Here is a 52,224-nt window from a genome sequence, read left to right on the forward strand (position 1 = left end):
CATGAGGCCGGTTGGATACAGAGTAGCGTAACAGAGCGGCCCCCGGAGCAATCCGGGGGCCGTTTTGCTGTGGGGGCGACCACAGGCGCCCGCAACGGGCCTGCCGTTCGGGCGTTAGGATCGTCTGCCCAAAAGCCAAGGTCCACGATGCGTCTGATCTCGTTGCTTGCGTGCCTTGTCGCCCTGTCGGCCTGCGCCACCCATCCCGGCAAGGTCGATCAGGTCCGGTTCGCCAAGGACGCCCAGCCGGTGTTGGCGACGACGGAAGCCGGGACGGTGCGCGGCGTCGATGGGGCGGGGACGCGAGCGTTCCTCGGCGTGCCGTTCGCGGCGCCGCCCGTCGGCGATCTGCGCTGGCGCGCGCCGCAGCCGGTTCAGGCCTGGCAGGGCGTGCGGGATGCGACGCGGATCGGTTCGGACTGCACCCAGGCGATCGGGCGACGCTCAATCTTGGGCGGCGGCGGCGGGATCGTCGTCGGGTCCGAGGACTGTCTGTATCTGAACATCTATGCGCCGGGCGGAGACGCGGCCAAGGCACGGCCGGTGATGGTCTATATTCCCGGCGGCGCCTTCACCGTCGGGGCGGGCGCCAACTACGATCCGTCGAAACTGGCGCGCGAGCAGGGTCGGGTGGTCGTGACGATGAACTATCGGCTCGGCGCGCTGGGCTGGCTGGCGCATCCGGGGTTTCAGGCGACCGGCGAAGGCTTCGGCGGCAACTTCGGCCTGATGGATCAGCAGGCGGCGCTGAAATGGGTGCACCGGAATATCGCGGCCTTCGGCGGCGACCCGGGCGATGTCACCCTGTTCGCCGAGAGCGCCGGGGGCTGGACGGCATGTTACCTGATGGCGTCGCCGCAGTCGGAGGGGCTTTACCAAAGGGTCATCATGCAGAGCGGCGGGTGCCTGGAGCCGTCGTCCCTGGTCCGGGCGCAGGATGCGGCCTTGTCGGGGCCAATGTTCGCCGAAAGGCTTGGCTGCACCGGCGAGGATCAGATCGCGTGTCTGAAGGCGCTTCCGGCCTGGCGGCTGTCGCGGGCGGCGTCATTGAGGGCGGGCATCAACGGGCCGGGATCGTGGGGACCGGTGCACACTGACGCCACTGTGCCGGAAAATCCGGCGTTCGCGATCCGCGAGGGGCGGTTCACGCGCGTGCCCGTGCTCGTCGGGACGAACCTCGACGAGGGGCGGCTGTTCGCCAACGAGGTGCAGGACATGGATCGCTATCAGAAGGAGACGATCTGGATGTATGGCGACCAGGGTGAGCGGGTGCTGGCGCGCTATCCGGTGGGTGAGGACGGGCCCGCCTATGCCATCGCCACCAACTTTACCGACCAGAGGTTCGCCTGTCCGTCACAGGCTTTGCGACGACTGCTGACCCAGCACGTGCCGGTGTGGGGCTATGAGTTCGCTGATCGCGAGGCGCCGTTCGTGCTGCCCGACTGGATCGTCGGTCTGGACCTGGGCGCCTATCACGCCAGTGAACTGGCCTATGTGTTCGGAACACGCTGGGTGTTTGCTGATCCCAAGCGGTTCACGCCTGAGCAGAAGGCGCTGTCGGAGCGGATGCAAAGGCTGTGGGCGACGTTCGGCCGTTCGGCCTTCGCCGCCGAATGGTCCCGCGTCGAAGGTGCGGGGCCGGTGCGGGTGTTCAAGCCGGAGGGCGATGTGATGGACGACGGCTTCTTCGAACGCCACCACTGCGACTTCTGGGACGGGACGCCGTTCGGCGCCGTCCACTAGATAAAGCGGACGGTGACGCCCGGCTTGACCTTGTCAGCCAGCATCCAGGCGTCCCAGTTGGTCAAACGCACGCAGCCGTGCGAGGCCGTCTTGCCGACCAGATGCGGGTCCGGCGTGCCGTGGATGCCGTAGCTGGGCTTGTTCAAATCGATCCAGACGACGCCCACCGGATTGTTTGGACCGGGTTTGACGACGACCTTCATCTTGCCGTCGCCATAGCTGAGTTTCGACGGGTCGTAGGTGTAGTCCGGGTTTCGCGCCACGCCGTTGACCTTGACCGTGCCGGTCGGAGTGGGGTTGTCGCCGCTGCCGATGGTGGCCGGGAAGTAGGCGATCAGCTTGCAGTCGGCGTCGAACGCCTTGACCGAACCTTCGCTCTTGTCGACGTCGATGTGGTCCACGTCGGCGGGCAGGGGCGCGGTGTTGACGGCGGGGACAAGCAGGCCTTGGCCCACGCGGTTGAAGTCGGCGCCGGGGTTCATGGCGCGCAGCAAGGCCTCGGTGACGTGGAAGCGTTCGGCCAAGGCCTCGACGATATTGGCGTAGCCCATGTGGGCCGCCTGACCCTGAGCTTCCAGCTCCGTGGGAACGACGCCGAGGTAGGGTCCGGCGATGTCCTGCTGGGTGATGGTGTAGGTGGTGGTCACCGCGCCCGGTCCGGCGGCGGCGCGCAGTCGGCCCATCACGTCGGCGTTCAACTCGCCATTCACCGTCATGCCGTTGGCTTCCTGAAACGCCGAGATCGCATGGCGCATGTTCGACCCCGCCAGGCCGTCGATCGCGCCGGGCGAGAAGCGAGCGCGCTCCAGAAGAACCTGGGCGCGGATCAGGGCGGGCTGCGGCGGCTGGTGGGCGGCATTTGCGGCGGCGGGCTGACCCTCTTGTGCGGCCGGCGGCGGCGCATAGGCGGTGTTTTCGATGGCGTCTCGAGAGAGCGGGCCGGTTTGGCCCACTTGCGCGGCCTCGGCCGTCTGCGCCGCTGGGGCGGCGGTGTTCTCTTCCTTCGGCGAGCAGGCGCCCAGAGAGAGAACAGCGAGTGCGGCGAGGTAGGCAGGACGGTTCATAAGAGACTTTCGAGACGGTGAGTGCAGTCGGTCGGTGTTCAGTTGGGTTCGCCGGTCGCGGGGTCGGTTTCGGTCTCGCCGGAGTTGGACGAGTCCTTCGAACCCTTGGGCTCGGTCGCCGGGCGCGGCGGCTGGCCGTCGGCGTCCGGCCGCAGGTTCTCGTTCTCGACGGCTTTGCTGTCAGGGCGTTGATCGGTCATGGTCTTCTCCTTGGGTCACTCAAACGCGCCAGGGCGACCGCGGCTCCGTCAACGCGCGTTCACCATGCCGGTGAACCCTGATGAAACGCGCGTGGGGCAGGGTGCAGTCTGGAATGGCCCTTGCTGCGCAGGGCCTGAGAGGATGCGTATGGCCGGATTGCTGCAGGTCGAGATCGTGGATGCGGCGGCGATGGACGCCGCCGCCGTCGCCCTGTGGCGTGCGTGGACGGCTGGAAATCCCGATCTGGCCAGCCCCTATTTTCGCTGGGACTATGCCGAGATCGCCTCACGAGTCTGCCCCGGCGCGGCGATTGCCGTGTTCCGGCGAGATGACGAGATCGTCGGCTTCTTCCCGCATCAGCGACGCGGGGGAGCGGTGCAGCCGCTGGGCGCGCCTATGAACGACTATCATGGCGTCATCGCCCCGGCGGGCGAGACGATCACGCTGGAGGATGTGGCGCGGCTGTTGAACGCCAAGCGGCTGAACGTGCCCGGCTGGATCGGCGCAGGCGAAACAGGCCAGGCGCGTGAGACGGTGCAGGTGGCCATGCCCGAGGCGGGCTATGCCGACTGGTACGCCGAGCGGCGCAAGACGTTCGCCAAATACTTCAAGGACAAGGAGCGGGCGCGCCGCAGCCTGGAAGTCGAACTGGGGCCGATCCGGGTGGAGCGGGGTCTCAGAGATCCGGCGCTGCTGGATCATCTGATCGCGCTGAAGGCGGCGCAGTATCGGCGCTCGGGCCTGCATGACATCTTCGCCTGCGGCTGGACGCGGGATCTGCTCCACGCTCTGATGAGCGAGCCGCGAGAAGGATTCGGCGCCTCGATGGCGGCCATGCATGCAGGCGACAAGCTGGTGGCAATCGAGTTCTCGCTGCACGCCGGGCGGCATTACCATTTCTGGTTCCCGGCCTATGAGCCGACGCTGGCGCGGTGCTCGCCGGGCATCCTGCTCAGCATGGACACGATGCGGCTGGCGGCGGCCGAGGGCTTCCGGGTGTTCGACTTCGGCTTCGAGGGCGAGACCTACAAGAAGTATTTCGTCAACGCGCGCCAGACGGTGCGCGAAGCCGTGGTGATGCAGCCGGGCGTGACCCAGGCGCTGGGCGACTTGACGGTGGCGGCGCTGAACAGGGCGGGCGGACGCGGCGAGGCGGTGCGGGCGTCCCTGCGGCGGCGCTGGGCCACCATCGAAGCCTGCGAGGCGACGCCCGTCGGGCGGCTGAGGGGCGCAGCGGTCGCCGCACGGTCGGCTGTCCAGAAGGCGGCCGCCAAGAAGAAGACGCCAGCGCGCGTCGCCCACGTTTAAGGATATCGGCATGACCCAACGTCGCACACGCTATCCGGGCCCGATCGCCGAGGCCAAGACCCACGCCCACACCCTGATCGAGCAAGGGTTCGCCGAGGATGCGGCGCTGGCCGCCGTGCTGGATCGCTATCCGGCCGAGCTGTTCGACATCAACCTGTATGACTACGACGACGAGGGGCAGGTGTCCTTGCGCACCGGCGCGCGCGGGCGGCTGTCAGGCGAGGAGCTGCTGGAGGCGATCAAACAGGGTCGGCTTTGGGTCAATCTGCGCGGGGTCGAAACGGGCTGGCCCGAGCTGTGGGCGGCGGCGATGAAGGATTTCGCGGCGATCCAGGCGACCTATCCGGGGATGCGGGCTGTGCGAAACGCGGGGCAGTTGATCCTGTCGTCGCCCAAGGCGCGGGTGCCCTATCATTTCGACGCGGCGGGCGTGGTGCTGTTTCACCTGCGTGGGCGCAAGCGGCTGTTCGTCTATCCCGGTGACGAGGGGCATCTGCCCGAGCGAAATATGGAACAGGTGGTCGCGCGCCAGACGACCGAAGAGCTGCCTTACACGCTGGCGTTCGAACAGGATGCGCAGGTCATGGATCTGGAGCCAGGCCGCGCCCTGACCTGGCCGCTGTATGCGCCGCACCGGGTGGAGAATCTGGACCGCTTCTGCGTCAGCCTGTCGATGGATTTCCAGACCTGGCCGTCGCGGTTCCGCAACGGCGCGCTGTTCACCAATGCGGTGATCCGCAGCCGGGGCGGGCGGCCGCGCTTCACCGACGGCATGACGACGCCGGAGCTGGCGGCGCGCTGGGCCGCGTCGCTGGTGCTGAAGAAGGCGGGCGCGATGAAAAGCAAGATCGCCAACTTCGAGCGCGACTTCGAGCCGGAGATCGGCGCGGCTGACGGCGCGGGCGCGCTGAACGCTACGTCATAAGCTCGGGGCGTTAATTCGAGTTCATGACCTCGAGTTAAAATGACTTGGGCGCGGGCGGCGCGCACCTTCTCTTCAGAACCGGGCTCCTCACATCCGGGAAGGGAAAACGCTCATGAAAACCGCACTGATCGCCGCCGCGGCCGTCTCCACCCTGACCGGGTTTGTCGTGGCGCCCGCTTCGGCCGCCGAGGTCGAGATCCGCAACGCCGTCGCCCGTGTGGTGGTCATCGTCGAGGATCGTCAGGATATCGGCGTCGAGGTCACGCAAGGCCAAACGCGTCTGCCGGCCATCCAGGTTCGCCGCGACGGCAATGACGTGAAGATCGACGGCGGCCTGCGCCGCAACGGCATGTGGGGCGGCAGCAGCGCCATTCGCGGCTGCAACTCCGGCCGCAGCGATGCGGGCCAGCCGGGGCAGGGCGCGACCGTTGAGGTGCGCGACCTGGGGCGGATCCGCCTGGAAGACGCGCCGCTGATCGTCGTGCGCACGCCGCGCGCCGTTGACGTCAGCGCCAGCGGCGCGGTCTTCGGCTCGGTCGGACGCGGCGCGAGATCGGTCGAGTTGGACAACGGCGGCTGCGGCAACTGGAACGTGGCCAATGTGGACGGCGATCTGGAACTGGGACTCGGCGGCTCGGGCGCGATCCGCGCGGGCACGTCTCGATCGCTGGACGCCAGCGTCGGCGGATCGGGCTCCATTTCCGCCGGAGCGACCGGAACCCTAAAAGCGGCCGTAGGCGGATCGGGCAATGTCGAGGTGGCCAGCGCCGGCGGACGCAGCGAACTGTCCATCGGCGGCTCGGGCGGTGTGAACGTGCGGCAGGGCCGAATGGACAAGCTGTCGGTCGCCATCGGCGGTTCCGGCGATGTGCGCTACGACGGCGCCACGCGCGACCTGGACGTGGCGATCGCCGGATCGGGCAGCGTCCGCGTCGCCTCGGCCACGGGATCGGTTTCTCGTTCCGTCGTCGGATCGGGAACCCTGCAGATCGGGCAGTAAGACCCGAGCGACGAGAAGGCCCCCGGTCGTGGAACCCCGGGGGTCTTTTCCGGCCAAACAAAAAGCCCCGGCGGATCGCTCCGCCGGGGCTCTTCGCATGGATCAGGTCCGAGACGCTTAGAAGACGCTCAGGACGCTGGAGATGGCCGAGACGCCCAGGTTGGCGCCGGTGCGGTCACGCGCTTGCAGACCGCCGCCGAACGAATAGCGCAGGCCGACCGACCAGGTGTCGACGTCCAGGGAATCGATGTCGGCGCGGGTGTAGGCGGCGCCCAGCGAGAACGGGGTGTTCTCGAACTCGTATTCGGCGCCCACGCCGTAGGTCCAGGCGTCGGTGTCGCCGCCCGAGAAGTCGACGTTGTTGTAGGCGACGCCCGCGTTCAGGCGCAGGTTCGGCATGACGTAGAAGGCGGCGTCGGCGCCGACGGTCCAGATGTCGGCGTCCACGTTGTCAGCGGTCGTGTAGGCGACTTGGCCGGTCAGGGTGGCGTTTGACAGATACTTCTGCGCTTCTGCGCCGACGGTCCAGATCGGCTCGTTGCCGCTGCCGATGCCGTTGGCGGCGACGAAGGCGCCGGCGCGGACGTCGGAGGACCACATCTTGGTCAGGTGAGCAGCGGCGGCGCCGGTGACGTCTTCTTCGCCAAAGGCCTTGGTGTAGTCGATCGCGCCGTTCAGCGTCACGGTCCAGTCCTGGGCCGGCAGGGCGACCGAGCCGTCAACGGTCCAGACGTCGGCGTCGATGTCGTCGCCGGCGACTTCGATCGACGGGTTGGAATAGGTCACGCCGACCGAACCGATGGCGTCTTGGGCGAAGGCCGGGGCGGCGAACAGGGCGGCGGCGGAGGCCGTGGCGAGGAGGATCGTCTTCATTTTTCTTTTGTCCTTAGCAGTCTGCATCCGGATGGGGGTCCGGGGAGGGGCGCTGCTATCAGGCTAAGACGAAGCGGAGCAATAAACCGACGTTCGATTGGCCTGGGATGGCAAGGTTGTTGCGCAACAGCCACGCGTTGCGGCCAGAATGTGTCACGACCTGGCGATCTGTGGGGCAATTCGTTAATCGCGCCTCCCCGTCGCGCTCATGCACTATAAAGAGGCGTCCAACGCGCCGACGTCGCCGCCGAATGTGTCGTCGCGCCGTGCGCAGCCCTCGGGGAAGACCGCGTCGAAATCCTGTGTCAGCCCGGGTTTGCGCGCTTGACGAAATCAGAATCGATAGGCATAAGCCACCACTCTTGTTGGACCGGCTGTGCAGTTCGCTGCAAACGCGGTTCGCAAGAACGACCTAAGTCACTGTTCTTTGCAGCTTCTTGGGATATCAACGGCCTTCGCGGGCAACTGCGTGGGCCGATCGTTTTTGCGGATTTGCGTTCCCTGAGGGCTTTTTGCCCGAAGGCCTTCGGTCTTTGAAATGGTTCACAGGGACGCGGTCCTCCGACCGCATTGGAAGTAAGCACCGATATGGATCAAAGCATCCGCATCAGGCTCAAGGCCTTTGATCACCGCGTCCTCGATTTTTCGACGCGCGAGATCGTTAATACCGCCAAGCGCACCGGCGCGACCGTTCGCGGTCCGATTCCGCTGCCGACCCTGATCGAGAAGTTCACCGTGAACCGCTCTCCGCACGTCGATAAGAAGTCGCGTGAGCAGTTTGAAATCCGCACGCACAAACGCGTGCTCGACATCGTCGACCCCACCCCGCAGACCGTGGACGCGCTCATGAAGCTCGACCTGTCCGCCGGCGTGGACGTCGAGATCAAGATTTAAAGTAGAAAGAGGCGGGATCCGATGCGCACGGGCGTGATCGCCAAGAAGCTGGGCATGACCCGCGTGTTCGCCGATGACGGCGCGCACGTACCGGTCACTGTGCTGCAGCTCGACGGCTGCCAAGTCGTCGGCCAACGTACCCAGGAGCGTGACGGCTACGTCGCTCTCCAGCTGGGCGCTGGCACGAAGAAGGCTAAGAACACCAACAAGGCTCAACGCGAGACCTTCGCCAAGGCGGAAGTCGAACCGAAAGCTTATGTGACCGAGTTCCGCGTCGATGCGGACGGTCTGCTGGACGTGGGCGCCGAACTGTCGGCCGAACACTTCCTGGTGGGCCAGAAGGTCGACATCCAGGGCGAGACCATCGGTAAGGGTTTCGCCGGCGCCATGAAGCGCTGGAACTTCGGCGGCCTTCGCGCCACCCACGGCGTTTCGGTCTCGCACCGTTCGCACGGTTCGACGGGTAACCGTCAGGACCCGGGTCGCACGTTCCCCGGCAAGAAGATGGCCGGCCACTACGGCACCGAAACCGTCACCACCCAGAACCTGACCGTCGTCCGCGTGGACGCCGAGCGTGGCCTGATCCTGATCAAGGGCGCTGTCCCCGGTCACGACGGCAGCTACGTCAAGGTTCGCGACGCCATCAAGAAGGCTCGCCCGGCCGACGCTCCGTTCCCCGGCGCGCTGAAGTCGAGCAAGTCTGCTGCTCAACCCGCCTCGACCCCGGCTGAAGAAGCCCCCGTCGAAGCGACCGAAGGCGGTGAAGCGTAATGAAACTCTCTGTCATCCAACTCGACGGCAAGGCTGCTGGCGACGTGGAACTGTCGGACGCCGTCTTCGGCATCTCCGACATCCGCGGCGACATCCTGGCCCGCACCGTCAACTGGCAACTGGCCAAGCGCCGCGCCGGTACGCACAAGGTTCAAACCCGCAACGAGAACTCTCGTACGGGTAAGAAGATGTACAAGCAAAAGGGCACCGGCGGCGCTCGTCACGGTTCGCGCCGTGCACCGCAGTTCGTCGGCGGTTCGCGCGCCTTCGGCCCGATCGTTCGCGATCACGGCTTCTCGCTGCCGAAGAAGATTCGCGCCCTGGCTCTGCGTCACGCCCTGTCCTCCAAGGCCAAGTCGGGCGACCTGATCGTGGTCGACACCGTCTCGGTGAAGGAAGCCAAGACCGCTTCGCTGCGTGAAACGCTCGGCAAGCTGGGCTGGACCAAGGCTCTGATCATCGCGGGTCCCGAAGTCGATACGAACTTCGGCCTGGCCGCACGCAACATCCCGCACATCGACGTGCTGCCGAACGCCGGCCTGAACGTCTATGACATCCTGCGGGCTGACAAGCTGGTGCTGACGAAGGCCGCCATCGAGGCCATCGAAGCCCGCTTCAGCGATAAGGAAGCCGCGTAATGGCCGCTCAACCTACCGCCAAGCACTACGACACCATCCTGGCTCCGGTGATCACCGAAAAGGCCACGATCCTGTCCGAGCAGAACAAGGTCGTCTTCCGCGTCGCCGACACAGCGACCAAGGACGAGATCGCCGCTGCGGTCGAAAGCCTGTTCAAAGTCAACGTCCTGAAGGTCAACACCCTGGTTCAAAAGGGCAAGACCAAGCGCTTCCGGGGTATCCTGGGTCGCCGGGTCGACATCAAAAAAGCGATCGTGACGCTGGCTGACGGCCAGTCGATCGACGTCACCACGGGGCTCTGATCAGATGGCCTTGAAACATTACAATCCGACCTCGCCGGGCCGTCGCGCCCTCGTGCTGGTTGACCGTTCGGAACTCCACAAGGGCCGTCCGGAAAAGTCGCTGACCGAAGGCCTGACCAAGTCGGGCGGACGCGGGCAGGGTGGTCGCATCGCGGTCCGCTTCCGTGGCGGCGGCGCCAAGACCCTGTACCGCAAGATCGACTTCAAGCGTCGCAAGTGGGACATGGTCGGCACGGTCGTGCGTCTGGAATACGATCCGAACCGCACGGCCTTCATCGCGCTCGTGACCTACGAGGACGGTGAAAAGACCTACATCATCGCGCCGCAACGCCTTAAGGCGGGCGACACGATCGTGGCGGGCGAAAAGACCGACGTAAAGCCGGGCAACGCCATGCCGCTCCGTTCGATGCCGGTGGGTACGATCATCCACAACATCGAAATGAAGCCGGGCAAGGGCGCCCAGCTGGCCCGTTCGGCCGGCGCCTACGCCCAGCTGGTCGGTCGCGATCAGGGCTACGCCCAGATCCGTCTCGGCTCGGGCGAACTGCGCATGGTCCTGGACGGCTGCATCGCCACGGTGGGCGCGGTTTCGAACCCCGACCACATGAACCAGAACCTGGGCAAGGCCGGTCGTAAGCGTCACATGGGCTGGCGTCCGCACGTTCGCGGCGTCGCCATGAACCCGATCGACCACCCGCATGGTGGTGGTGAAGGCCGGACCTCTGGTGGTCGTACCCCCGTCACGCCGTGGGGTAAGGACACCAAGGGCACTCGTACCCGCAAGAACAAGGCTACGGACAAGTACATCATCCGTACCCGCCACGTTAAGAAGGCTCGCTAAGAATGGCCCGCTCCTCCTGGAAAGGCCCGTTTGTCGACGGGTATCTGCTCAAGAAGGCCGACGCCGTTCAATCGTCGGGCCGCAAGGACGTGATCAAGACCTGGTCGCGCCGCTCCACCATCCTGCCGCAGTTCGTCGGTCTGACGTTCGGCGTCCATAACGGTCAGAAGCACGTGCCCGTGTCGGTCTCGGAAGAGATGGTCGGCATGAAGCTCGGCGAGTTCGCCCCGACCCGGAACTTCCCGGGTCACGCGGCGGACAAGAAGGCCAAAAGGAAGTAACCGATGGCCCAGACAAAAAACGAGCGTCGGGTCGCCCCGACCGAGGCCCGCGCAAAGCTGGTCAACGTGCGTATCAGCCCGCAAAAGCTGAACCTGGTCGCCGCTTCGATCCGCGGCATGCCGGTCCAGAAGGCGCTGAACGAGCTGGAATTCAGCCGTAAGCGCATCGCTGGCGACGTCCGCAAGGTCCTGTATTCGGCGATCTCGAACGCCGAGAACAACCACAACCTCGATATCGACAATCTGGTCGTCGCCGAGGCCTTCGTGGGCAAGAACCTGGTGATGAAGCGTTTCGCGAGCCGTGCTCGCGGTCGTTCGTCGCGCATCCTGAAACCGTTCAGCGAGATCACCATCGTGGTCCGTGAAGCCGGCGAGGCCGCCTGATGGGACAGAAAATCAATCCGGTCGGTCTGCGCCTCGGCGTGAACCGCACGTGGGACAGCCGCTGGTTCGCCGCCGGCGCCGACTATTCCCGCCTGCTGCACCAGGACCTGAAGCTGCGCGAGTGGCTGCGGGAACGCCTGGCCGCCGCCGGCGTGTCGCGCATCATCATCGAGCGCCCGCACAAGAAGTGCCGCATCACCATCTACGCCGCCCGTCCGGGTGTCGTGATCGGCAAGAAGGGTGCTGACATCGAGAAGCTCCGCAAGGACATCTCGGCGCGCACCGAGGGTGAAGTTCACCTGAACATCATCGAAGTCCGCAAGCCGGAAACCGATGCGCAGCTGATCGCCGAGAACATCGCGCAGCAGCTGGAGCGCCGCGTGGCCTTCCGTCGCGCCATGAAGCGTTCGATGCAGTCGGCCATGCGTCTGGGCGCCAAGGGCATTCGTATGAATGTCTCGGGTCGTCTGGGCGGCGCCGAAATCGCGCGTATGGAATGGTACCGCGAAGGTCGAGTGCCGCTTCACACGCTGCGCGCCGACATCGACTATGGCTTCTACGAAGCCAAGACGACCTACGGCATCATCGGCGTGAAGGTCTGGGTCTTTAAGGGTGAAGTGCTGGAGCACGATCCCATGGCGCAGGACAAGCGTTGGGCCCAGGAAGCTTCGGGTCCGTCCTCGAACGAAGGCCGCGAACGCGGCGGCCCCCGTGGCGACCGCGGTCCGCGTCGCGACCGGGGACGTGAGAACTAAGTCATGTTGCAACCGAAGAAGACCAAATACCGCAAGGCCTTCAAGGGCCGGATCCATGGCTCGGCCAAGGGCGGTTTCTCGCTGAACTTCGGGTCGTATGGCCTGAAGACGCTGGAGCCGGAACGCATCACCGCGCGCCAGATCGAAGCGGCTCGCCGCGCGATCACTCGCCAGATGAAGCGCCAGGGCCGCGTCTGGATCCGCGTCTTCCCCGACCTGCCCGTCACGGGCAAGCCCGCCGAAGTCCGGATGGGTAAGGGCAAGGGCGCCGTGGACCACTGGGCCGCGCGTTGCCACCCGGGCCGTATCCTGTTTGAAATCGACGGCGTGCCGGACGATGTCGCCCGCGAAGCACTCCGTCTCGGCGCCGCCAAGCTGCCGGTCCGCACCAAGGTCGTGACCCGTATCGACGCCGGCGTCGCGCATGTGGAGGCTGCCGCCTAATGACCAAGATCGCCGATCTGCGGTCGCAAACGACCGACCAACTGTCCGACGAGCTGCTGAAGCTCAAGAAGGAACAGTTCAACCTGCGCTTCCAGGCGGCCACCGGCCAAATGGAAAAGACTCACCGCGTTGGTGAAGTCCGCAAAGACATCGCTCGCATCTCGACGCTTCTGCGCGAGAAGCGTGCGGCCTCGTAAGGAAACGAATATGCCCAAGCGAATTCTTGAAGGCGTGGTCGTGTCCGACAAGGGCGAGAAGACTGTCGTTGTGAAGGTGGAGCGCACCCTGCTTCACCCGCTTCTGAAGAAGACCGTCCGGTCGTCCAAGAAGTACCACGCGCACGACGAAGCCAACGCGCTCAAGGTCGGCGACATCGCTCGCATCGTCGAGTGCGCCCCCAAGTCCAAACTGAAGCGCTGGGAAGTCCTTTCCAACGCCTCCGCCTCGTAATCAGAAGGATCTGATCTTATGATCCAGATGCAAACTAACCTGGAAGTGGCCGATAATTCGGGCGCCCGCCGGGTCATGTGCATCAAGGTGTTGGGCGGCTCCAAGCGCCGCTACGCCTCGATCGGCGACACAATCGTCGCCTCCGTGAAGGAAGCCATCCCGCGCGGCCGCGTGAAGAAGGGCGACGTCGTTCGCGCCATCGTCGTGCGCACCGCCAAGGACATCCAACGCAAGGACGGCTCGGTCATCCGCTTTGACAAGTCGGCCGCCGTCATCGTCAACAAGCAGAACGAGCCTGTCGGCACGCGGATCTTTGGCCCGGTTCCTCGCGAACTGCGCGCCAAGAACCACATGAAGATCATCTCGCTGGCTCCGGAGGTCCTGTAACATGGCCGCCAAGATCAAGAAGGGCGACCGCGTCGTCGTCCTCACCGGCAAGGACAAGGGCCGCACGGGCAACGTGCTGAAGGTCCTGCCCACCGAAAACCGCGTCCTCGTCGAAGGCGTCAACATGGTTCAGCGCCACACGCGCCCGAGCCAGGCTGACCCGCAGGGCGGCATCAAGAACAAGGAAGCCTCGCTTCACCTGTCGAACGTCGCGATCGCCGACGCCAACGGCAAGGCGACCCGCGTCGGCTTCAAGATCGATGGGGACAAGAAAGTCCGCATCGCCAAAACGACGGGAGACGTCATCTGATGGCTACCGAGAAGTACACCCCGCGCCTCAAGGACGAGTATCACGCTCGCATCCGCCAGGTGATGAAAGAAAAGTTCGGCTACACGAACGAAATGCAGGTGCCCAAGCTGGACAAGATCGTCCTGAACATGGGCATCGGCGAAGCTGTCGCAGACTCCAAGAAGGCGAACACCGCCCTCAAGGATCTGACCGCCATCGCCGGCCAGAAGGCCGTCGCCACCAAGGCCCGTAACTCCATCGCCGGCTTCAAGCTGCGCGAAGGCATGGTCATCGGCGGCAAGGTCACCCTGCGTGGCGACCAGATGTACGAGTTCCTGGACCGGTTCATCACCATCGCGCTGCCGCGCGTGAAGGATTTCCGTGGTCTGAAGGGCACGTCCTTCGATGGTCGCGGCAACTACGCCACGGGTCTGAAGGAGCACATCGTGTTCCCGGAGATCAACTACGACCAGATCGATCAGATGTGGGGCATGGACATTGTCGTCTGCACCACGGCCAAGACCGATGAGGAAGCCAAGGCTCTCCTCACCGAGTTCAAGTTCCCGTTCGTGAAGAACTGAGCGGGAAGGGAAGAGCACAATGGCTAAGAAAAGCGCCGTAAACCGCAATGAAGCCGTCAAGGCCCTGGTTGCGAAGTATGCCGCGAAGCGGGCCGCCCTCAAGGCGACCGCCAACGACGAAAACCTGCCGCTGGAGGAGCGCTTCGACGCGCGCCTGAAGCTGGCCGAACTGCCGCGCAACTCTGCGCCGAGCCGCATTCGCAACCGCTGCGAAGTGACGGGTCGTCCGCGGGCGTTCTACCGCAAGCTCAAGATGAGCCGGATTGCGCTGCGTGAACTGGGCAACCTGGGCCAGATTCCCGGCCTGACGAAGTCCAGCTGGTAAGGGGAGCGAACAGACATGATGATCAACGATCCCCTGAGCGACATGATCGCTCGCATCAAGAACGCGGCGACCCGCAAGCGTTCCAAGGTGCTGACCCCGGCTTCCCGTCTGCGCCAGCGCGTCCTCGACGTGCTGCAGGACGAAGGCTACATCCGCGGCTACAACCTGGTTCAGAACCCGGGTGAGTTTCCGCAGTTCGAGATCGAGCTGAAGTACTTCGACGGTCAGCCCGTCATCGCCGAGATCGCGCGCGTGTCCAAGCCGGGCCGCCGCGTCTATTCGGCGATCGGCGATCTGAAGCCCGTCAAGAACGGCCTCGGCATCTCGATCCTCTCGACTTCGAAGGGCGTCATGTCCGACGCTTCCGCCCGCGACGCTAACGTCGGCGGCGAAGTCCTCTGCAGGGTCTACTGATATGTCCCGTATTGGCAAGAAAACCATCGCCGTGCCGAAGGGCGTGACTGTCACGCTCGACGGCCAGAACGTCACCGTCAAGGGACCCAAGGGCGAGAGCGCCTGGACCGTCGCCGACGAGATCGAAGTCAAGCAGGAAGGCGACGAACTGTCGCTGACTCCGCGTTCGGACACGCCTCGCGCTCGCGCGATGTGGGGTCTGTCGCGCACCCTGGTCGACAACATGGTCGTCGGCGTCACCACGGGCTTCGAAAAGTCGCTGGAGCTGGTCGGCGTGGGTTACCGCGCCGCGATGAAGGGCGACGCCCTTTCGCTGCAACTCGGCTTCTCGCACGAAGTCGATATCGCTCCGCCGGCCGGCGTCAGCTTCGCTGTGCCGAAGCAGACCGAGATCAAGATCTCGGGCGCTGACAAGCAAGCCGTCGGTCAGATCGCCTCGGTCATCCGCAAGCTGCGTCCGCCGGAGCCCTACAAGGGCAAGGGCGTCCGTTACGCGGGCGAGAAGGTCCGTCGCAAGGAAGGCAAGAAGAAGTAAGTCATGGCTCTTTCTCTTCGACAACAAGCCAAGCGTCGCTCGGAGCGCACGCGTCGCCGCCTGAAGGCTGTCGCCAACGGTCGTCTGCGTCTGTCGGTCTACCGTTCGGACAAGAACATCTCGGCCCAGATCATCGACGACGCCCAGGGCGTGACCGTCGTGGCTGCCTCGTCGCTGGAAGGCGGAAAGGGCAAGCGCGGTTCGGACACGGCTGCGGCCGCCGCGATCGGCAAGCTGATCGCCGAACGCGCCATCGAGAAGGGCGTCAAGGACGTCGTCTTCGACCGTGGCGAGTACATCTATCATGGACGGGTGAAGGCGCTGGCGGAAGCCGCGCGTGAAGCCGGCCTGAACTTCTAAGGGACGCGACAGATGGCGCAACAACCCCAACGCGGCGGCGGCGGCAACGATCGCAACCGTCGTGACAACCGCAACGGTCCCGCTGCTGATGGTCCGGATTCCGACATCGTCGAGAAGCTGGTGCACATCAACCGCGTCGCCGCCACCGTCAAAGGCGGCCGTCGCTTCAGCTTCGCAGCCCTGATGGTCGTCGGCGACGGCAAGGGTCGCGTCGGCTTCGGTCATGGCAAGGCGCGCGAAGTGCCGGAAGCCATCCGCAAGGCGACTGAAGAAGCCAAGAAGACGATGATCCGCGTTCCGCTGCGCGAGAACCGCACGCTGCATCACGACGGCAACGGCCGTTGGGGCGCAGGTAAGATCATGATGCGCGCCGCCCCTCCCGGGACCGGCGTCATCGCGGGCGGTCCGATGCGCGCCGTGCTCGAAACCCTCGGCGTCCAGGACGTCGTGGGCAAGTCGACCGGTTCGTCGAACCCCTACAACATGATCCGCGCGACGTTCGAAGCGCTGAAGGTCCAGTCCTCGCCCCGTCAAGTCGCGTCCAAGCGCGGTAAGAAGGTCGCGGATCTGATGGGCCGCCGCAACGACGGCGCCTCGGCGCCCGAAGCCGTGGAGTCCTAAGTCATGGCTGAGAAAAAAACCCTCACCGTCAAGCAGACCGGTTCGCCAATCCGCCGCAAGAACGACCAGCGCGCCACCCTGGTGGGCCTGGGTCTGAACCGCCTGGGTCGTGAATCGACCCTGGAGGACACGCCTTCGGTTCGCGGGATGATCGCCAAGGTCGCCCACTTGACCGAGATCGTCGAAAAGTAAGCCGTTTCGCCCTCTCCCGGACCCGGGGGAGGGCGTTTCTGCACTTGCGAATACCCAGAGGGTCGCCTATCAGCGGCCCTTCATTTTTTCCAAGCCGAGTCCGGACGATGTCCGGGCGCTAGCACCCGAAAGGATCAGGCACATGAAACTGAACGAAATCCGCGACAACGAAGGCGCCCACAAGAAGCGCATGCGCGTCGGCCGTGGCCCCGGTTCGGGCAAGGGCAAGACCGCTGGCCGTGGCGTCAAGGGTCAGAAGTCGCGTTCGGGCGTCGCCATCGGCGGCTTCGAAGGCGGCCAAATGCCGCTGTACATGCGTATGCCCAAGCGCGGCTTCAACAACGCCAATGCTCTGAAGCTGGCTGAAGTGAACCTGTGGCGCCTGCAAGACGCCGTAGACGCCGGCAAGCTGGACGCCAAGTCCGAACTGAAGGGCGACGCCCTGGTCGCCGCCGGCGTGATCCGTCGCGTCAAGGACGGCGTGCGTCTGCTGGGCACCGGCGAACTGAAGCAAGCGCTGAACCTGGTCGTTTGGTCGGCCACCGCCGGCGCCAAGAAGGCCATCGAGGCCGCTGGCGGCTCGGTCGTCGAACAACGCATCGAAGCCGAAGCCAAGGCCGCCGCGCGAGTCGAGAAGCGCAACGCCGCCAAGGGCAAGGCTCCGGCTCCCAAGGCGCCGCGCGGCGACGAGAACAAGATCTCGGCCCGCACCAAGCGCACCGCCGCCAAAGCCTAAGTCACGCGTCGTCGCGGCGATTAGGTCGTGACCTGATTACATCTGCGACGACGAAAGAACGGAAGCGGCCCTCGCATGAGGGCCGCTTTCCGCCTATCTGACGACTCAATCAGTCGTGGGGACGCATAATGGCTTCGGCCGCAGAACAACTCGCCGCCAATATGAATATGGGCTCGTTCGCGAAAGCGACCGAGCTGCATAAACGCCTTCTGTTCACGCTGGGCGCGCTTCTGGTCTATCGCATCGGCACCTATGTCCCGATCCCGGGCATCAACTCGCAGGCCTTCCTGCAGTTCTTCCAGAACCCGGACGGTCAGCGCGGCATCCTGGACATGTTCAACATGTTCTCGGGCGGCGCGGTCGAGCGTATGGCCATCTTCGCGCTGAACGTGATGCCCTACATCTCGGCCTCGATCATCGTGCAGCTGATGGGCACGGTGTATCCGCCCTGGGAGAAGCTGAAGAAGGAAGGCGGCGAAAGCGGCCGCAAGCAGCTGAACCAGTACACCCGTTATCTGACGGTGTTCCTGGCGCTGGCCCAGTCCTTAGGCATCGCGGCGGGCCTGAACAGCACGGCCGGCCTGGTCGACAACCCCGGAATCTTCTTCATCATCTCGACGGTCGTGACCCTGACCGGCGGCACCATGTTCCTGATGTGGCTGGGTGAGCAGGTGACGGCGCGCGGCGTCGGCAACGGCATCTCGCTGATCATCTTCGCCGGTATCGTGGCCGTTCTGCCGTCCACCATCGCTCGCCTGCTGGGCCTGGCCCAACAAGGTCAGATGTCGGCCTTCGCGCTGCTGTTCATCGCCATCCTGGCTGTGGCCACCGTGGTCTTCATCGTCTTCATGGAGCGCGCCCAGCGCCGTCTTTTGATCCAGTATCCGAAGCGCCAGGAAGGCAACCGCATGGCCGGAGGCGAGCGTTCGTTTCTGCCGCTGAAGGTCAACACCGCCGGTGTGATCCCGCCGATCTTCGCCTCGTCGCTGCTGATGCTGCCGACTACGGTCGCGACCATGACGGCCAACGCCGACCTGCCCAGCTGGATGAGCTGGCTGCCTCTGGTGACGGCGCAGCTGACGCACGGCCAGCCGTTGTTCATGGCGCTGTATGCCGCCCTGATCGTCTTCTTCTGCTTCTTCTACACCTCGATCACCTTCAATCCCGAAGACACGGCCGAGAACCTGCGCAAATACGGCGGCTTCCTGCCGGGCATCCGTCCGGGCAAGCGCACGGCGGAATATCTGGACTATGTCCTGACCCGACTGACCGTGATCGGCGCCGCCTACATCACTGCGGTCTGCCTGCTGCCGGAGTTCATCGTCAGCCAGTTCGGCAACAGCCTCTACTTTGGCGGAACGTCTATCTTGATCGTCGTCTCGGTCACCATGGACACTGTGGCCCAGATCCAGTCCCAACTGCTGGCGCACCAGTACGAAGGCCTGATCAAGAAGGCCAAGCTGCGTGGTCGTGGTGGTCGCGGCGCTCCCACGCCCGTTCGCCGCTAAGTCTTAGGTTGTCAGACGCCCAGGGGAGGGCTGAAGCATGAACTTGATCCTGTTCGGACCGCCGGCGGCGGGCAAGGGCACTCAGGCCAAGCGGCTGGTGGAAGAGAAGGGCATGGTCCAGCTCTCCACCGGCGACATGCTGCGCGCGGCCATCGCCTCGGGCTCGGAGCTGGGGCTCAAGGTCAAGGACGTGCTGGCGCGCGGCGATCTGGTCACCGACGAGATCGTCATCGCCCTGATCGAAGATCGCCTGACGGAGGCCGAGGCCGCCGGCGGCGCCATCTTTGACGGCTTCCCCCGCACCGTGGCCCAGGCCGAGGCGCTGGACGAGATGCTGGCCAAGCGCGGTGTTCAGATCGACGCCGTCGTCCGCCTGAAGGTTGACGACGCCGCCCTGACCGAACGGATCGCCAAGCGCTTCGCCGAACAGGGCCGTCCAGACGACAATCCCGAATCCTTCAAGGTCCGGCTCGAGGCCTATAACCGCAACACCGCGCCTCTGCTTCCCTACTACGAAGCCCAGGGCAAGTTGACCGAAGCCGACGGCATGGGCTCGATCGAGTCCGTCGCCAAGGCGATCGACGAGGCCCTGGCCTGATTTGCGTTTTCGGGCGTTGATCGCCTGATGACTGAGTTGGACGATCCTAAACCCCAAAAGACCCGCCTGCGTCGCTGGCGCATGGCGGGGATATTCGTCGGCGTCGCCGTCGCGGAAATCGGCTTGTTCCTGTGGCTGGGACAGGTGAGGGGGCCGGCGCCGACGCCCGTAGTCGAGCCGCCGCCGTTCGAGGTCGTTCTCTACGACCCGCCGCCGCCGATTTCCAACGAACCCCCGGCGCCCGCGACGGGCGGCGGCGCCCCCGCTGCGCCGTCAGTCATTCACACGCCGCCGCCTCCGCCAAAGGAACGCCCGCGCGAAGTTCCCGCCCCGCCCGTCAAGGCGCCGGAACCCGCGCCCGTCGTCGGGGTCGCGCCGGCGCCGTCGCCGCAACCCGGCTTCGGCCAGGGCGGGCAGGGGACAGGCAGCGGATCCGGCGTCGGCTCTGGATCCGGCCCCGGCAGCGGCTCGACCGGACCGCGTCTGGTCACAGGCCCCACCATCGGCCAGATTCGCGCCAACCACCCGCTGGGCGCCCGAAGCCGGTACGGCCGGGTCGAACTGTCCTGCGTCATTCGTCTGGACAGCCGGCTGGACGGTTGCCGCGTCGTTCAAGAGACGCCCCCCGGCCTGGGCTTCGGCGTGGCCGGCCTGCAAGTGTCGGGCTATTTCCGCTTTCAGCCCCCGACCGAAGACGGTCGCCCCGTCGAAGGCCAGCGGGTCACCGTCGGCGTCGATTTCGGCCGCCCGCCACGCTGAAGCGGCGCCGCGCGGGAGCGGATGTTGACGCCCGGTGAATCATCTGTATAAGGGCGCCTTCCCGCGAAGGGCGCCACGCTCCTGGTTTGTTAACCGGAGCGTTTGTTGCGTCTGACTAACGCGTATCTGGAGAATTTCGTGGCCCGTATTGCTGGCGTCAACATCCCGACCAACAAGCGCGTAGAGATCGCGCTTCAGTATATCCATGGCATCGGCCCCGCCGCCGCCAAGGACATCACCGAGAAGGTGGGCATCGAGCCCGCTCGCCGGGTGAACCAGCTGACGGACGCCGAAGTCCTGTCGATCCGCGAAACGATCGACAAGGATCACACCGTCGAGGGCGACCTGCGCCGCGAGACGTCGATGAACATCAAGCGTCTGATGGATCTGGCCTGCTATCGCGGCCTGCGTCACCGCAAGGGCCTGCCGGTCCGCGGTCAGCGCACCCACACGAACGCCCGCACCCGCAAGGGTCCCGCCAAGCCGATCGCCGGCAAGAAGAAGTAAGACAGACACATGGCCAAGGAACCGGGTCGCGTAAAGAAGCGCGAGCGCAAGAACATCACCTCGGGCGTCGCCCACGTGAATGCTTCGTTCAACAACACCATGATCACGATCACCGATGCCCAGGGCAACGCGATCTCGTGGTCTTCGGCGGGTCACATGGGCTTCAAGGGTTCGCGTAAGTCGACCCCTTACGCCGCTCAGATGGCTGCGGAAGACGCTGGCAAGAAGGCCCAGGAACACGGCGTGAAGACGCTGGAAGTGAACGTCTCGGGTCCGGGCTCCGGCCGTGAATCGGCCCTGCGCGCGCTGCAGTCGGTCGGTCTGACGATCACGACGATCCGCGACGTCACGCCGATGCCGCACAATGGTTGCCGTCCGCCCAAGCGTCGTCGCGTCTAAGCGATAGCGTTCTAAGGCACCCCCAATCTCCGTCCGCTCCATCATGGCCTCGTCGACAAGGCCGGAGCAGGCGAAACCCGTTCGAGGGACAAAATGATCGAAAGAAACTGGCAAGAGCTGATCCGTCCCGAGAAGCCGCAGATCGAGATCGGTTCCGACGCCCAGCGCAAGGCGCGCCTGGTGGCCGAACCCCTCGAGCGTGGCTTCGGCGTGACGCTCGGCAACGCGCTCCGTCGCGTTCTGCTGTCCTCGCTGCAAGGCGCAGCCGTCACGGCCATCCAGATCGACGGCGTCGTTCATGAATTCTCGTCGCTGGAAGGCGTGCGCGAAGACGTGGTCGACATCGTCCTGAACATCAAGCAACTGGCGCTGCGTATGCACGCCGAAGGCCCCAAGCGCATGACCCTGCGCGCCACGGGCCCCGGTCCGGTGACGGCCGGCCAGATCGACGTGCCGGCGGACATCGAGGTTCTGAACCCCGACCACGTCATCTGCACGCTGGACGACGGCGCATCGGTGCGCATGGAACTGACCGTCCAGAACGGCAAGGGCTACGTCGCCGCCGAGCTGAACCGTCCGGAAGATGCGCCGATCGGCCTGATCGCCGTCGACGCCCTGTATTCGCCGGTCAAGAAGGTGGCTTACCGCGTTGAGCCGACCCGTCAGGGTCAGTCGCTCGACTACGACAAGCTGTTGCTGGAAGTCGAAACCAACGGTGCGGTCACGCCGGTTGACGCTGTGGCCTACGCCGCGCGCATCCTGCAGGACCAGCTCCAGATCTTCATCACCTTCGAAGAGCCCAAGAAGGCTGTCGAGCAGTCGGACGGCAAGCCCGACCTGCCCTTCAACCCGGCGCTGCTGAAGAAGGTGGACGAGCTGGAACTGTCGGTTCGTTCGGCCAACTGCCTGAAGAACGACAACATCGTCTACATCGGCGACCTGATCCAGAAGACCGAGGGCGAAATGCTTCGCACCCCGAACTTCGGCCGCAAGTCGTTGAACGAGATCAAGGAAGTTCTCACGACGATGGGCCTCAGCCTCGGCATGGACGTGCCGAACTGGCCGCCCGAAAACATCGAAGATCTGGCCAAGAAGTTCGACGACCAGATCTAAGTTCAACCCTCCGCCCGTCTCCTTCGGGAGAATGTCGGGGCGGTTAGAAGATTACGGTTCCAGGTCCGCTTGAGGATACCGGTTCCGGAGTAGGAGAGACCCAGATGCGCCACGGCGCCGCCCATCGTAAACTCGGTCGCACGAGCAGCCACCGCACCGCCATGTTCGCCAACATGGCCGCCTCGCTGATCAAGCACGAGCAGATCACCACGACCCTGCCCAAGGCGAAGGAACTGCGTCCCTTCGTCGAGAAGCTGGTCACCCTCGCCAAGAAGGGCGACCTGCACGCGCGTCGTCAGGCCATCAGCCAGGTTCGCGACGTGCCGCAAGTCGGCAAGTTGTTCGAAACGCTTGGCCCGCGCTACAGCGAGCGTAACGGCGGCTATATCCGCATCATGAAGGCCGGCTTCCGCCACGGCGACAACGCCCCGATGGCCGTCATCGAGTTCGTCGACCGCGACGTCGAAGCCAAGGGCAAGGACTCCGGTCCGGTTCTGGCCTTCGAAGGCAACGACGAAGACTAAGATTTGGTCGTTTGACCAAACGCCGGAAGGGCGGTCGGAGCGATCCGACCGCCCTTTTGCTTTGCGTGGAAACCGGACATGAGGTCTGAATGACCGTCGCCATCGTCGATTTCCGTCCCGATCACGCCCCCGCCTGGGCGCAGTTGAACACCGCCTGGCTGGTCGAGGGCGGCTTCGCTATCGAGGCCAAGGATCGTCTGGCGATCGATGATCCGCAGGGCGTGTTCCTTGACAAGGGCGGGCGTATCTTCATTGCGGAGAAGGATGGTGAGGCCGTGGGATGCTGCGCCCTGGTTCCTACCGATGACGGGGTGGAGGTCTGCAAGATGACGGTCACGCCCGCCGCGCGTGGCTTGGGGCTGGCGCGACGCCTGCTTGAGGCCTGCGAAGCGGCGGCGCGGCAAGCGGGCGCTGCCCGGCTCTATCTGGAAACCAACAGCGCCCTGAAACCCGCGATCGCCCTGTATGAAAGCGCCGGCTTCGTTCACCTGCCGCCAAGGCCCACGCCCTACGTGCGCGCCGACGTCTTCATGGAAAAGCGGCTTCAGCCGTCCAGGACGCGGCTGTAGACGCCTTCCGCGGCTGGCTGGTTGCGGAAGGCGCGCGTAGTCCGTCGCCGCCTATTCCTTGGACAAATCCTGGCGGTTGAACCAGGCGACGGCGGCGGCGAAGGGGACGCCGATCCAGAAGGCCAGGCTGAGAACGCCCTTGAGTACGGCATGATCGGGTAGTTGCGCCGCCGATGCGCCGCCCTCGATGGCGGCCTTCAGCAGGTCGGTGGCCATGCCGGGCGACAGCAGGGGCAGAAGCCAGCCGTCCGGCCTCACGCCCATCGGCAGCAGCAGTTGCGGCAGGAAGAACTGGGCCACGCCGATCACCAGCGGTGCGAACAGGGCCGCAAGCAATGAGCGGGTCACCACGGCGGCCAGAAGGCCGAGCATGGTGAACTGCAGGATGCGCGCCCAGGAGGTCAGGGTCAGCAGGCCGAAGTCCGTCGCGGCTGCGCCAGTCATTGAGAAGGTCAGGGGGCGGCCGAACACCGCCGCCTGGATTACACTGGCGATCACGTCGGAGATCAGGGCGGCGATGGTCGCCAGCACGATCACCAGACCTACGACCGCGACCTTGCCGGTCAGCAGGTTCGGCCGGGTGTTGCGCGCGCTGATCAGCCGCCAGGTCTCCCACCGATAGTCGCCGGCATAGATGGTGGCTGCACCGATCAGGACGAACATCAGGATCGCGGGATTGGCGAAGTCGCCCGCGCTCTTGACCAGGGCCATCCCCAGATCGAGCGGGCCGCCCTTCATCATGTCCGGTGGCAGCTTGCCCGCCAGCTTGGCCTCATTGGCCTTGGCGACGACGAAGCCCAGGGTGGCGAGGATTACGCCCATGATCGGGATGAACAGCACGCTCCAGAACAGGGCGGTGCGGTTCTTGGATAGGCGGTAGGTTTCGGAACGGATCGCGTCAGCCAGCACGGTTTTGCTCCTGCACGCCGGTCCAGCCGGTTTCGCTCATGAAGACATCTTCCAGGTCCGCGCCGATCCAGCGGGCTTCTTCGATATCGACTCCGCCCTCGACCAGAGCCTTGATGGCGGCGGCGGCTTCGCCACGCGGCAGGGCGGCCACAAGTGCATCGCCCTCCAGCGTCGCGCGGTCGCCCAGCACGGACATGGCCTTCGCCAACGGCGTGACCGACAGGCGCAGACGCTCGCCCGAGGCGGTCAGGTCGGAGACGCGGCCCTCGGTGATCACCTTGCCCTTGTTGAAGATGGCGACGCGGTCGCAGACGCGCTGGACCTCCTGAAGCTGGTGGCTGGCCAGGATGACGGTGACGCCGTCATGGTCGGCCAGGCTGCGGATCAGGGCGCGCATCTCCTGGATGCCGGGCGGATCCATGCCGCTTGTCGGTTCATCCAGGATGACCAGGTCCGGCTTAGTCATCAGGGCGGCGGCGACGCCTAGGCGTTGCAGCATGCCGACGGAAAAACCCTTCACGCGGCGGTTGGCGGCCTCGGTCAGGCCGACGCGTTCCAGCCAGTTGTCGATCTCGGCCGAGGACACGCCGCCATGGGCGCGGGCCAGCCATTCCAGCACCTGGCGGGCGGTCATGAACGGCGGAAAGCGCGGCGTCTCGATCATCGAGCCCATGCGACGCATCGAGGCCGGATCGCCGATCCGACCGCCCATCACCGTGGCCTCGCCCTCGGTCGGACGAATCAGACCCAACAGGGTGCGAAACAGCGTCGATTTGCCCGCACCATTGGGACCCAGAATGCCGTAGACCCCGCCGCGCGGGATCGACAAGGTCAGGCCGTCCAAGGCTTTTACCGTCCCGTAGGTCTTGGTCAGGCCGCGAATGTCGATGACGGTTTCCATACGCCAAGCTTGGCGAGTGAACGCCGGTCGCACAAGCCGTCGCGTGGCTGTCGTCCATTAAGTTTAGGCAATGGTTCAGAGTCGCCTTGGAGTAAGTTCATGTCTCGTTTCGTCGCCGCCAGCCTGGCCGTGGCCGCTGCCTTCGCCGTCGCGTCCTGCGCCGGGGCCCCGCAATCCGCCCTTACATCTCCGATTGTCGAGCAGGCCGCGCAGACGACCCGTCCCGATCTGGTCATCCTGGTGTCGATCGACGGCTTCTCGCCGGACTATCTGGGCAAGGGGCAGACGCCGGTGCTGGATGGACTGGTCGCCGGCGGCGCGTTCGGGTCGATGCGGCCGTCGTTCCCCAGCGTGACCTTCCCCAACCACTATACGCTGGTGACGGGACTGCACCCGGACCATCACGGGGTGGTCGGCAACCGGTTCACCGACGCGCAGCTGGGCGCCTTCACCATGGCCAGCAAGGAAAGCGGCTTCTGGGATCAGGGCGAGCCGATCTGGGTCACGGCCGAAAAGGCCGGCGTGCGCACCGGCACCATGTTCTGGCCGGGATCGGAGGTCGAGATCCACGGCGTAAGGCCCAGCCAGTGGGCGCCGTTCGACCAGGGAATGCCGGGCGATGCGCGCGTGGATCGTCTGCTGTCGTGGCTGGACCTGCCGTTGGATCAGCGACCGAAGCTGGAGACGCTCTATTTCGACATCGTCGATACCGCCGGTCATCGCAACGGCCCTGATTCAGCCGAGACGCGCGCCGCCGCCGCATCGGTGGACGCCTCGATGGCACGGTTGATCGAGGGGCTGAAGGCGAGGGGGCTTTATGAACGCACAATGCTGGTCGTGGTGTCGGATCACGGCATGGCCGCGACCTCGCCGGATCGGGTCGTGTGGATCGACGACATCATCGATCCGGCTGCGCTGAAGATCGGCTATGGCGGAGCGGTCCTGACCGCCGATCCGGCGCCGGGCCGGGAGGCCGAGGTGCAGCAGAAGCTGGTCGGACGCCATCCGCATATGGAATGCTGGAACAAGGCCGATGTGCCGGCGCGGCTGGTCTATGGATCCAACCCGCGCGTGGCGCAGATCGTCTGTCTGGTCGAGACTGGCTGGTTGACGGCGACGCGGGATCGGCCCGTGACACGGGTGGGCGGCGCCCACGGTTATGACAATCAGGCGCCGGAGATGGCGGCGATCTTCATCGCCCACGGGCCGGGCATGGTCGCCGGGCGTCGGCTGAAGGATATGGACAGTGTCGATGTGCAGCCCTTCCTAGCGCGGATGCTTGGGATTGCGGCGCCGGCCGGCGACGGGCGGGCGCAAGACACCTTGCCCGTCACCATGCACTGATGGGGTGATTGGCGAGCCGACGATTTGAGCGCACACTGGTCACCAGAGGGGGAGGGGCGACGATGCGCAAGAGTCTGTGGGTCGCGACAGTTTCGGTCGCCTGTTTGATTGCGCCCGTGGCAGTCGCCGACGCCACAGCGACGGCGGCGACCCTGGCCCTGATCACCAATCCGCAGGTCTGCGGCCGGGTCGGCGCCGTCGGCGATGTCCAGCCGACACGCGACATGGTCATGGCCCCAGGCTTCGGCGACGAAGGTTTCGCGGTCGATACGAAGAACCCCGAGGCTCAAGCCTGGTTCGACCATGGCGTGCGACTGCGCTGGGCGTTCGAGCATTCGGAATCGGTGCGGGCGTTCAGGAAGGCGAGGCAGTTGGACCCGTCGTGCGGCATGTGCGCCTGGGGCGAGGCTTGGGCGATCGGGCCGAACCTGAACGGCGGCGGCGGCGATCCCGAATCGATCGCCACAGGCCTTCGCGTCGCCCGTGACGCGCGGCGTCTGGCCCGTGACGCCACGCCGATGCAGCGCCAGATGATCGACGCCATGATCCAGCGCTATTCCGGCAAGGAGAAGACCCGCGCCCTGCGTTACGCCCGCGCCATGGACCGGATTGCAAAGCGCCATGCCGACGACGTATCGGTTGCCTCGATCACCGCCGACGCCTGGATGCTCCAGCCCGAGGGCGAATGGTGGGACAAGGACGGCAAGGCGACCGATCCGGCCGTCACCCGCGCCATGGCGATCCTGGAACACGCCCTGACGGTCAAGGCGAACGATCCGGGCGCCATTCACCTGTACATCCACCTGACCGAATGGTCGGACGATCCGCACAGGGCGCTGGCCTATGGCGAGCGGCTGGCCCTGCTGGCGCCGGGCGCCAGCCATCTGGTGCACATGCCGTCGCACACCTTCTATCGGGTCGGGCGCTACAAGGATGCGATGATGTCCAACGTCAACGCCGTGGCGCTGGACAAGAGCTACGACCAACTGGTCGGCCCGCCAGGCGGCATTCGCGGCATGCGGCTGCATGCTCACAACATCCATTTCGGCATGGGCGGCGCCTTGATGGCGGGCGGGGCCGAGCGAGGGCTGGAGCTGGCCGACTGGTATATGGCGACCTATCCGCAGCTGGCGGGACCGCCCGAGGCGGGCGAGGACGGCTATGTCGTCTATCGTCAGGTTATGGCGGCGGACGCCTATGCGCTTTACGGCCGGTTCGGATCGGACGCCCAAGTCGCGGCGCTGGCCGAACCAGACGTGGGCCGTCCGCTGATGCGGGTCGGTTGGCGCTATGCACGGGGCGAGGCGGCGGCGCGGCGCGGCGATGCGGCGGCCGTTCGGGTCGAGGCCCAGGCCATCGCCGGCCTGCTGGCGGACAAGGCGTTCAAGGGCCCGATGGCGGATCGTCAGACCGGTTTCGCCGAACTGTTCCAGAATGTGCTAGAAGGCCGCGCGGCCATGATCGATCAAGACTATCCCGCCGCCATCGCCGCCTATGGCCGGGCGGCGGCGATCCAGGCCATGGCGCCCGAGGGCGGCGATCCGCCGATGATCTGGTATCCGACGCGCCGAAGCCTGGCCGCCGCCATGCTGGCGTCCGGCGATGCGGCGGGGGCCAAGGCCAAGATCGGCGAGCTGCTGAAGGATTGGCCGTACGATCCCTACAGCTATTACGTCCTCTACCGCGCCGAGCAGGCGCTGGGCGACGAGACAGCGGCCAATGACGCCCTGCGTCACGCCGGCGTCGAATGGATCGGCGGGCAGATGAGTTTGGCCGAGGCCTGAAGCCTCGGCCGCAGGTTGGTCAGCGCTTCGCCGCTTCGATCAGTTTGCCGATCTCGGCCGGGTCGATGCCGGGGCTGGCCTTGCCGTTGACGAAGAAGGTCGGCGTGCCGCGCAGGCGCAGGGCGGCGGCCGTGGTGTGGATGTCGGCGATGTGGCGGGTGGTGTCGGGCGCGGCGATCGCGGCCTTGGCGCGGGCCATGTCCACGCCATGCGCCGCCAGGATGGCGTCGATTGCTTCGATCGACAGCGCCCGCTCGGTCATCAGGGCGTCATAGACCTCCAGATACTTGCCCTGCTGGTGCGCGGCGAGGGCGGCGCGAGCGGCGTACTGGGAGGTGATGTCGTCGCCGCGGTCCAGGATGGGCCAGTCCTTGAAGACGAAGCGGACCTCCGGATGGGCGGCCATCAGGGCGCGATAGTCGTGGGCCACGGCCTTGCAGCCGGGGCAGCGGAAGTCGAAGAATTCGATCACCGTGACCTTGGCGTTCGCCGGACCGAAGGCTGGATCGCGGGCGTCGGGCGCCAGGAGGCCGGCGTTGGCGGCGGCGGCCTGGTTCGTCTCCTCGACGGCGGCCTCGGCGTCCTTGGTCTGGAGCGCCATCTGCGCCTCCTGCAAGACCTCGGGATGCTTCAGCAGATATGCACGCACTTTCGATCCGCCGGTCAGATAGGGCACCGCTGAAAAGCCCAGCGCGATGACCGACAGGCCCAGGGCCAGATAGCCGGCGCGGCCGCCGCTGAGCCATCCTGGCTTGGCGGTCTTGGGTTCGGGCGCAGGCGTGGGGGCGTCGTCGGTCATTCAGGCTCGCAGTCGGCGTAAGGGGTCAGTTGAGGGTGGCGGGCCGGCGCGCGGCGTCACGGCGGTCCAGGTCGTTGAGATCGTCGGGCGTGGCGCCCGAGGCGAGGACGATATCGACGGCGCGTCGCCATTCGATCGAGCCCGGATCCAGCATGGAGCGGGCGCGCAGGGCGAATTGGGTGGCCTGTTTCTCGTCCCCGCCGGCAAAATAGTATTCGGCCGAGGCCAGTCGCGCCTCGCCCTCCTTGCCTTGCGAGGCATAGGCCTGGGCCAGCAGTCGCCAGGCCATGGTGTTGTCCTTCTCGGCGACGACGGCGTGCTTCAACTGGTCGATGGCCTCGTCCAGCTTGGCCTTGTCGTTGGTTTCGATCAGGGCGTGGGCGAGGTTGACGCGCAGCAGGGGGGCGTCGGGCTTCAGGCGGACCGCCTCGCGGTGGGCGGCGACGGCCTCGGCCGGGCGGCCTTCCTCAAACAGGATCTGGCCCTTCAGTTCCTGGAAATAGGGGTTGTTCACGTCGCCGGCGATTAGCGCATCCACCGCCGTCAGCGCCTTGTCCGTCTGGCCGTCGCGATACCAGGCGATGGCCCGCGCATAGCGGCCGGGCAGGGAGGTGTCAGTCGATGGATAATCGCGCAGGGTAGCGTTCGGCGCATCCATGAAGGCGTGAATCTTGGCCAGGATCAGCGCGTGCTGCGCCATACGTTCGGGGCTGTCGCGATGGTCGTAGTGCGGCTGTTCCTGCACATAGCGACGCAGGCTCTCGATCCGGTTCGACGACAGGGGGTGGCTGCGGAAATAGGGATAGCGGCGGGCGTCGGAGAAGACCTCCTGCGAGCGGAAGTTCTCGAAGAAGGACACCAGCCCGGCGCCGGATTCGCCGGCCGCCTCCAGCGCCCGCGCGCCCGAGATGTCGGCCTCGCCTTCCTGGCTCTGCATATAATGCAGCGCGCCAAGAGCGCCGAAATACTGGCTGGAGCCGAGCAGGGCCACGCCTGCGTCCGGCGCGCCGGCGGCGATCGCCAGGGCGCCCAGCGCCATGGTCATGAACATCGGCTGTTTGCCGGCGTTCTCGGCCCCGTCGCGCAGGGTGTGACGGTTTTTGATGTGGCCCGCCTCGTGCGCCATCACGCCCAGCAGTTCGCCGGGCGTCTTGGTGCGCAGGATCAGGCCGGTGTTGACGCCCATGATCCGCCCGCGAGTCGCAAAGGCGTTCAGGTCGTTGTCGTTGACCAGCAGGACTTCGATGTCGTTCGGGTTCAGCCCCATGGCAACGAAGACCGGGTCGGCCCATTCGCGCACGATGCCCTCGACCTCGGTGTCGCGGATCAAGCTTTGCGCGGAGGCCTGGCCGGCGACGGAAACAGCCATCAAGGCCGTCGCCGCCGCCGCCAGAACGCGGGATGCAGATCGGGGAAGCCATCTCATGGCTCTACTCCAACAACGACCGGCCCCCGCCTGTATTCAGACAGTCTAATCGTGACCGATCAGCGGCGCCACCACCCGCGCTTGGGCTTTTCGGGCGGTGCGACGATCTGGTTCGGGTCTTCGGCGATGATGGCCTGAACGTCGATCTCCGGCGTGGGGGCGACGAAGGGCTCGGCCAGGACGGCCTCGGTCACCGGAACCGCGGTCGGGGCGGCGACCGGGGCGACCTCCGCCGGTTCGGCGGCCAGCGCCTCGTGCGGGGTCACGTCCAGCTCCACCGCCGCACCTTGGACCGTGGCCTCGTTCGGCTCGATGGCGGTGTCGGGATGTGGTTCGGTCGCGATCTCGACATTGGCGCTGGCCGACTTGCGGCGCACGCGACGACGCTGAGGCTCAGGCGCGATGGCCGGGGCAGACGTTTCGACGGCCTCGTTCGGCTCGACCATGACGGCCATCGGCGTCTCGGGCGAGCCGTCGGGCGGCATGCCTTCGTTGGTGGCGCGGTTCTCGACCTTGATCTCGTGGCTGACGGCGCCGTCGCCACGGCCGCGACCGCGACGACGACGACGGCGCGAACGGCCGCCTTCGTCGCCGGAGCCTTCGCCAGCCCCGTTATTGGCGACGACATCCAGGCCTTCGATCTCGGACTGAGCGACAGCGGGACGTTCAGCCCGCTCCGGGCGCTCGCCGCGTTCCGGACGACCTTCCGAGCGGCCAGGGTTCAGCGGGTCGAACCAGACATAGGGGTCGTCCAGCGACGGCGTGCGGCCGCGAACCCAGGTGTAGACGTCGCGTTCGCCATCCTCGCGGACGCGGCGACCGCCACGGCGGCCACGGCGACGGCGGCGGCCGTTTTCGTCTTCCTCATCGTCCGAGGCGTCGTCTGCGCTGACCGTATCGACGGCCTCGACGTCGGAGGTTTCCTCGTCGCGACGACCGCCGCGACGGCGACGGTTGCGCCCGCGACCGCGATCGCGACCGCCTTCATGACGTTCCGAACGTTCGCGCGGTTCGTCGTCGTCGCTGTCTTCGCGGTCCAGGGATTCGACGGTGTTGTCATCGTCGTCGGCGATGATCTCCTCGTCGTCCTCCTCATCCTCGTCTTCGTACAGCGAGGCGTCGAAGTCGTCGTCGAGATTGGCCATCTCGATCTCGGGCGCGACGAAGTCCTCATTGGTCTCGGTGCGCTCGATATTGTGTTCGCCCTGACCCAGGCTGTCGTCGATCTGGACGATGACGTTCAGGCCGCGACGTTCAAGCAGCGACTGCAGATAGGCGCGCTTGTGGTTCAGGATGTACAGGCCGACGGCGGTGCAGACCTTCAGCACCACGACGCCCGCGCCGTTCTTTCCGGCCTCGATGTCGACCGCGCGCAAGGTCATCAGAGCGGCGGATTCCGCCGAGCGAATGCGGCCCGTGCCCTGGCAGTGCGGGCAGGCCTCGGTCGCGCCCTCGATCACGCCCAGGCGGCGACGCTGACGGCTGATCTCCATCAGGCCGAAGGGCGAGATACGGCCCATCTGGATGCGGGCGCGGTCCGAGGACAGCGCCTCCTTCAGCACGCGCTCGACGGCGCGGTTGTTCTTGCCCTCATCCATGTCGATGAAGTCGATGACAACCAGGCCGGCGAGGTCGCGCAGGCGCAGCTGGCGGGCGGCTTCCTCGGCCGCTTCCATATTGGTCTTGAACGCCGTCTGCTCGACGTTGCGTTCCTTGGTGGCGCGACCTGAGTTGACGTCGATGGCCACCAGGGCCTCGGTCTGGTTGATCACCAGATAGCCGCCGGACTTCAGCGGCACGACCGGTTGGTGGATCTGCGTCAGCAGTTCCTCGATGCCATTGGCCGCGAACAGGGGCCGCGAGCCGCGATACAGGTGAACCTTGTTGGCTTGGGCCGGCATCAGCACGCGCATGAAGTCGCGCGCTTCCTTGAAGCCCTCGACGCCCTCGACCTGAATGCCGTCGAAATCCTTGTCGAACATGTCGCGCACCGCGCGGCGGACCAGGTTCTCTTCCTCGTAGATCACCGAGGGGGCGTGAGAGGCGAGGGTGGTCTCGCGGATCGTCTCCCACAGGCGCAGCAGATATTGATAGTCGCGCTTGATCTCGGCCTTGGTGCGCTTGGCGCCCGCCGTGCGGATGATCAGGCCCATGCCCTTAGGCACTTCCAGGGCCGAGACGGCGCTCTTCAGGCGACGACGGTCCGAGGTGTTCGTGATCTTGCGGCTGATGCCGCCGCCCTTGCCGGTGTTGGGCATCAGGACGCAGTAGCGGCCGGCCAGCGACAGCCAGGTGGTCAGGGCCGCGCCCTTGGCGCCGCGCTCGTCCTTGACGACCTGGACCAGCAGGATCTGGCGGCGCTTGATGACGTCCTGGATCTTGTAGCGACGCATCAGGCGGCGCTTCAGCCGCTCTTCGTCGGCCAGCGCCGATTCGGGATCGACGTCGTCGCCGGTCGATTCGCGGTCGAGATCGTCCTCGTCCTCATCGTCATGCGCCTCGGCCATGATGGCTTCGCGATCGGCGACGGGGATCTGGTAGTAGTCGGGGTGAATTTCGTTGAAGGCGAGGAAGCCGTGGCGATTGCCGCCGTATTCAATGAAGGCGGCCTGCAGGCTGGGCTCTACGCGAGTGACCTTGGCGAGGTAGATGTTGCCGCGAAGCTGGCGCTTCGCACGGGATTCGAAATCGAATTCCTCAATCTTGCGCCCGTCCACGATGGCGACCCGGGTCTCCTCGGGATGCGCCGCATCGATCAGCATTGTCTTTGACATGGAAAGTCTCTCTCTGGCGCGCGCAGGCCGACCGTCCCGGATCTCCGGACAGGGTCATGGCGGCTCGCCGAATGAAGGTGAGGGCCGGCGCGCGCGACATCCCCTCGCCGAGAACGGCGAATAAGGCTTGATCAAGCCGTTGGGGAACGCAGGCGGAAAGGCCCATTAAGTCGTCGGTCCTGAACCGGGCGCGCCAACCCCTTGGGAAGGCCGCGTCCCTGGTCCGCTCTTCGAACCATCGGCCAGGCCGGGGCGGTTCTAGGATTGGTGAAAGTCAACGCCGCGAGGAGGGCGCGCCAAGATTCGCAGAGGCGAAATCGGCGCGATCGGTTCGCGAGCGGTCACAGCATAGTCATGCAACGGGAGAATTAAAAGGCGCTCGCCTTAACCCCCTGAATACGAGCCTCTGTCATGATGGGGTTCAAGTAGGTTTAAACCGGGTTCGCCGACGCAGATGAGCGGTCGCGTTTTGACAGGTCTGATGCGCTGGGGCGCGAAGGAGTGGGCGATGACCGCCCTGGCCTTCGTGGTCATCTGCATGGTCGGTCTGTCCGCAACGCGCGGTTTCGCCTGGGGCGCGCAGGGCGATGTGCTGGCGGTGCGCTTCGGCGCTGATGGCGATCGGACCCGCGTCGTCATCGATCTGGACAAGACGGCGCAAGGACGCGTCATCGACGCGGGCGGCGAAGGCCGGGTGGTGCTGGCCCTCAGCGGTGTTGCGCCAGGGCGTGGTCTGAACGGTAGCGGTTCGGGTCTGGTGCGCTCCTATGAGGTCATTTCGTCTGGCGGTTCGTCGCGTGTTCAGCTGGAACTTGCGCGCGGCAGCGAGATCGAACGGCGCTTCCTGCTGCCGCCCGGCGACGGTGTCAGCCATTATCGTTATGTCGTGGACCTGAAGGCGACGGGAGCCGCCGCGCGCGCCTCGACCACGCCGGCGCCGCGCGCCAGCGCACCACCGCGTCGCGTCGAACGCCCCCTGATCGTCATCGACGCCGGCCATGGCGGCAATGATCCGGGCGCCAGCGGCGCGAGCGCGCAGGAAAAGCAGGTCACCCTTGCCGCCGCCCTGGCGTTGAAGGCCGAGCTTGAGAAGAACGGCCGCTATCGCGTGCGCCTGACCCGGACCGACGACCGCTACGTCGATCTCTATCGCCGTGTTTCCATCGCGCGTCAGGCCGACGCCGATCTGTTCATTTCCTTGCACGCTGACGCCGGCGCCGACCCGGCGCTGCGCGGGGCCAGCGTCTATACCTTGTCGGAGCAGGGCGCCGGTCGAGCGGTGCGTGAGTTCACGCGGGGCGACAACTGGCACCGCGAGCTGCATCTGCCGGGGCGCGACCCGTCGGTGGATCGCATCCTGCTCGACATGACGCAACGTGCGACTCAGAACCGCTCGGCCCAGTTCGCGCGCGTCTTGCTGACCCATCTGGAAGGCTCGGATCATCCTCTGCTTCGCCGCAGCCATCGCGATGCGGGCCTGGCTGTCCTCTTGGCGCCTGACGTGCCGGCCGTGCTGCTGGAAATGGGCTTCATCACAAACCCCGAGGACGAGCGGCTTCTGACCGACGAGCGCGTGCGCCGTCGCCTGATGAAGTCGGTGGCGGACGGGATCGATCGCTATTTCCGCGAGCCGTCGAGCCCGATGATGGCTGCCGCGAACAGCCAGGCGGCCGGTCAGCCCTGATCCGGCGCAACCAAGCCGGCTGTCGCCGGTTTCCCGACCATGAAAAAAGCGATTGTCACGGGCGGATCAGGCCTGATCGGAACAGGCGTCTGTAAGGCCTTGCTGGCCAACGGATGGGAAGTCGCCTCCTTCGACCTGAAGCCGGGAGAGGGCGAAGCGCGTCATATTGACTGCGATTTGGGTGATGAGGACTCGGTCAAACAGGCGTTCGAGGCGTTGGGCTGGTCGTCGCTGGACCTGCTGGTCAACAACGGGGGCATCGCCGATCCGGTGAACGGCCCGCTGGCTGAGCTGTCGCTGGCGGACTGGCGCAAGACCATCGACAGCCATTTGACCGGCGCTTTTCTGATGAGCCGCGCGGCCATTCCGTTGCTGAACGAGGGCGGCGCTATCGTGAACATGATCTCGACGCGCGCCTTCATGTCCGAGCCGCACACTGAGGCCTATGCGGCGTCCAAGGGTGCGCTGTTCGCTCTGACCCACGCCCTGGCGATCAGCGAAGGCCCTCGAATCCGCGTCAACGCCATTGCGCCCGGCTGGATTTCGGACGGCAAGGATCTGCGTTCTGTCGATCACGAACAGCATCCGGTGGGCCGCGTCGGCCGCGCCGAGGATATCGCCGGGGCCGTGCTCTATCTTGCCGAAGCGGGCTTCGTCACGGGGCAGGTGCTGACCGTGGACGGCGGCATGACGCGCAAGATGATCTACGTCGACTAAGTTGTCAGGCCAGGCCGGCCTTCTTCAGCGTCTTCCAGGCCTTGATGACGCGTTGCAGCTTGGCCTCGGCGCTGCGGTCGCCGCTGTTGGTGTCGGGGTGAAACCGCTTCAGCAGCTCGTGATACTGAGCCTTGATCTTCGCCTTGTCGGCGCCCGGATCCAGATCGAGGTCGGCCAAGGCGGCGCGTTCCAGCTTGCCGATGCGGCGGTCCTCGGTCGCGGACTGCGGCGCCTGATCGCCCTTGCGACCGAAAAGGCCGAAGCTGTCGCGCCATGAGCCGGCGCCGGTGGTGTTCGAGGTGCCCATCTTGGCGGCGAAGGCGGCGGCCTCGCGCGTGAACTTGCCGGCCTGCATCTCCCAGGTCGGGCGCCCGCCAGTCATGGCCTCGTTTTCCTGGGCGGCGCGGATCTGGCCTTCGCTCATGCCGGCGTAGAAGTTCCAGCCTTTGTTGTACTCGCCGGCGTGCGGCTGGCAGAATTCGTAGAAGTCGTTCAGCCGCTCGCGCGACTTGGGCGCCTTGGCCGCAGCAGCCCGGCGACAGTCGGGCCACTGGCACGGCTTTTCGCCGGGCTTGAGGTGAAGGACGTCGGCTTTCGCCGCCTCTTCCTCTGGCTTGGGCGGCTTCACCCGAATGTCGGTGAAGCGCGGCTTGTATTGAAAGGAGGCGGACATCAGCCGAAGTGTAAGCCCGATTGGGACAGCATCAAGGAATCGATCATGTCTGAAGGCCCGGTGGCGACGATTATTCGTGCAAAACTGACGGCAGGGCTGTCGCCCGAGCGTCTGGAGGTCGAGGACGACAGCTGGCGCCACGCCGGACATCATCATGAAGGCGGAATGGACGCCGAGCTTGGCGGAGAAAGCCACTTCAATCTGGTGATCGTGTCCGCCGCTTTCCAGGGGCAATCGCGGCTGGCGCGACAGCGCGCGGTCAACGCGCTGTTGAAGGACGAGATGGCCGGACCGGTCCACGCCCTTTCGATCAAGGCGCTGACGCCGGAGGAGGCAGGCTGAGCGAAAGAACTGCGTTCACATCGTCTTAGAACCTTCGTCTTAGCGTCATCCGACCAAACAGAACGTGGGGATCTGGGCTTATGGTGGAATCCGATGGCGTCGTGAAGGCGCTCGAAGGCGAACAACGCGCCGGAGACGCGGCCCAGGCGCTGACCGCCATCCTGCAGACGCAGTATCTCCGCTACATGATCATCGCCTCGTGGGCCGTGGGTCTGCTGGGCACGGTGGGCTTGTGGCCGGCGCTTCTGTGGTTCGGCGGCACGCTGGCGGCCGGGTCGCTGCGGGGACTTGTCGAACATCGTCTGAGCCATCGCGTCGGCACCAACTGGGGCGTGATCTTCCCGATCGTGGCCACGGTAACGACCGGCGCCTGGGCCATTGCGCCTCTGATGGCCTGGTTCTCGCCCACCGAGTTCGGACGGCCCCTGGCCCTCGCCCTGCTGATTTCCGGCTATGTGCTGGTCTTCGCCCAGCTTCGCAGCTCGCCGCGTCAGGCCCTGATCATCTCTTCGCCCTACGGTGCGGCCGCGACGATCATTCTGTTCAGCCTGTGGGGCACCAACGCCTTCTGGTCGATGCTGGCTGTCCTGCCGTTCACGGCGGCGGGTCTATTCGTGCTGGTGACCATGACCTTGCTGCGCGAAGACCGCATCCGGGCCTTCCAGTCGCACCAAGCGCATCTGATCGAGGAACTGGAAGCGGCCCGCGACAAGGCCAATGCCGCCAATGACGCCAAGTCGAACTTCCTGGGCGTGATCTCGCACGAGCTGCGCACCCCGATGAACGGCGTGCTGGGCGCGGCCCAACTGCTCAGCGCGACGCGACTGGAGACGACGCAGCGCGAATATCTGTCGATCATCCGCAACTCCGGCGACAATCTGTTGTCGCTACTGAACGACATCCTCGACATGACCAAGATCGAGGCGGGCAAGATGAACTTCGAGGTCGTCGATATCGTCATCGACGGTTTGAACAAGCGCATCACCGGCCCGTTCGAGGCCCAGGCCGAAGCCAAGGGCCTGACGTTCGTCACGACCGTGGAGGGCGAGATTCCGACGGTGGTGCGCGGCGATCCGCTGCGCGTCTGTCAGGTCGTGCAGAACCTGCTGTCCAATGCGGTCAAGTTCACCGAGGCCGGCGAGATCCACTATCTCGTGCGCGGACACCGCGTATCGGATCAGCGCGTGCGGTTCGAATTCGTCGTCCAGGACAGCGGTGCGGGCATTGCCGCGTCCGATCTGGAGCGGCTGTTCATGCCCTTCACCCAGGTCGATACCTCGTCGACCCGGCGCTTTGGCGGCACGGGTCTGGGCCTGACCATCGCACGGCGCATGGCCAACATCATGGGCGGCGATATTACGGTGACGTCCAAGCTCGCCGAGGGCTCATGCTTTACCCTGGAGATCGAGGCCGAGGTGGTGGAATGGGCCAAGCCCGTCGCGGCGGCCGAGGTTCATGCCGAGATCGAAGGCGGCGAATCGCTGCGTGTCCTGGTGGTCGAGGATCATCCGGTGAACCGCATGATCCTGGAGGCCTGGATGAGCTCGGCCAGCCACGTCACTTCCACGGCCGAAAATGGTCAGGTCGCGGTCGATATCGCCAAGGACCAGCCGTTCGACCTGATCATCATGGATGTGAACATGCCGGTGATGGACGGACTGACCGCGACCCGCATGATCCGCGAAGGCGGCCAGAACGCCGGCACCCCCATCGTGGTCCTGTCCGCCTCGGCGCGTCATGAGGATCACGAGGCCGGTCTTCAGGCCGGCGCCGACGCCTATCTGAACAAACCGATCGATTTCGGCGCTCTGGCCGCCCTGATGGGTCGCGTCAGCGGCGGTCGCGAGGCAGTTGCGCAAATGGCGCTGCCTTCGTCGGAGGCCTCCGTCGCCGCCTGATTGCGGCCGCGACGTGTCCACCAGATGAACCTTAGCCACTGGCGGCGGTTCAGACACGCCTCAGCCGCCGTGCTCCATAACTGCGCTCAAGTCGAAACTCTTCGGCGCAGATGGAGCAACGATAATGAGAAAGATCCTCACCGCCACGATGGCCGCCCTGATGGCCACGACCGCTATGGGCGCCGCCGGCGCTGCCTCGGCCCAGTCGCGCGGCGATCACCGCTATGAGCAGCGCGAAGACCGTCGCGATCATCGCCAGGACCGTCGGGACGACCGCCGCGAATTCCGTCAGGACCAGCGCCAAGACCGTCAGGAATATCGCCAGGAACAACGCGCCTACGCTCGTTGGCAGCGGGCTGAGCGTCGCTACAACGCTCCGCGATATGCCCCGCCGCGCGGCTATGCGGTTCGGACCTGGAGCTATGGCCAGCGGATGCCGTCCTACTACCGGACCAACGCCTATGTGGTGAATGACTATAACCGCTATGGCCTGCGTGCGCCGCCCCGTGGCTACCAATACGTCCGCAGCGGTAATGACGTGGTGCTCGCCGCCGTCGCCGGCGGCCTGATCACCGCCGTGATCGCCGGCCTGTTCAACTGATCCGCCAAGGATTTGAGATGCGCCCCGGAGGGAAACCTCCGGGGCGTTTTTCGTTCTGAAGAGGACGGCGACGCTTCCGGCGCCCAAGATGGATGACGATGCGCGCCTTCGCCGAGCTACTGGACCGCCTGTCCCTGACGGCCTCGCGCAATGCGAAGCTGGTGTTGGTGCGCGACTATCTGAGAGCGACGCCCGATCCCGACAGGGGATGGGCGCTGGCGGCCCTGACCGGGGACCTGACGTTCGACGCGGCCAAGCCGGCCATGATCCGAAAGGCGGTCGAGGGGCGGGTCGACAGCGTGCTGTTCGGCTGGTCCTACGACTATGTGGGTGATCTGGCGGAGACGGTGGCCCTGATCTGGCCCGTGACGCCCGACCATCGGCCAAACCGCGAGCCCGAGTTGGCCGAGGTGGTCGAGGCGTTGAGGACCGCTACGCGGACCGAGGTGCGCGGTCTTCTGGAAGGCTGGCTGGATGCGTTGGAGCCGAAAGGGCGCTGGGCGCTGCTCAAGCTGATGACCGGGGCCTTGCGGGTCGGGCTGTCGGCGCGGCTGGCCAAGACGGCGGCGGCCATGATGCGCCCGGACGCGGTGATGGCGCCGCCGTCGCCGGAGGGCGACGAGGCGCAGATGACGCTGGAAGCCCTAGACGCCTCGGCCATCGAGGAGGTCTGGCACGCGGTCGAGCCGCCCTACGCCGATCTGTTCGCTTGGCTGGAGGGCAGGGCGGAGCGGCCCAGCCCGGATGCGCCCGGCCGGTTCCGACCCGTCATGCTTGCGGTCGCGATCGATGAAGCGGCCGATCTGCCCAAACTGTCGCCAGCCAACTATGCGGCCGAATGGAAGTGGGACGGCATCCGGGTTCAGGCGGTGCTGGAGGGCGAGGTCCGCAAACTCTATTCCCGCACCGGCGACGAGATTTCGGCCGCCTTTCCCGATGTGATGGACGCCCTGGCGTTTAAGGGCGCGATCGATGGCGAGCTGATCGTCTGGCGCGACGGGGCGGTCGCGCCGTTCGGGGACCTTCAGCAGCGGCTGAACCGCAAGTCGGTAGACGCCAAGGCGATGCAGGCTTTTCCGGCGGCGGTCGTCGCCTATGATTTGCTGGCCCAGGACGGCGAGGATCTACGCGGCCTGCCGCTGCGCGAGCGTCGGGCGCGCCTGGAGGCCTTGGTCGCTAGTCATGCCGGCGGGCGGTTGCACCTGTCGCCCGTGGTCGATTACGCCGATTGGGATCAGCTGGCGCGGTTGCGGGCCGATCCGCCGGTCGGGGCGGCGGCCGAGGGGCTGATGCTGAAACGCTGGGACAGCCCCTATTTGGCGGGGCGCCCCAAGGGACCGTGGTTCAAGTGGAAGCGCGACCCGCACGTCATCGACGCCGTCCTGATGTACGCTCAGCGCGGCCACGGCAAACGCTCCAGCTTCTATTCCGACTACACTTTCGGCGTCTGGACGCCGGAGGGCGCGTTGACGCCGGTGGGCAAGGCCTATTTCGGCTTCACCGACGAGGAGTTGAAACAGCTCGACAAGTTCGTGCGCGATCACACCATCGACCGGTTTGGGCCGGTGCGGTCGGTGCAGGCCGAGCGGGACTTCGGCCTGGTGCTGGAGATCGCCTTCGAGGGGCTGAACCGCTCGACCCGGCACAAGTCGGGCGTGGCCATGCGCTTTCCGCGCGTCAGCCGCATCCGCTGGGACAAGCCGGCGCGCGAGGCCAACACCATAGACGATGTGATGGACCTGCTGGACGCCATCGAAAGCGGCGGCGGACGGATCGCAAAGGCCTGAAATCGGGCTTTCGGGGGTTCCAATCGTCGCGTCAGGCGTTAGACCCGCCGCATGTCTTCGCCTCTTCCCAACGATGTCGCCGAAGCGGTCGCCGCAGGGCGCAAGGCCGTTTCGATCGATGCCGCCGTGATCGCCAAGCTGACCGACATGGCAGGTGATTTCGCGATCAACCTGACGATCGCCATCCTGATCTTCGTCCTCACCGTCTTTGCGGCGAAATGGGCGGCGCGCGGGGCGCGCAATACGCTATCGAGGGTCAAGGGATTCCGCCACGATCCGACGGTCCTGAGCTTCGCGGTCCAGGTCGTGCGGGTGGTGGTCTTCATCATCGGCATGATCGCCGTGCTCCAGCGCTTGGGCGTTCAGACGACCTCGATCATCGCCGTGCTGGGCGCGGCGTCCTTGGCGGTAGGTCTGGCGTTGCAGGGCACGTTGTCGAACGTGGCGTCGGGGATCATGCTGCTGGTGCTGCGGCCCTACCGGGTCGGCGACGTCGTCGATGTCGGCGGGATGAGCGGCACGGTGCAGCGACTGGACCTGTTCACGACCCAACTTTCCAACGCCAATAACCACAAGATCGTCATTCCGAACTCCAAGGTCCTGAGCGACCCGCTGACCAATCTGACCGGCCAGCAGACGCGCCGGATCGAGATCAACTTCACGGTCGGCTATGGCGACGATCTGAACCAGGCGCGTTGCGTGCTGGCGGATATGGCGGCCGCACACGACAAGGTGCTGCACGATCCCCATCCCTGGACCGGCGTGACGGGCCTGCTGGACAGTTCGGTGCAGGTGACGCTGCACGCCTGGGTCAAGGTCGGCGACTGGTGGCAGACCCAGGCCGATCTGATGCAGGGCGGCAAGGAGGCGCTGGACGCCGCCGGGATCGAGATTCCGTTCCCGCATCAGGTCGCCGTGCCCTATGGCGATGAGGATGTGGTCCCGGTCGTGCGCGTCCGCACGGTCGATGATGATACTGCCGATCTGAAGGCGACGAACCGTTGATGCGTTACGATTTCGGCTCCGACAACACCGCCGGCATGGCGCTGAGCGCCATTGAAGGCCTGGTGCGCGCCAACAAGGGATTCGCCCGCGCCTATGGCGCAGACGAGGTCACCGCCCGCGCCGCCGACCAGATTCGCCAGCGGTTGGATGCCGACGCCGAGGTGCGGTTTGTATTCAGTGGGACGGCGGCCAACGCCATCGCCCTGTCGATGCTGGCCCAACCCTATGAGGCGGTGCTGGCGCACCATGCGGCGCACATCTGCACAGACGAGACGGGCGCGCCGGGCTTCTTCGGTCACGGCGTCGGCCTGATCGGCTTGCCGGGCTTCTCGGGCAAGATCGATCCATTGGCCCTGCAGGCGCAGTTGGGCGAACCCGAAGTGGGGCATCGTCAGCCGCCCGCCGCCCTGTCGCTGACACAGGCCACGGAATATGGCTCGGTCTATACCGAGGAAGAACTGCGCCACCTGATCGAACCGGCCAAGGCGCTGGGCTACGGCGTTCACATGGACGGAGCGCGCCTGACCAATGCGGTCGCCGCCGGTTTCGACCTGAAGGACATTCCGCGCCTAGGCGTGGACGTGCTGGTGTTCGGCGGGGCCAAGGCGGGCGCCAACTGCGCCGAGGCGATCGTGCTGTTCGACAAGAGCCTGGCGCGGCGATTGGACAATCGGCTGAAACAAGCGGGCCAGACGTCATCCAAGACGCGTCTGTTGTCGGGCCCGATGCTAGGGTTGCTGGAAAGCGGCGATTGGGAATCGGGCGGCGCCCATGCCAATCTGATGGCGCAGCGACTGGCGGCGGGCATCGCGGGGCTGTCGCCCTTCGTCCTGGCCCATCCGGTGGAGGCGAACGCCGTCTTCGTGCGGATGCCGCCAGAGGCGCATGCCCGCCTGAATGAAATGGGCTGGGCCTGCTACGCCTTCGATGACGGTTCGGTGCGCTTCGTCTGTTCATGGGCGACGCAGGAAGCGGCCGTGGACGAGTTGATCGAGGCGGTCGCCGGTCTGGGCTGAGCGACTAATCCCCGTTCGCGCGCCAGCGTGGCCTTTCCCCGGTCGCAATGGGTTTCCATATGCGCATCATGGCGATGCGAGGCGAACGCTCCGGCGGCAGGCGTGACCCGATGGTCAAGGCGCAGCAGGCAGGGAGCACACAGGACAAGACGGACGGACCCCCGACGCTGACGGCGTTGGCGGACCTTGCGCGGCTGGTCGCCCGTTCAGGCGCACCGCACCTGAAACTGCGGCTGATCTCGGCCATCCTGCTGACGCTGGCGGGCAAGGGGCTGGGCGTCATGGCGCCGCTGGTGCTGGGTGCGGCGGTCAACCGTCTGGCGGCGGGGCAGGGTGCCGCGACCGCCGTCGGCCTGGGCTTTGCGGCCTTCGCCATCGGCTGGACGCTTGTTCGGTTCCTGTCGGCGGCCTCGCCCCTGATCTCCGACGTGGTGTTCGCGCCGGTGCGTGCCGCCGCCCAGCGCGCGACGGCGGCCGAGGCCTTCGCTCATGCGCTGAGCCTGTCGCTGGATTTTCACCAGACCAAACGCTCGGGCGCCCTGTCGCGGACGATGGACCGGGGATCGCGCGCGGTCGATTTCCTGCTGCGCATCCTGGCCTTCAACCTGGTTCCGACGGGGGTGGAGCTGGTGCTTGCGGCCGGGGTGCTGGGGGCCAAATACGACTGGCGTTTCGCCGCCGTCGCGGTGGTCGTGGTCGTCATCTACACCGCCGCCACCTTCGCCATGTCCAACTGGCGGCTGGAGCATCGCCGGATCATGAATGCGGCCGATTCCGAGGCCGCCGGCGTCTCGGTCGACGCCCTGCTGAACTATGAGACGGTCAAGTCGTTCGGCGCCGAGAGGCGCGCGGCCCAGACGTATGACCGGGCGCTGGGCGACTATGCCGAGGCGTCGCTGAAGGCCAACAGTTCGCTGAACATGCTGAACGGGATGCAGGCCCTGGTGATGAACCTGGGGCTGGGCGTCATGGCGGTGATGGCCGGGTTCGAGGCGGCGGCCGGGCGGATGGGGCCGGGCGACGTGACGGCGGCGGTGCTGATCATGATCTCGCTATATGCGCCGCTCAACATCCTGGGCTTCGCCTATCGGGAAATCCGTCAGTCCTTCATCGACATGGAGGAGATGCTGAAGGTGACGCGACAGACGCCGCAGGTCGCCGATGCGCCGAACGCCGTCGCCCTGCCGCGGCCGGTCGATGCTCGCGGGGCGTCGGTAGCATTCGAGGCGGTCGGCTTCCGCCACGACGCGCGGGCCAATGGGCTAGAGGACGTCAGCTTCTACGCTGCGCCTGGCACCACGACGGCGCTGGTCGGGCCCTCGGGCGCGGGCAAGTCCACCATTGTCAAACTGGCGCTGCGTCTGCTCGATCCGCAGGAAGGGCGCGTGCTGATCGACGGCCATGACGCGCGTGATGTGACCCAGGCCTCGCTGCGATCGGCGGTGGCGCTGGTGCCTCAGGATGTGGCCCTGTTCAACGACACCCTGGCCGCCAACATCGCCTTCGCCCGGCCCGAGGCGGATGAGGCGCAGGTGTGGGCGGCCGCGGAGGCGGCGGAACTGGCCGACTTTATCCGCGGCTTGCCGGATGGGATGCAGACCAAGGTCGGTGAACGGGGGCTGAAGCTGTCGGGCGGCGAACGTCAGCGGGTGGGCATCGCCCGAGCCCTGTTGGCCGATCCGTCCATCCTGATCCTGGACGAGGCCACCAGCGCCCTGGACAGCCGGACCGAGGCGGCGATCCAGAAGACCCTGCGCAAGGCCAGGAATGGCCGCACGACCCTGGTGGTCGCACACCGGCTCTCGACCGTGGCGGACGCGGACCAGATTCTGGTGCTGAAGGCCGGGCGGATCGTCGAATGCGGCGGGCACCACGAACTGGTGGCCCGACAAGGCGGGGAATACGCGGCGCTGTGGCGCAAACAGACGCGTGGCGGCAAGACGCCTCAGATTGCCGACTGATCGGCGGCCGGCAGCTTCTTTCGTAGAACCTCATGCAGGTTCGTCAGGATGGCGGTCCGCGCGGCCTGCTCTTGCGGCGGCAGCGCCAGCAACAGGTTCATCGCCTGGGCATGGACCGTGGCGATGCGCCAGTCGAAACCGCCCTGCCGCGGCGCGGCGTCCAGCAGGTCGCACAGGCCCTTGGCCGCTGTGCACAGGTCGTCCATCGAGAAGGGACTGGCGGCGTCAATGATCTGGCTCGAGGCGGAATAGGCCAGATCCAGCCGCATCGGCTCGATCAGGTTCGGATCGGGCTTGGCCAGCAGGACGGCGATATTGTCGCCGATGATGGCGCGGGCCTGATCCTGAAGTCCGTCCAGATTGGCGCGGGCCTGGGCCAGGGCGACGCCGATGCTAACGCCGCCGGGGCGATCCAGCATCTCGGACAAGCGCGACTTACGCTGATTGTGGGTGATGACGGTCATAGGGCCAGACTCTCCATCCCCTTCGCCTTGCGAATCATGTCGGCGCGACGTTCCACGCCTTCATAGCCGGTGTGCCGGAACCGGCGATCCGGCCCCAGATAATCGCCGACCTCCAGGAAGGGCCGGCTGTCGCGCGCGACCCACAGGATACGCTCCAGCAGAAGGGCCGGGCTGAAGGGCTTGGTGACGACGAAGTTGGCGCCGCAGTCCCGCGCCTCGGCAACACGTCCGCGACGAATGTGGCTGGCGGTCATGATGACAGGGGTGAAGGCGTTGGGATTGGGGCCGGAGCGGCGCAGCCAGCGCACCAGTTCGAACCCGTCGATGTCGGGCATGTCGGTGTCGACGACCAGCAGATCGACAGGCTTGTCGGTCAGCAGCTTCTTGGCTTCCACACCCGTGCCGCACGCATAGGTCGGGCGGATGCCGAAACCGGTCAGGGCGTTGGACGTCAGCGTCAGCGAAAACGGCGAATCGTCGACGATCATCGTGATCGCGCCGGCCAGGTTGAAGACGGCGCTTTCACGCAGGGACTCGCCGCCGCTCATGGCGCAAAGGCCCCAGTCTGTGCCGCCGCTGAAGTCATGGCCGGTCGCAAACCCCGATGCCCCTGAACGAAGCGCCGAGCTTGCCAGACGAGGATGGATGCTGCGTTAACGCTGGTCGGCCAAAGCGACCAGGCGTCAGAGAGCGCCGATGGCGTAGAAGCGATCCGCGCGGCGCTTCTTGATCTGCTGGGGCGTCAGGCCGTCGAAGCCCTTCAGCTCTTCGGCTAGAACGTCGCCGACATTGGCCATGGCCGCGTCGCGATCGGTATGGGCGCCGCCGACAGGCTCGTCGATCAGGCGGTCCACGATCTTCAGCTGCATCAGGTCCGGGCCGGTGATCTTCATCGCCATGGCCGCATCCTTGGCCCGCGCGCCGTCGCGCCACAGAATGCCGGCGGCGCCCTCGGGCGAGATGACCGAATAGATCGAGTGCTCCAGCATCAGCACGCGGCTGGCCGCTGCGATGGCGATGGCGCCGCCCGATCCGCCTTCGCCCGTGATGGTGGCGATGGAGGGCACGCCCAGGGTCAGGCAACGCTCGGTCGAGCGGGCGATGGCCTCGGCCTGGCCGCGCTCCTCGGCGCCCAGGCCCGGATAGGCGCCGGCGGTGTCGATGAAGCTGAGGACCGGCAGGCCGAACTGTTCGGCCATGTCCATCAGGCGCACCGCCTTGCGATAGCCCTCGGGCCGGGCCATGCCGAAGTTGTGGGTGATGCGGGTCGCAGTGTCGTGACCCTTTTCGTGGCCCATGATGACAACCGGACGACCGCGGAACCGGGCCAGGCCGCCCAGGATGGCCTGGTCGTCGCCGAACTGACGGTCGCCGTGCAGCTCGTTCCAGTCGGTGAAGAGGCTCTGAACATAATCGATGAAGTGCGGCCGCTGCGGATGACGCGCGACCTGGGTCTTCATCCAGGGATCGAGGCCCGCGTAGGTCTTCTTGCGCAGCTGCTCGGCCTTTTTGCGCAGGCCCTCGATCTCATGGTCGATGTCGCCCGAGGTGTCGGCCAGCAGCGACAGTTCCTCGATCTTGGCTTCCAGATCGGCGATCGGCTTTTCGAAGTCGAGATAGTGCGTGGCCATCAAGGCGTCCGGGAACTGCAAACGGGCGAAAGCGCCCTTGGGGAAGGCGCGCGAACCTAGAGAGGTCAACGCCGCCGGGCAAGCGGGGGTTCAGTCGTCGCGCGCCAAGGGGTGGTTTTGTTGGACGACCTGGGCCAGGCGATCGGTGGCGACGTGGGTGTAGATCTGGGTCGTGGCGATATCGACATGGCCCAGCAGGGTCTGAACGACGCGCAGATCGGCGCCGCCTTCGAGCAGGTGGGTGGCGAAGGCGTGTCGCAGGACGTGGGGGCTGACGCGGGCCGGGTCGATGCCGGCCGTGATCGCGGCCTCGTCCAGCAGTTGGGCGAAACGCCGCGGGGTCAGATGGCCGGTGCGGCCGGAGGAGGGGAACAGCCAGGGGCTGTCCGGCGTCTCGGGCTTGCGACCATCCTTGCACTTCAGTTTAGCGTCGCGGGCGGTCAGCCAGGCCTTGATTGCCTCGCGGGCGGCGGAATTCAGAGGCGCGAGCCGTTCCTTGCCGCCCTTGCCGCGCACGATCAGATAGGCGGGATCGCGACGGACGGCCTCGACCTTGAGCCCCAGCAGTTCCGACACCCGCAGGCCGGAGGCGTAGGCCATCTCGACCAGGGCGACCAGGCGCAGACCCGCCGCCGCGTCACGGGCGGCCGAGGCGGCCAGAAGGGCGTCGATCTCGGCGCGGCTTAACACCTTCGGCAGGGACCGGCCCTGTTTGGGCGCATCGAGGCGGCGGGACGGGTCATCGGCGCGCCAGCCCTCGGCCAGGGCGAAGCGGTAGAACTGCCGCGCCGAAGAGCGACGCCGTGCGGCGGTGGCGGCGGACAGGCCGCGCCGGGACAGGTCGGCGAACCAGGCCTCGACCGCCTCGGCGTCGGCCTTCATCAACCCGCCGGCGTCCGACAATGCCATCTCCGCGTCCGCAAGGTCGCGGCCATAGGCGGACAGCGTATGGGGCGAGGCGTCGCGTTCGACCGCCATCATCTCCAGAAAGGCCTCGATCTGGGGCGTCATGGGGCGATCCTTGGCCTGAACGACTGGCGCAGGGTCAGGCTTGGTGTAGAGGTTTTCTGGATCATGCCTGCCCGCGCCGCCGCCTTCGCCTTCCTCTCGACCGACCGTTCCGCCGGAGCCGCCGGATGAGGCGGCGCGCGAATCCGGGTCCAACCCGCACCATAGCCCTGGTCGGCCTGATGGGGGTGGGCAAATCGTCGGTCGGCCGTCGGCTGGCCAATCGGCTGCGACTGCCGTTCGCGGACGGCGATGTGGAGATCGAGGCGGCGGCCGGAATGACGGTGTCGGAAATCTTCGCCGCCTTGGGCGAGGCCGAGTTCCGCGCGGGCGAGGCGCGGGTGATCCGCCGCCTGCTGGAGGGGCCGCCCATCGTGTTGGCGACCGGCGGCGGGGCGATGATGAACCCGGAGACGCGGGCGTTGCTGAAAGCCAAGGCCGACACCGTCTGGTTGAGGGCCGATCTGGCGGTCATTGCGGAGCGGGTGGCGCGGCGCGACACGCGGCCCCTGCTGCGCGGCAAGGATCCGCTGGAGGTGCTGACCGGCCTGGCCGAAGCCCGCTATCCCATTTACGGCGAGGCCGATGTGACCGTGGACGTCGGGCAGGGCTCGCACGGCCAAGCGGTGGACGCCATTCACAAGAACCTGCGCCGACACTGGCGCCGGAGACGACGCACGGAGACCCCGCAATGACGATCATTCCGGTCAGCGGCGGGGCCTTTGCCGCCTATGACGTCGTGGTGGGACGCGGGCTGCTGGCGCAGGCCGGCGCACACATCGCGCCGCTGGCCAAGGGGCGGACGGTCATCGTCACCGACGAGACGGTTGCGGGTCTCCATGCCCAGACCCTGATCGCGTCGCTGACGGCGGCGGGCGTGACCAGCGAGATCGTGGCCGTGCCGGCAGGCGAGGGTTCCAAGTCCTTCGCCGAGCTGGAGCGCGTCTTGGACCGGCTGCTGGAGATAGGTCTGGATCGCAAGGATGTGGTGATCGCTTTGGGCGGCGGGGTCGTCGGCGATCTGGCCGGTTTGGCGGCGGCCCTGTTCATGCGCGGCATCGATTTCGTGCAGATTCCGACGACTTTGCTGGCCCAGGTCGACTCTTCCGTCGGCGGCAAGACGGCCATCGATACGCCGCGCGGGAAGAACTTGGTCGGCGCCTTCCATCAGCCGCGTTTGGTGCTGGCGGATATCGACGTGCTGGCCACGCTGCCGGAACGCCAGGTGAGGTCCGGCTGGGCCGAGGTGCTGAAGCACGGGCTGATCTGCGACGCGGCCTTCTTCGACTGGCTGTCAGGCGAGGGGGCTGCGGGCGCCAAGGGCGATTCGGCGGCGCTGGAACGGGCGGTGATCCGCTCGGTGGAGATCAAGAGCGCGGTGGTCGGCGAGGACGAGAAGGAGGCGGGGCGACGCGCCCTGCTGAACCTGGGTCACACCTTCGGCCATGCGATCGAGACCGAGGTCGGCTTCGACGAAGGCGCGCTGGCGCACGGCGAGGCGGTGGCGCTCGGCTGCTGCATGGCCTTCCGATATTCGGCGCGTGAGGGCTTGTGCTCTGCGGACGACGTGGCGCGGGTCGAGGCGGTGGTCGCGGGGGCGGGTCTGCCGACGCGGCTGGATCAGGCGGGATCGTTCGCGGCCGACCGTCTGCTGGCCTTGATGGCGGGAGACAAGAAGGCCGAGGGCGGGGCGCTGACCCTGATCCTGGCGCGCGGCATCGGCCAGGCCTTCGTCGCCAGGGGCGTGGATGCGGCCAAGGTGCGGGCCTTCCTGATCGAGGAAGGCGCGACCGCGTGATGCGGATCGGCATGGGGCAGCTGGAGGATCGGTTCGTGCGGCTGGAGCCGTTTGAGGACGGGTTGAAAGCCGAGGTCCGCGCGGCTCTGGATTGCGATCCCGACGCCTGGGAGATCATGGTGGCGCCCGCCTATGGCGATCATTTCGACGCGTGGTGGAACGCCGCGATGGCGGCGATGGAGGCGCAGACGCGGATCGCCTATGCGGTGCGGCGACTGTCCGATGGGGCGGTGGTCGGGACGACGAGCCTGTATGAGATCAACCCCGCCTATCGCCGCTGCGAGATCGGCTCGACCTTCTATCGGCCCGAGGCGCGGGGCGGGGCGATCAACCCGGCCTGCAAGCGGCTGTTGCTGGGGCATGCCTTCGACGCGGGCGCGGTGCGGGTCGAGATCATCACAGACGCCGTTAACGCCCAGAGCCAGGCGGCCATCCTGAAGCTGGGCGCCAAGGCCGAGGGCGTCCTGCGCAAGCACAAGATCACCTGGACCGGCCGGGCGCGCGACACCGCCATGTTCGCCGTCATCGACGACGACTGGCCCTCGGTGCGCGACGGGCTGGATCGGCGACTGGCGGCGTTGGTCTAGGCCCGCATCTCCTCGATCAGAGCCGCGATCAGGTCGGCGGCGGGCATGGCGCGCGCTAGCGGGGCGCCTTGACCCGCCCATTGGGCGCCGAAGCCGGTCTCGCCAGCGGCCTTTGCGGCGGCGTTCAGGGCCTTGCCCGCATCATAGGCGACCGGGTAGTCCGGGATGACCGCCGTCGTCTGCTCGCCCCACTCGGTGAAACGATTGCGCAGGCAGCGGGCAGGGCGGCCCGAGACGGCACAGGTCATGGTGGTGTCGTGCGCGGCGTCGCTGCTCAAGGCGGCGCGATAGCCGGCGTCGGCCGCGCTTTCTGGACAGGCGATAAAGGCGGTGCCGAGTTGGGCCGCGACGGCGCCGAGGTCGAGGGCGGCGCGGACGCCTCGCCCATCCATGATCCCACCGGCAGCGATGACCGGCAACCCTGAGCGCAGGACCAGCAGACGGGTGAGCGCCAGCGTCCCCAGGCGGCTGTCTTCGACCTCGGGATCGAACATGCCGCGATGACCACCGGCTTCCCAGCCCTGGGCCACTATGGCGTCCATGCCGGCGGCCTTGCAGGCGCGGGCCTCGTCAAGAGTGGTGGCCGTCGCCAGTAGCAGGCAGCCGGTCTGTTTCAGCGCGCGAACCCGCTGGGCGTCAGGCAGGCGAAATGGAAGCTAACTACGCGAGGCGAATCGGCGAGCAGGGCCGACAGCATGGCGTCGTCGTCGGCGAAGCTTTGGTAGATGGCGTCGAGACCGGCGGGCGGCGTCGCGCCGAACGCCTCGAACTGCAGGGTTAGAGCGTGAAGCCAGGCCGTTTCGACGATCGTGTCTCTTCGCGGCGCGGCATGGACGAACAGATTGACGTTGAAGGGACGGTCGGTCAGCGCCCGCGTCTCGGCGATCATCCGGCCCGCGCCGTCCGCATTCGTCGCGCCAACGGCGATGGAGCCCAGCGCGCCAGCGTTGCAAATGGCGGCGGCCATTCGGGGCGTCGAGACGCCGGCCATCGGCGCCTGGATGATCGGAGCGGTCAGGCCGAGCTGTTCGATCAAGGACATGAGGTGGACGTATGCAGCCGCGCCGCCTCTCGCAACGCGATCAGTCGACCGCCCGGCATTCCGTCGGCTGACGGCCTTCGACGGACCAGGTGGCGAGGACGCCCTTGCCGCGAAGTTCGACGTTGGAGGCGCGGTACCAGATGCCGTCGGCGGCGCGTTCCTGATACAGGTCGATGGCCTCGCCGGACGAGTTGCGGATGGTGGCCATCTGGCGCGGGTTGTCGAAATCGACCGACAGGCGCTCGCCGTTGTCGCACAGATAGACGGTGTGGACGACGCGGTTCAGGGTGCGGTCCTGGATTTCGGCGCCGGTGCGCTGGCGGGCGGTCTGGGCCTGGATGGCGCGTTCCTTGACTTCGTCGCCGGTGCGCGGAGCCTTGTCCGGATCGGCGCCGCAGGCGGTGAGAAGGGCCAGGGCGGCCAGGCCGCTGAACACGATCGACTGCGGCAGATCCGGCTTGAACAAGGTCTTTTCCCTCCACGGCCCCGCCCAACGGCGCAGCTTTTCGCGGCGTTCTAACGTGCGCCGCCTGTCGCCGTTCCCCGTCGTTGACGGAAGAAGGATTTGAGCAGCGACGACGCCTCGCCCGCCAGAAGGCCTGAGTCCGTGGTCGGGCGCCAGTGGCAGGTGGGTTGTTCGAACAGGCGCGGACCGTGGATGACGGCGCCGCCCTTGGGATCGTCGGCGGCCCAGACGACGCGCCCGATGCGGGCATGGCTGATGGCGCCGGCGCACATGGCGCAGGGCTCCAGCGTCACATAGAGGGTCAGGCCGGTCATGC

At 66.3% G+C, this 52,224-nt stretch carries 62 protein-coding genes and 1 pseudogene (1 of these 63 only partly in view); 47 read left to right on the forward strand and 16 right to left on the reverse strand.

Annotated elements, in window-relative coordinates; all coding sequences use genetic code 11:
• Positions 1 to 147: 147 nt before the first annotated feature.
• Positions 148 to 1,743 (forward strand): carboxylesterase/lipase family protein, encoded by a 1,596-nt coding sequence (locus tag AC3WRC_RS07790; RefSeq protein WP_492303482.1) that lies wholly within the window; start codon positions 148 to 150, stop codon positions 1,741 to 1,743.
• Here the strand turns inward: AC3WRC_RS07790 and AC3WRC_RS07795 are convergent.
• The gene (locus AC3WRC_RS07795; RefSeq protein ID WP_492303483.1) at positions 1,740 to 2,807 is read right to left on the reverse strand and encodes a L,D-transpeptidase family protein; all 1,068 of its coding nucleotides are present in this window, start codon (positions 2,805 to 2,807) and stop codon (positions 1,740 to 1,742) included. The genes AC3WRC_RS07790 and AC3WRC_RS07795 overlap by 4 nt on opposite strands.
• A gap of 38 nt (positions 2,808 to 2,845) precedes the next feature.
• Positions 2,846 to 3,007, reverse strand: a complete 162-nt coding sequence (locus AC3WRC_RS07800) for a hypothetical protein (RefSeq protein ID WP_165117191.1) — start codon at positions 3,005 to 3,007, stop codon at positions 2,846 to 2,848.
• 148 nt (positions 3,008 to 3,155) lie between these two features.
• Here AC3WRC_RS07800 and AC3WRC_RS07805 point away from each other — a divergent pair, with 148 nt between their 5' ends.
• From AC3WRC_RS07805 to AC3WRC_RS07815, 3 genes are all read left to right on the forward strand, one after another.
• Entirely contained in the window at positions 3,156 to 4,316 is a 1,161-nt protein-coding gene (locus AC3WRC_RS07805) for a GNAT family N-acetyltransferase (protein WP_492303484.1), read from the forward strand.
• Between the two features lie 10 nt (positions 4,317 to 4,326).
• Positions 4,327 to 5,241, forward strand: a complete 915-nt coding sequence (locus AC3WRC_RS07810; RefSeq protein ID WP_404414954.1) for a transcriptional regulator — start codon at positions 4,327 to 4,329, stop codon at positions 5,239 to 5,241.
• Between the two features lie 112 nt (positions 5,242 to 5,353).
• A complete protein-coding gene (locus AC3WRC_RS07815; protein WP_492303485.1) occupies positions 5,354 to 6,241 on the forward strand; it encodes a GIN domain-containing protein in 888 nt (295 codons plus the stop codon).
• 117 nt (positions 6,242 to 6,358) lie between these two features.
• Here AC3WRC_RS07815 and AC3WRC_RS07820 read toward each other — a convergent pair whose 3' ends face one another.
• Positions 6,359 to 7,114 (reverse strand): porin, encoded by a 756-nt coding sequence (locus AC3WRC_RS07820; protein ID WP_492303486.1) that lies wholly within the window; start codon positions 7,112 to 7,114, stop codon positions 6,359 to 6,361.
• Positions 7,115 to 7,702: 588 nt separating this feature from the next.
• Between AC3WRC_RS07820 and rpsJ the strand changes: the two genes are divergently transcribed.
• From rpsJ to AC3WRC_RS07965, 29 genes are all read left to right on the forward strand, one after another.
• A complete protein-coding gene (rpsJ, locus tag AC3WRC_RS07825; protein WP_003164367.1) occupies positions 7,703 to 8,008 on the forward strand; it encodes a 30S ribosomal protein S10 in 306 nt (101 codons plus the stop codon).
• 21 nt (positions 8,009 to 8,029) lie between these two features.
• Entirely contained in the window at positions 8,030 to 8,779 is a 750-nt protein-coding gene (rplC, locus tag AC3WRC_RS07830; RefSeq protein ID WP_055753390.1) for a 50S ribosomal protein L3, read from the forward strand.
• Positions 8,779 to 9,417, forward strand: coding sequence for a 50S ribosomal protein L4 (rplD, locus tag AC3WRC_RS07835; protein WP_017506058.1), 639 nt, complete (start codon positions 8,779 to 8,781; stop codon positions 9,415 to 9,417). The genes rplC and rplD overlap by 1 nt, the downstream gene beginning before the upstream one ends.
• Positions 9,417 to 9,719, forward strand: coding sequence for a 50S ribosomal protein L23 (locus tag AC3WRC_RS07840; RefSeq protein WP_008260292.1), 303 nt, complete (start codon positions 9,417 to 9,419; stop codon positions 9,717 to 9,719). Before rplD ends, AC3WRC_RS07840 begins: the two co-directional genes overlap by 1 nt.
• Before the next feature lie 4 nt (positions 9,720 to 9,723).
• Positions 9,724 to 10,560, forward strand: coding sequence for a 50S ribosomal protein L2 (gene rplB / locus AC3WRC_RS07845; protein WP_492303487.1), 837 nt, complete (start codon positions 9,724 to 9,726; stop codon positions 10,558 to 10,560).
• Between the two features lie 2 nt (positions 10,561 to 10,562).
• Positions 10,563 to 10,841 (forward strand): 30S ribosomal protein S19, encoded by a 279-nt coding sequence (rpsS, locus tag AC3WRC_RS07850; protein WP_017506055.1) that lies wholly within the window; start codon positions 10,563 to 10,565, stop codon positions 10,839 to 10,841.
• Between the two features lie 3 nt (positions 10,842 to 10,844).
• On the forward strand, positions 10,845 to 11,225 hold the full coding sequence (gene rplV / locus AC3WRC_RS07855) for a 50S ribosomal protein L22 (RefSeq protein ID WP_017506054.1): 381 nt from the start codon (positions 10,845 to 10,847) through the stop codon (positions 11,223 to 11,225).
• Entirely contained in the window at positions 11,225 to 11,980 is a 756-nt protein-coding gene (gene rpsC, locus AC3WRC_RS07860; protein ID WP_017506053.1) for a 30S ribosomal protein S3, read from the forward strand. Before rplV ends, rpsC begins: the two co-directional genes overlap by 1 nt.
• 3 nt (positions 11,981 to 11,983) lie before the next feature.
• Positions 11,984 to 12,424, forward strand: coding sequence for a 50S ribosomal protein L16 (gene rplP, locus AC3WRC_RS07865; RefSeq protein ID WP_017506052.1), 441 nt, complete (start codon positions 11,984 to 11,986; stop codon positions 12,422 to 12,424).
• Positions 12,424 to 12,621: a 50S ribosomal protein L29 gene (gene rpmC, locus AC3WRC_RS07870; protein WP_008263673.1), complete on the forward strand. Its 198-nt coding sequence runs from the start codon at positions 12,424 to 12,426 to the stop codon at positions 12,619 to 12,621. The genes rplP and rpmC overlap by 1 nt, the downstream gene beginning before the upstream one ends.
• Before the next feature lie 10 nt (positions 12,622 to 12,631).
• Positions 12,632 to 12,874 (forward strand): 30S ribosomal protein S17, encoded by a 243-nt coding sequence (gene rpsQ / locus AC3WRC_RS07875; RefSeq protein ID WP_017506051.1) that lies wholly within the window; start codon positions 12,632 to 12,634, stop codon positions 12,872 to 12,874.
• An 18-nt stretch (positions 12,875 to 12,892) separates the two neighbouring features.
• On the forward strand, positions 12,893 to 13,261 hold the full coding sequence (gene rplN, locus AC3WRC_RS07880) for a 50S ribosomal protein L14 (protein ID WP_003164378.1): 369 nt from the start codon (positions 12,893 to 12,895) through the stop codon (positions 13,259 to 13,261).
• A 1-nt stretch (position 13,262) separates the two neighbouring features.
• On the forward strand, positions 13,263 to 13,571 hold the full coding sequence (gene rplX, locus AC3WRC_RS07885) for a 50S ribosomal protein L24 (RefSeq protein WP_039248554.1): 309 nt from the start codon (positions 13,263 to 13,265) through the stop codon (positions 13,569 to 13,571).
• A complete protein-coding gene (rplE, locus tag AC3WRC_RS07890; RefSeq protein ID WP_017506049.1) occupies positions 13,571 to 14,131 on the forward strand; it encodes a 50S ribosomal protein L5 in 561 nt (186 codons plus the stop codon). Before rplX ends, rplE begins: the two co-directional genes overlap by 1 nt.
• 19 nt (positions 14,132 to 14,150) lie before the next feature.
• Positions 14,151 to 14,456, forward strand: coding sequence for a 30S ribosomal protein S14 (gene rpsN / locus AC3WRC_RS07895; RefSeq protein WP_055753393.1), 306 nt, complete (start codon positions 14,151 to 14,153; stop codon positions 14,454 to 14,456).
• A 15-nt stretch (positions 14,457 to 14,471) separates the two neighbouring features.
• The gene (gene rpsH / locus AC3WRC_RS07900) at positions 14,472 to 14,870 is read left to right on the forward strand and encodes a 30S ribosomal protein S8 (RefSeq protein WP_008262310.1); all 399 of its coding nucleotides are present in this window, start codon (positions 14,472 to 14,474) and stop codon (positions 14,868 to 14,870) included.
• A gap of 1 nt (position 14,871) precedes the next feature.
• Positions 14,872 to 15,405: a 50S ribosomal protein L6 gene (rplF, locus tag AC3WRC_RS07905; RefSeq protein ID WP_055753394.1), complete on the forward strand. Its 534-nt coding sequence runs from the start codon at positions 14,872 to 14,874 to the stop codon at positions 15,403 to 15,405.
• 3 nt (positions 15,406 to 15,408) lie between these two features.
• Positions 15,409 to 15,765, forward strand: coding sequence for a 50S ribosomal protein L18 (rplR, locus tag AC3WRC_RS07910; RefSeq protein WP_008259637.1), 357 nt, complete (start codon positions 15,409 to 15,411; stop codon positions 15,763 to 15,765).
• Between the two features lie 12 nt (positions 15,766 to 15,777).
• A complete protein-coding gene (gene rpsE, locus AC3WRC_RS07915; protein ID WP_055753395.1) occupies positions 15,778 to 16,386 on the forward strand; it encodes a 30S ribosomal protein S5 in 609 nt (202 codons plus the stop codon).
• A 3-nt stretch (positions 16,387 to 16,389) separates the two neighbouring features.
• A complete protein-coding gene (gene rpmD / locus AC3WRC_RS07920) occupies positions 16,390 to 16,578 on the forward strand; it encodes a 50S ribosomal protein L30 (RefSeq protein ID WP_055753396.1) in 189 nt (62 codons plus the stop codon).
• A 142-nt stretch (positions 16,579 to 16,720) separates the two neighbouring features.
• Positions 16,721 to 17,314 carry a 50S ribosomal protein L15 gene (gene rplO / locus AC3WRC_RS07925; RefSeq protein WP_055804617.1) on the forward strand — a complete coding sequence of 198 codons (594 nt, stop codon included), beginning with the start codon at positions 16,721 to 16,723 and terminating at the stop codon, positions 17,312 to 17,314.
• Between the two features lie 128 nt (positions 17,315 to 17,442).
• Positions 17,443 to 18,822, forward strand: coding sequence for a preprotein translocase subunit SecY (gene secY / locus AC3WRC_RS07930; RefSeq protein ID WP_307511707.1), 1,380 nt, complete (start codon positions 17,443 to 17,445; stop codon positions 18,820 to 18,822).
• 37 nt (positions 18,823 to 18,859) lie between these two features.
• Positions 18,860 to 19,420 (forward strand): adenylate kinase, encoded by a 561-nt coding sequence (locus AC3WRC_RS07935; protein ID WP_017506042.1) that lies wholly within the window; start codon positions 18,860 to 18,862, stop codon positions 19,418 to 19,420.
• Positions 19,421 to 19,447: 27 nt separating this feature from the next.
• Positions 19,448 to 20,179, forward strand: coding sequence for an energy transducer TonB (locus tag AC3WRC_RS07940; RefSeq protein ID WP_492303488.1), 732 nt, complete (start codon positions 19,448 to 19,450; stop codon positions 20,177 to 20,179).
• Between the two features lie 138 nt (positions 20,180 to 20,317).
• Positions 20,318 to 20,686 carry a 30S ribosomal protein S13 gene (gene rpsM / locus AC3WRC_RS07945; protein WP_026108555.1) on the forward strand — a complete coding sequence of 123 codons (369 nt, stop codon included), beginning with the start codon at positions 20,318 to 20,320 and terminating at the stop codon, positions 20,684 to 20,686.
• Positions 20,687 to 20,695: 9 nt separating this feature from the next.
• Positions 20,696 to 21,085 carry a 30S ribosomal protein S11 gene (gene rpsK, locus AC3WRC_RS07950; protein ID WP_013268944.1) on the forward strand — a complete coding sequence of 130 codons (390 nt, stop codon included), beginning with the start codon at positions 20,696 to 20,698 and terminating at the stop codon, positions 21,083 to 21,085.
• Positions 21,086 to 21,178: 93 nt separating this feature from the next.
• Positions 21,179 to 22,198: a DNA-directed RNA polymerase subunit alpha gene (locus tag AC3WRC_RS07955; RefSeq protein WP_017506040.1), complete on the forward strand. Its 1,020-nt coding sequence runs from the start codon at positions 21,179 to 21,181 to the stop codon at positions 22,196 to 22,198.
• Positions 22,199 to 22,302: 104 nt separating this feature from the next.
• Positions 22,303 to 22,722 carry a 50S ribosomal protein L17 gene (gene rplQ / locus AC3WRC_RS07960; protein WP_055804627.1) on the forward strand — a complete coding sequence of 140 codons (420 nt, stop codon included), beginning with the start codon at positions 22,303 to 22,305 and terminating at the stop codon, positions 22,720 to 22,722.
• An 89-nt stretch (positions 22,723 to 22,811) separates the two neighbouring features.
• Positions 22,812 to 23,291: a GNAT family N-acetyltransferase gene (locus AC3WRC_RS07965; RefSeq protein WP_492303489.1), complete on the forward strand. Its 480-nt coding sequence runs from the start codon at positions 22,812 to 22,814 to the stop codon at positions 23,289 to 23,291.
• A 51-nt stretch (positions 23,292 to 23,342) separates the two neighbouring features.
• On the opposite strand, the gene AC3WRC_RS07970 is transcribed toward AC3WRC_RS07965, so the two are convergent.
• Both AC3WRC_RS07970 and AC3WRC_RS07975 read right to left on the reverse strand, forming a co-directional pair.
• A complete protein-coding gene (locus tag AC3WRC_RS07970; RefSeq protein WP_492303490.1) occupies positions 23,343 to 24,200 on the reverse strand; it encodes an ABC transporter permease subunit in 858 nt (285 codons plus the stop codon).
• A complete protein-coding gene (locus AC3WRC_RS07975) occupies positions 24,190 to 25,101 on the reverse strand; it encodes an ABC transporter ATP-binding protein (RefSeq protein WP_492303491.1) in 912 nt (303 codons plus the stop codon). The genes AC3WRC_RS07970 and AC3WRC_RS07975 overlap by 11 nt, the downstream gene beginning before the upstream one ends.
• A 99-nt stretch (positions 25,102 to 25,200) precedes the next feature.
• On the opposite strand from AC3WRC_RS07975, the gene AC3WRC_RS07980 reads away from it, so the two are divergent.
• Together AC3WRC_RS07980 and AC3WRC_RS07985 are read left to right on the forward strand one after the other, a co-directional pair.
• On the forward strand, positions 25,201 to 26,445 hold the full coding sequence (locus tag AC3WRC_RS07980) for an alkaline phosphatase family protein (RefSeq protein ID WP_492303492.1): 1,245 nt from the start codon (positions 25,201 to 25,203) through the stop codon (positions 26,443 to 26,445).
• Between the two features lie 62 nt (positions 26,446 to 26,507).
• Positions 26,508 to 28,229 (forward strand): hypothetical protein, encoded by a 1,722-nt coding sequence (locus AC3WRC_RS07985; protein ID WP_492303493.1) that lies wholly within the window; start codon positions 26,508 to 26,510, stop codon positions 28,227 to 28,229.
• A 19-nt stretch (positions 28,230 to 28,248) separates the two neighbouring features.
• Here the strand turns inward: AC3WRC_RS07985 and AC3WRC_RS07990 are convergent, their stop codons facing one another.
• Genes AC3WRC_RS07990 through AC3WRC_RS08000 form a run of 3 tightly spaced genes read right to left on the reverse strand, consistent with a single transcriptional unit; the run spans position 28,249 to position 33,228 of the window.
• Positions 28,249 to 29,028 (reverse strand): DsbA family protein, encoded by a 780-nt coding sequence (locus AC3WRC_RS07990; RefSeq protein ID WP_492303494.1) that lies wholly within the window; start codon positions 29,026 to 29,028, stop codon positions 28,249 to 28,251.
• A 25-nt stretch (positions 29,029 to 29,053) separates the two neighbouring features.
• Positions 29,054 to 30,454, reverse strand: a complete 1,401-nt coding sequence (locus AC3WRC_RS07995; RefSeq protein WP_165117165.1) for a M48 family metalloprotease — start codon at positions 30,452 to 30,454, stop codon at positions 29,054 to 29,056.
• A 59-nt stretch (positions 30,455 to 30,513) separates the two neighbouring features.
• Positions 30,514 to 33,228, reverse strand: coding sequence for an Rne/Rng family ribonuclease (locus AC3WRC_RS08000; RefSeq protein ID WP_492303495.1), 2,715 nt, complete (start codon positions 33,226 to 33,228; stop codon positions 30,514 to 30,516).
• 508 nt (positions 33,229 to 33,736) lie between these two features.
• Between AC3WRC_RS08000 and AC3WRC_RS08005 the strand changes: the two genes are divergently transcribed.
• The gene (locus AC3WRC_RS08005; RefSeq protein ID WP_492303496.1) at positions 33,737 to 34,912 is read left to right on the forward strand and encodes an N-acetylmuramoyl-L-alanine amidase family protein; all 1,176 of its coding nucleotides are present in this window, start codon (positions 33,737 to 33,739) and stop codon (positions 34,910 to 34,912) included.
• 39 nt (positions 34,913 to 34,951) lie between these two features.
• Complete coding sequence (locus AC3WRC_RS08010; RefSeq protein ID WP_492303497.1) at positions 34,952 to 35,629, forward strand: SDR family oxidoreductase; 678 nt, start codon at positions 34,952 to 34,954, stop codon at positions 35,627 to 35,629.
• A 4-nt stretch (positions 35,630 to 35,633) separates the two neighbouring features.
• On the opposite strand, the gene AC3WRC_RS08015 is transcribed toward AC3WRC_RS08010, so the two are convergent.
• Positions 35,634 to 36,302, reverse strand: coding sequence for a J domain-containing protein (locus AC3WRC_RS08015; RefSeq protein WP_017506027.1), 669 nt, complete (start codon positions 36,300 to 36,302; stop codon positions 35,634 to 35,636).
• Between the two features lie 45 nt (positions 36,303 to 36,347).
• Between AC3WRC_RS08015 and AC3WRC_RS08020 the strand changes: the two genes are divergently transcribed.
• The 7 genes from AC3WRC_RS08020 to AC3WRC_RS08050 all read left to right on the forward strand — a co-directional run bounded on the left by AC3WRC_RS08020 (position 36,348) and on the right by AC3WRC_RS08050 (position 44,912).
• Positions 36,348 to 36,644, forward strand: coding sequence for a BolA family protein (locus tag AC3WRC_RS08020; protein ID WP_492303498.1), 297 nt, complete (start codon positions 36,348 to 36,350; stop codon positions 36,642 to 36,644).
• Positions 36,645 to 36,724: 80 nt separating this feature from the next.
• Positions 36,725 to 38,542 (forward strand): response regulator, encoded by a 1,818-nt coding sequence (locus AC3WRC_RS08025; RefSeq protein WP_055753410.1) that lies wholly within the window; start codon positions 36,725 to 36,727, stop codon positions 38,540 to 38,542.
• A gap of 124 nt (positions 38,543 to 38,666) precedes the next feature.
• A complete protein-coding gene (locus AC3WRC_RS08030) occupies positions 38,667 to 39,143 on the forward strand; it encodes an RcnB family protein (protein WP_492303499.1) in 477 nt (158 codons plus the stop codon).
• Positions 39,144 to 39,241: 98 nt separating this feature from the next.
• The gene (locus AC3WRC_RS08035; RefSeq protein WP_492303500.1) at positions 39,242 to 40,930 is read left to right on the forward strand and encodes a cisplatin damage response ATP-dependent DNA ligase; all 1,689 of its coding nucleotides are present in this window, start codon (positions 39,242 to 39,244) and stop codon (positions 40,928 to 40,930) included.
• A gap of 51 nt (positions 40,931 to 40,981) precedes the next feature.
• On the forward strand, positions 40,982 to 41,935 hold the full coding sequence (locus AC3WRC_RS08040) for a mechanosensitive ion channel family protein (RefSeq protein WP_492303501.1): 954 nt from the start codon (positions 40,982 to 40,984) through the stop codon (positions 41,933 to 41,935).
• Positions 41,935 to 42,951: a threonine aldolase family protein gene (locus AC3WRC_RS08045; RefSeq protein ID WP_492303502.1), complete on the forward strand. Its 1,017-nt coding sequence runs from the start codon at positions 41,935 to 41,937 to the stop codon at positions 42,949 to 42,951. Before AC3WRC_RS08040 ends, AC3WRC_RS08045 begins: the two co-directional genes overlap by 1 nt.
• Positions 42,952 to 43,025: 74 nt before the next feature.
• Positions 43,026 to 44,912, forward strand: coding sequence for an ABCB family ABC transporter ATP-binding protein/permease (locus tag AC3WRC_RS08050; RefSeq protein WP_492303786.1), 1,887 nt, complete (start codon positions 43,026 to 43,028; stop codon positions 44,910 to 44,912).
• Here AC3WRC_RS08050 and AC3WRC_RS08055 read toward each other — a convergent pair.
• From AC3WRC_RS08055 to AC3WRC_RS08070, 4 genes are all read right to left on the reverse strand, one after another.
• Positions 44,897 to 45,376, reverse strand: a complete 480-nt coding sequence (locus tag AC3WRC_RS08055) for a chemotaxis protein CheE (protein WP_492303503.1) — start codon at positions 45,374 to 45,376, stop codon at positions 44,897 to 44,899. The genes AC3WRC_RS08050 and AC3WRC_RS08055 overlap by 16 nt on opposite strands.
• On the reverse strand, positions 45,373 to 45,924 hold the full coding sequence (locus tag AC3WRC_RS08060; RefSeq protein WP_492303504.1) for a response regulator: 552 nt from the start codon (positions 45,922 to 45,924) through the stop codon (positions 45,373 to 45,375). The genes AC3WRC_RS08055 and AC3WRC_RS08060 overlap by 4 nt, the downstream gene beginning before the upstream one ends.
• Before the next feature lie 135 nt (positions 45,925 to 46,059).
• Positions 46,060 to 47,007: an acetyl-CoA carboxylase carboxyltransferase subunit alpha gene (locus AC3WRC_RS08065; protein WP_492303505.1), complete on the reverse strand. Its 948-nt coding sequence runs from the start codon at positions 47,005 to 47,007 to the stop codon at positions 46,060 to 46,062.
• Between the two features lie 90 nt (positions 47,008 to 47,097).
• Positions 47,098 to 48,018 carry a site-specific tyrosine recombinase XerD gene (locus AC3WRC_RS08070; protein WP_492303506.1) on the reverse strand — a complete coding sequence of 307 codons (921 nt, stop codon included), beginning with the start codon at positions 48,016 to 48,018 and terminating at the stop codon, positions 47,098 to 47,100.
• A 125-nt stretch (positions 48,019 to 48,143) separates the two neighbouring features.
• Between AC3WRC_RS08070 and AC3WRC_RS08075 the strand changes: the two genes are divergently transcribed.
• The 3 genes from AC3WRC_RS08075 to AC3WRC_RS08085 are packed head-to-tail and all read left to right on the forward strand — an operon-like array spanning position 48,144 to position 50,400.
• Positions 48,144 to 48,710: a shikimate kinase gene (locus AC3WRC_RS08075; RefSeq protein WP_492303507.1), complete on the forward strand. Its 567-nt coding sequence runs from the start codon at positions 48,144 to 48,146 to the stop codon at positions 48,708 to 48,710.
• On the forward strand, positions 48,707 to 49,813 hold the full coding sequence (gene aroB / locus AC3WRC_RS08080; RefSeq protein ID WP_492303508.1) for a 3-dehydroquinate synthase: 1,107 nt from the start codon (positions 48,707 to 48,709) through the stop codon (positions 49,811 to 49,813). The genes AC3WRC_RS08075 and aroB overlap by 4 nt, the downstream gene beginning before the upstream one ends.
• Positions 49,813 to 50,400 (forward strand): GNAT family N-acetyltransferase, encoded by a 588-nt coding sequence (locus AC3WRC_RS08085; protein WP_492303787.1) that lies wholly within the window; start codon positions 49,813 to 49,815, stop codon positions 50,398 to 50,400. The genes aroB and AC3WRC_RS08085 overlap by 1 nt, the downstream gene beginning before the upstream one ends.
• Here the strand turns inward: AC3WRC_RS08085 and AC3WRC_RS08090 are convergent.
• From AC3WRC_RS08090 to tadA, 3 genes and pseudogenes are all read right to left on the reverse strand, one after another.
• A pseudogene (locus tag AC3WRC_RS08090) lies at positions 50,397 to 51,442 on the reverse strand (NAD(P)H-dependent flavin oxidoreductase). The gene AC3WRC_RS08085 and the pseudogene AC3WRC_RS08090 overlap by 4 nt on opposite strands.
• 40 nt (positions 51,443 to 51,482) lie before the next feature.
• Positions 51,483 to 51,908 (reverse strand): MliC family protein, encoded by a 426-nt coding sequence (locus AC3WRC_RS08095; RefSeq protein ID WP_082464998.1) that lies wholly within the window; start codon positions 51,906 to 51,908, stop codon positions 51,483 to 51,485.
• A gap of 50 nt (positions 51,909 to 51,958) precedes the next feature.
• On the reverse strand, positions 51,959 to 52,224 hold the 3' portion of the coding sequence (tadA, locus tag AC3WRC_RS08100; RefSeq protein WP_492303788.1) for a tRNA adenosine(34) deaminase TadA. Its footprint extends 193 nt past the window's final position; only the last 266 of its 459 coding nucleotides appear in the window; its start codon lies beyond the right edge, outside the window; it ends in the stop codon at positions 51,959 to 51,961.

It is taken from the genome of Brevundimonas sp. EU05-FHT14B07, assembly GCF_058790795.1.

What these genes read in the sequence shown, in the direction of transcription:
- AC3WRC_RS07790 (WP_492303482.1), top strand. Translation starts at nt 148, where the DNA reads ATGCGTCTGATCTCGTTGCTTGCGTGCCTTGTCGCCCTGTCGGCCTGC.
- AC3WRC_RS07795 (WP_492303483.1), bottom strand. Translation starts at nt 2,807, where the DNA reads ATGAACCGTCCTGCCTACCTCGCCGCACTCGCTGTTCTCTCTCTGGGC.
- AC3WRC_RS07800 (WP_165117191.1), bottom strand. Translation starts at nt 3,007, where the DNA reads ATGACCGATCAACGCCCTGACAGCAAAGCCGTCGAGAACGAGAACCTG.
- AC3WRC_RS07805 (WP_492303484.1), top strand. Translation starts at nt 3,156, where the DNA reads ATGGCCGGATTGCTGCAGGTCGAGATCGTGGATGCGGCGGCGATGGAC.
- AC3WRC_RS07810 (WP_404414954.1), top strand. Translation starts at nt 4,327, where the DNA reads ATGACCCAACGTCGCACACGCTATCCGGGCCCGATCGCCGAGGCCAAG.
- AC3WRC_RS07815 (WP_492303485.1), top strand. Translation starts at nt 5,354, where the DNA reads ATGAAAACCGCACTGATCGCCGCCGCGGCCGTCTCCACCCTGACCGGG.
- AC3WRC_RS07820 (WP_492303486.1), bottom strand. Translation starts at nt 7,114, where the DNA reads ATGAAGACGATCCTCCTCGCCACGGCCTCCGCCGCCGCCCTGTTCGCC.
- rpsJ (WP_003164367.1), top strand. Translation starts at nt 7,703, where the DNA reads ATGGATCAAAGCATCCGCATCAGGCTCAAGGCCTTTGATCACCGCGTC.
- rplC (WP_055753390.1), top strand. Translation starts at nt 8,030, where the DNA reads ATGCGCACGGGCGTGATCGCCAAGAAGCTGGGCATGACCCGCGTGTTC.
- rplD (WP_017506058.1), top strand. Translation starts at nt 8,779, where the DNA reads ATGAAACTCTCTGTCATCCAACTCGACGGCAAGGCTGCTGGCGACGTG.
- AC3WRC_RS07840 (WP_008260292.1), top strand. Translation starts at nt 9,417, where the DNA reads ATGGCCGCTCAACCTACCGCCAAGCACTACGACACCATCCTGGCTCCG.
- rplB (WP_492303487.1), top strand. Translation starts at nt 9,724, where the DNA reads ATGGCCTTGAAACATTACAATCCGACCTCGCCGGGCCGTCGCGCCCTC.
- rpsS (WP_017506055.1), top strand. Translation starts at nt 10,563, where the DNA reads ATGGCCCGCTCCTCCTGGAAAGGCCCGTTTGTCGACGGGTATCTGCTC.
- rplV (WP_017506054.1), top strand. Translation starts at nt 10,845, where the DNA reads ATGGCCCAGACAAAAAACGAGCGTCGGGTCGCCCCGACCGAGGCCCGC.
- rpsC (WP_017506053.1), top strand. Translation starts at nt 11,225, where the DNA reads ATGGGACAGAAAATCAATCCGGTCGGTCTGCGCCTCGGCGTGAACCGC.
- rplP (WP_017506052.1), top strand. Translation starts at nt 11,984, where the DNA reads ATGTTGCAACCGAAGAAGACCAAATACCGCAAGGCCTTCAAGGGCCGG.
- rpmC (WP_008263673.1), top strand. Translation starts at nt 12,424, where the DNA reads ATGACCAAGATCGCCGATCTGCGGTCGCAAACGACCGACCAACTGTCC.
- rpsQ (WP_017506051.1), top strand. Translation starts at nt 12,632, where the DNA reads ATGCCCAAGCGAATTCTTGAAGGCGTGGTCGTGTCCGACAAGGGCGAG.
- rplN (WP_003164378.1), top strand. Translation starts at nt 12,893, where the DNA reads ATGATCCAGATGCAAACTAACCTGGAAGTGGCCGATAATTCGGGCGCC.
- rplX (WP_039248554.1), top strand. Translation starts at nt 13,263, where the DNA reads ATGGCCGCCAAGATCAAGAAGGGCGACCGCGTCGTCGTCCTCACCGGC.
- rplE (WP_017506049.1), top strand. Translation starts at nt 13,571, where the DNA reads ATGGCTACCGAGAAGTACACCCCGCGCCTCAAGGACGAGTATCACGCT.
- rpsN (WP_055753393.1), top strand. Translation starts at nt 14,151, where the DNA reads ATGGCTAAGAAAAGCGCCGTAAACCGCAATGAAGCCGTCAAGGCCCTG.
- rpsH (WP_008262310.1), top strand. Translation starts at nt 14,472, where the DNA reads ATGATGATCAACGATCCCCTGAGCGACATGATCGCTCGCATCAAGAAC.
- rplF (WP_055753394.1), top strand. Translation starts at nt 14,872, where the DNA reads ATGTCCCGTATTGGCAAGAAAACCATCGCCGTGCCGAAGGGCGTGACT.
- rplR (WP_008259637.1), top strand. Translation starts at nt 15,409, where the DNA reads ATGGCTCTTTCTCTTCGACAACAAGCCAAGCGTCGCTCGGAGCGCACG.
- rpsE (WP_055753395.1), top strand. Translation starts at nt 15,778, where the DNA reads ATGGCGCAACAACCCCAACGCGGCGGCGGCGGCAACGATCGCAACCGT.
- rpmD (WP_055753396.1), top strand. Translation starts at nt 16,390, where the DNA reads ATGGCTGAGAAAAAAACCCTCACCGTCAAGCAGACCGGTTCGCCAATC.
- rplO (WP_055804617.1), top strand. Translation starts at nt 16,721, where the DNA reads ATGAAACTGAACGAAATCCGCGACAACGAAGGCGCCCACAAGAAGCGC.
- secY (WP_307511707.1), top strand. Translation starts at nt 17,443, where the DNA reads ATGGCTTCGGCCGCAGAACAACTCGCCGCCAATATGAATATGGGCTCG.
- AC3WRC_RS07935 (WP_017506042.1), top strand. Translation starts at nt 18,860, where the DNA reads ATGAACTTGATCCTGTTCGGACCGCCGGCGGCGGGCAAGGGCACTCAG.
- AC3WRC_RS07940 (WP_492303488.1), top strand. Translation starts at nt 19,448, where the DNA reads ATGACTGAGTTGGACGATCCTAAACCCCAAAAGACCCGCCTGCGTCGC.
- rpsK (WP_013268944.1), top strand. Translation starts at nt 20,696, where the DNA reads ATGGCCAAGGAACCGGGTCGCGTAAAGAAGCGCGAGCGCAAGAACATC.
- AC3WRC_RS07955 (WP_017506040.1), top strand. Translation starts at nt 21,179, where the DNA reads ATGATCGAAAGAAACTGGCAAGAGCTGATCCGTCCCGAGAAGCCGCAG.
- rplQ (WP_055804627.1), top strand. Translation starts at nt 22,303, where the DNA reads ATGCGCCACGGCGCCGCCCATCGTAAACTCGGTCGCACGAGCAGCCAC.
- AC3WRC_RS07965 (WP_492303489.1), top strand. Translation starts at nt 22,812, where the DNA reads ATGACCGTCGCCATCGTCGATTTCCGTCCCGATCACGCCCCCGCCTGG.
- AC3WRC_RS07975 (WP_492303491.1), bottom strand. Translation starts at nt 25,101, where the DNA reads ATGGAAACCGTCATCGACATTCGCGGCCTGACCAAGACCTACGGGACG.
- AC3WRC_RS07980 (WP_492303492.1), top strand. Translation starts at nt 25,201, where the DNA reads ATGTCTCGTTTCGTCGCCGCCAGCCTGGCCGTGGCCGCTGCCTTCGCC.
- AC3WRC_RS07985 (WP_492303493.1), top strand. Translation starts at nt 26,508, where the DNA reads ATGCGCAAGAGTCTGTGGGTCGCGACAGTTTCGGTCGCCTGTTTGATT.
- AC3WRC_RS07990 (WP_492303494.1), bottom strand. Translation starts at nt 29,028, where the DNA reads ATGACCGACGACGCCCCCACGCCTGCGCCCGAACCCAAGACCGCCAAG.
- AC3WRC_RS07995 (WP_165117165.1), bottom strand. Translation starts at nt 30,454, where the DNA reads ATGAGATGGCTTCCCCGATCTGCATCCCGCGTTCTGGCGGCGGCGGCG.
- AC3WRC_RS08000 (WP_492303495.1), bottom strand. Translation starts at nt 33,228, where the DNA reads ATGTCAAAGACAATGCTGATCGATGCGGCGCATCCCGAGGAGACCCGG.
- AC3WRC_RS08005 (WP_492303496.1), top strand. Translation starts at nt 33,737, where the DNA reads ATGACCGCCCTGGCCTTCGTGGTCATCTGCATGGTCGGTCTGTCCGCA.
- AC3WRC_RS08010 (WP_492303497.1), top strand. Translation starts at nt 34,952, where the DNA reads ATGAAAAAAGCGATTGTCACGGGCGGATCAGGCCTGATCGGAACAGGC.
- AC3WRC_RS08015 (WP_017506027.1), bottom strand. Translation starts at nt 36,302, where the DNA reads ATGTCCGCCTCCTTTCAATACAAGCCGCGCTTCACCGACATTCGGGTG.
- AC3WRC_RS08020 (WP_492303498.1), top strand. Translation starts at nt 36,348, where the DNA reads ATGTCTGAAGGCCCGGTGGCGACGATTATTCGTGCAAAACTGACGGCA.
- AC3WRC_RS08025 (WP_055753410.1), top strand. Translation starts at nt 36,725, where the DNA reads ATGGTGGAATCCGATGGCGTCGTGAAGGCGCTCGAAGGCGAACAACGC.
- AC3WRC_RS08030 (WP_492303499.1), top strand. Translation starts at nt 38,667, where the DNA reads ATGAGAAAGATCCTCACCGCCACGATGGCCGCCCTGATGGCCACGACC.
- AC3WRC_RS08035 (WP_492303500.1), top strand. Translation starts at nt 39,242, where the DNA reads ATGCGCGCCTTCGCCGAGCTACTGGACCGCCTGTCCCTGACGGCCTCG.
- AC3WRC_RS08040 (WP_492303501.1), top strand. Translation starts at nt 40,982, where the DNA reads ATGTCTTCGCCTCTTCCCAACGATGTCGCCGAAGCGGTCGCCGCAGGG.
- AC3WRC_RS08045 (WP_492303502.1), top strand. Translation starts at nt 41,935, where the DNA reads ATGCGTTACGATTTCGGCTCCGACAACACCGCCGGCATGGCGCTGAGC.
- AC3WRC_RS08050 (WP_492303786.1), top strand. Translation starts at nt 43,026, where the DNA reads ATGCGAGGCGAACGCTCCGGCGGCAGGCGTGACCCGATGGTCAAGGCG.
- AC3WRC_RS08055 (WP_492303503.1), bottom strand. Translation starts at nt 45,376, where the DNA reads ATGACCGTCATCACCCACAATCAGCGTAAGTCGCGCTTGTCCGAGATG.
- AC3WRC_RS08060 (WP_492303504.1), bottom strand. Translation starts at nt 45,924, where the DNA reads ATGAGCGGCGGCGAGTCCCTGCGTGAAAGCGCCGTCTTCAACCTGGCC.
- AC3WRC_RS08065 (WP_492303505.1), bottom strand. Translation starts at nt 47,007, where the DNA reads ATGGCCACGCACTATCTCGACTTCGAAAAGCCGATCGCCGATCTGGAA.
- AC3WRC_RS08070 (WP_492303506.1), bottom strand. Translation starts at nt 48,018, where the DNA reads ATGACGCCCCAGATCGAGGCCTTTCTGGAGATGATGGCGGTCGAACGC.
- AC3WRC_RS08075 (WP_492303507.1), top strand. Translation starts at nt 48,144, where the DNA reads ATGAGGCGGCGCGCGAATCCGGGTCCAACCCGCACCATAGCCCTGGTC.
- aroB (WP_492303508.1), top strand. Translation starts at nt 48,707, where the DNA reads ATGACGATCATTCCGGTCAGCGGCGGGGCCTTTGCCGCCTATGACGTC.
- AC3WRC_RS08085 (WP_492303787.1), top strand. Translation starts at nt 49,813, where the DNA reads ATGCGGATCGGCATGGGGCAGCTGGAGGATCGGTTCGTGCGGCTGGAG.